Genomic DNA, 57,671 nt, shown 5'->3' on the forward strand with positions numbered 1-57,671 from the left:
TTGGCTGACCAGTATTCGCCCAGAGTGGCCTCGTTGGTGGTGGCATCTACTCCACACCCGCGAGCCCTTGCGCGCACTTTGTTCACGAGTAAGCAAATCCTTTTGTCGTGGTACCTGCTGTTCTTTCAACTCCCTGTTATTCCGGAATGGATACTTACTAGGGGGGCGCGGGCGTCTGGGGCGCGTATGGCTTAGGAAGCTCGGATTGGGAGAAGAGGCTGCCGCCGCTTATGCTGAGAAATTTGCGGATGATCGTGACCTGTTCACGGGGGCACTGAATTGGTACCGTGCGCTTCCGCTAGATGCGGCATACGGGATGAAGGCAGGAGTTATTCGCGTTCCCACCCTGTATGTTTGGGGAAAGGGCGACCGTACGGTGGGTGAAAAGGCCGCACGAATGACTGGCCGTTGGGTTGCGGGAGAATATGATTTCCAGCCTCTAGAGGGTGTAACGCACTGGATTCCAGAACAAGAACCGGAACTTATTGCTGAAATGATTCTTCGGCATATTGAAGGAGTTTCCTCCCATTGATCCAAGTGAAGCGCATCGGATGGCTCTCGATAGCTCAGGAGGTGCACCGTTGAAAGATTCAATGGTGCTGTGCTTTTGTCTACCGTGAGTTTCTGGTATTCGGTGAAATTTTAAGTATGGCCGCTCCGGGCGAGGTTCGCTGCCAGCGATTGACGTCATTAGATTCGAGCTGCATCTAGCTTTCGACTGGTGCCCGCGCCCTCGAAAATGCCCGTCCTGCATTCTGATCGGGCAGCGGCAAAATTGTCAGTTCGCCTCCTGCGGGCCGTCTCTGTCCAGTTCGGTACCCAGGCGCCACAAAAAGAGGCGCGGTCTGGCAGGGTTGCTCCCTGGTGCCCGCATATCCGGTCGTGGCAGCGCCCTGACAGCGCTGAGGGCAGTCACACCAGTCGTGTGCGCGTGGTGATCAACTGCACTTTCACTCATGCGCGTTCAGTCAGGGTGCTGTCGAGCAGGACGAAGGAACGGCAGGATTATCGCAGGGGAGAATAACTACACATCGCCGGTAGAGCAGCGGCTTCCAGGTTCGCTGACCCAGGACGACTTCGAACTCGCCGGGCCAGAGGAGTGAGACCGAGAAGCCCCGGCAGCAGGGCCATACCGCAGAGACGAGCCGTTGTTCCACCAGAGGGGTGGAACAACCGCCCGTCGGCATAAGGGGGGCTTACGCCGCCTCGACGCTCCGCTGGATCAGGCCGGTAGTTCGTGCGAGGTCTTCGCGCGAGCCGATCCGCACCTCGACGCCGTCACGGATTCCGAGGGCCCCGAGACCGCGCATATCCCGGGAGAAGCCCTCCTCCAGCTCGACCGTTTCCGGATCCAGCCTCAGATTGACCACGAGTACGCGGTTGCGCGGCTGCACGCGCACCGTGGCCACGTTCACGATCCGCCGGTAGGCGACGTAGTGGAGCTGGGGCTCCTTGAGTACATCCCGGTGGGACGACAGCAGCTCGTCGAGGTCCGCGTACAGCTCCTTGAGATCCTTGGGCGACTCGTCGAGATACTGCTGGACCGACTTCGGCGCCGGAGACGCTGCGCGGGTCGATCCCGACGTTCTGCCCCGCGAGGAGGTGCGGCTGCCGCCGGCCGACGCGATGAGCTGAAGCGTGAGCACATCCTCGAAGACCCGGTACGTCACCAGGTCGATCCGGTGGCCGATCATCTCCACAGCCACCGTGTCGTGGTGGGTGAAGGCGCCAGCGACGCAGACGATCCGCGGAGCGCTCCAGTCGATCTCTACGGCAGCCTGGTCGCCGAGCTTCCCCCGGGTCAGACTCTCGAACTCGTGGTGGTGGTCGTGGAGCCACCACAGGTATGAGAGCCCCTGGCTGATGACGTTCTGGTCGCGGTTGCGTTTGTACTCGACGATGACCGGCGTGCCGTTCTCGTCCAGCCCGAGGGAGTCGATCCGGCCTCCGTGATGGCCGGTGCGGTACTCGGTCGCGAGGAAGCGGATGCCGAGCATGGCCTCCATGTTGGCCTCGATCAGCCGCTGCAGCTCGACCTCCACCCCCACGGACGCTCCCGAGACCTCAGTTGCCTGCCCGCCTCTTACCCTGAAGACCTTCAGATTGCTCATGAGCCTCCCCGCCCCACCTTGATCGCCGGGAAGGAACAATGGAGGCCAGGAAGCATTTATTCCGGTCCCTGTCGGATCAGCCTTGCTGCCCGGCGGGACCGCTCGCCGCCGGAGGCACCCACAGCCGAACGGTGCGGTCGATGCTGGCGGTGGCGAGCACGGTGCTATCCGGCGAGAAGGCGAGCGATGTCACGGCGTCGTGGTGGCCGGTGAGAGGCTCGCTGACGGGTTGGTGGGTGGTCGGGTCCCACAGGCGTACGGTGTGATCCTTGCTGGCTGTAGCGATCAGACCGCCGTCGGGAGAGAAAGCCAGGGCCGCGACGGCGTCGTTATGGCCGGTCAGGGGCTTTCCGTCGGGCTGGTAGGTGGCCGCGTCCCACAGCTGAATCGAGTGATCGTCGCCAGCGGTGGCGATCAGACCGCCGTCGGGGGAGAAAGCGACAGAGCTGACGGAGCCTCTGTGACCATCTAGGAGTTCGCCGGTTGGCTCACGGCTGGTGGCGTCCCACACAGATACTGTGCCGGCATCCGTGGCGGTGGCGATCAGACTGCCATCGGGGGAGAACGCGACCCCAGTGACGAGCCCGTTATGGCCGGTCAGCGGAGCACCGGCGGGTTGCCGGGTGGCAGGCACCCACAGTCGTACGGCAGCACCATCATTGGCGACGGCGAGCAGGGTCCCGGTGGGCGAGAAGACTACCGACGTGATGGGGCCGAGGTGGGAGGCCAAGGGGCTGCCCGACGCCGGTACTCGGGCAGCCGCGTCCCATAGGCGTACCGAGCCACCCTCGTCCGCTGTGACGATCAGGGTGCCGTCAGGGGAGAAAGCCACCGCCCTCACGGAGTCTCGGTGACTCGTCAGAGGCTTGCCGACCGGTTGCCGGTTGGCAGGATCCCAGAACCGCACCGTATCGTCAGCGCTCGCCGTAGCGAGTTGGGTTCCGTCAGGCGAGAACACCACGGACCAGACCGCGGCCCGGTGCCCGACCAGGGGAGCTAGAGAGATACCTTCGCCGTTCGTGAGCGCGGTGAGGACGCTTCGACTGGCGAGGCCGCGTGCGGTCAAGAGGTTTACGCGGGTGCGTAGTTGGTCATTCTGGGCGATCAGGTTCTCGGGGGAGTCCTCTTCATGCCGTGCGCGCTGTGCCGAGGAAGGCGCGGGCTGGGCGTCCTCGGCTTCGCATAGCCGCACCGTTTGATCGTAGCCAGCGGTGGCGAGCAGGCCGCCGTCGGGAGAGAAGACGACGGCTGTGGCGGCGCCGGTGTGGCCGGTCAGCGGCGTTCCGACGGTCTGGTGGGTGGTCGGGTCCCAGAGACGCACCGTGCCATCGGCGGCGGAGGCGGCGAGCAGGCCGCCGCTGGGGGGGAAGGCGACGGCTGTGGCGGCGCCGGTGTGGCCGGTCAGCGGCGTTCCGACGGTCTGGTGGGTGGTCGGGTCCCAGAGACGCACCGTGCCATCGTCACTGGCGGTGGCGAGCAGGCCGCCGGGGGAGAACGCTACCGATCTGACGGGGCCGTCATGGCCGATCAAGGGCTTACCGACCGCTTGACGAGTAGCGGGGTCCCAAAGACGCACCATGCCATCGAAGCTGGCGGTGGCCAGTAAGGCGCCGTCGGGGGAGAACGTGACTGCTGTGACAGGGCGGGCGTGGCCGGCCAGTGGCTCGCCGACCGTTTCATAGGTGTACCGGTCCCAGAGGCATACCGTGAGGTCGTAGCTGGCGGTAGCTAGCAAAGTGCTGTCGGGGGAGAACGTGACGGCCGTGACACCTTCCTGTTTCTTGGTCGGGAGTGCTCCGGCCTCTTCATGGGTCGCTGGATCCCAGAGCCGTACCGTGCCGATGTCGCTGGCGGCGGCCAGCAGACCTCCGTCCGGGGAGAACGCGACGGACCTTACGGTCGTGGTGTGGCCGGTCAGCGGCTTGCCGACTGGTTGACGGGTGGCTGGATCCCAGAGCATCACGATCCCGCCGGCGCTGCCGGTGGCCATCAGGTTGCCGTCGGGGGAGAACGCCACCGACCATACGAAGCCGGAGTGGGGCAGGACCGGTGGTGTGTGACGGAACCTCAAAGGCCGGTGATTCTCGATCGGCGCGGCCGTGCTCGTCAGCGGTGCTGACGTTTCGCGGACCTGCACTGGGGGCTGCGACGCACCATCCACGACCGGCTGATGCACGGACTCGGGCGCGGTCGACGGGTGCCGGGCCTCGTCACGTAGGTGCGCGAGCCGGGTCCAGTCCGTGCGCCAGGGCCCGACCCTTGGATCATTCCGGCCCACAGGGGACTGGTTGTCGTTCGCGAGGCTGAGTAGCGTCCGGACGAGGGCGAGCAGGAAATCGATGCTCGGCAAACGCTTTCCGTTGAGAGCCTCGCTGATCGCGGAGGCCGAGAGTGACGGTCCCGGGGGTGCGGCACTGCTGATGCTGCGCTGGGAGGGGTTGCCGCATTCGATCTTCAGCTTCCGGAGCTTGGAGGCGAAGTCCGCGAGTTCCCGCTGATACGCGGCCTCGGAGACGTCCTCATGCGCCACGTACGTCCCCCCGATGGTCTGTGGGACTCAGCGTATGACGCTGGTTGCCGAACATCACCGAATTCCGCCGAACACCACCATACAGACTGGGTGTTCGCCCGGAGTGCCGCGCGCTACGGCGATGGCCTGCGACGATCGGGCTTATCCGGGTCTGTTCGTGCTGTACGGGACATGCCGGATCAGGCTGGTGTGCTGGGCGCATGGATGAAATCGAAGAGCCCAGTTCGCCCGCCACTTCTCCGGCCGTTCCCACGCCAGGACCGGTACCGGAGGCACCGACCCGCGATCGGGTACTCGACCTGGTCGCGCTGCTGATCCTGATCACGTTGGCGACGGGCGTCTTCATGCTCGCCGGCCCTGAGGCGTTCACCGCGGTCACCAGCGTCGGGCTGGGCTTGTTCGCGGCCTGGCGTGGCAGGCCGCCGCGCTCGTGAACCGCTCGGTATGCGGGAGGGGCGGCGAGCCGGTGGTCACCGAGAGGCGCGTCACCGCGGCCCCGATCAGGGCGTTGCGCGCGGGCGGCCGCCAGGCTGCCTCGCGTAACTCGTCGATCAGCGTCCGATGCTGGCCGGCACGTCGGGCGGGTGTATGGCGCCGACTCCGTCTCCAGCGCCGGTCGGCTCTGCGGCTCTGTCCCCCGACGAGGGCGGGACTGCTGGCGGTCGGCTGGGCTGACCCACTCGACCGAGTCGTCGCGCGAGCGGGTCGACCACGGTCGGCGTGTGTGACCTCTTGTGACCTTGGCCATTCGCGACGAGGGTCTGGGGCTGGAACGGCCCGCGGATGATCTCGGTGAGCCGCTTGATCGACAGGTCGTGGAGGTGCGCGAGCTGGAAGGGGGGCGGCCCCCTCGCCGACCTGGTCACGCTCCTTGCGAATACTGCTCGGTCTCGGATCCGGGGAGCCCGATCCCTGGCCCACGGCCCCACGAGGGTCGACGATAACGGCTTGGGATCGCCGGTCGAACCATCTTTGGCCAGTCGTGGGAAGGAGGTGAACTTTCTCGAAAACGGTCACGTGAATCGCAATTTCCGCGGTATGCTTTCGCAATGTCTGAACTGCAAGAAGAGCCAAAGCAGGATCGCACCGGGGTCGAGCTGTTCGCGGGCGCGGGTGGCCTGGCGATGGCGGTCCATGGGGCGGGCTTCCGGCCATTGCTGTTCAATGAGTTCGCCCCGCGGGCGTGCCAGACCCTGGAAGCGAACGGGGCCAAGCTTCGAGGGGACGAGGAGCGCATCCCTGAGCCCGGCGAGCCGTGGCCGCTGGTGGCGGGGGACGTCCAGGACCTGGACATGAGCTATCTGCTCGGTCGTGTCGACGTGCTCGCGGGCGGCCCTCCGTGCCAGCCGTTCAGCCTGGGCGGGATCGCCAAGGGGGACGAGGACAAGCGCAACATGTTCCCGCAGATGTTCAGGGCGATGCGCGAGATTCGCCCCAAGGCCGTCATCTGCGAGAACGTCGTCGGACTGCTCAGGCCATCCTTCAAGCCGTACCTCGACTACATCTTGCGCGAGATGGAGATGCCGTTCGAGCTACGCGATCCGAACATCGCTTGGCAGAAGCACGACGAGAACCTCATTGATGCCAGGCGTAAGGCCGCCAGCGATCCGTCGGAGCGCTACAAGGTGGTGATGACGCGCGTGAACGCCGCCGATTACGGGGTCCCCCAGATCAGGCACCGCATCATCATCGTCGCCTTTCGGGAGGACCTCGGGGTCGACATCGACCAGTTTGAGGAGGACGTGCTTCCCCAGTACTCGGAGGAGGCGCTGTACCGGTCCATGCTCGACGGCTCCTACTGGGAGCGTCACGATGTTGACCCGCCTGTGCGCGCCCGGGCCATGGCCAGGATCCCCGAGGACGTTCCACTTGATTCGGACGGATCGAAGCCCTGGCGTACCTTCCGGGACGCCATCGCTGGCATCGATGAGAACGAGGGCAAGCCCCTGCCGAAGATCCCCTGGGACAAGCTGGACCGCCGTGAGTATCGCGCCGGGGGGTTCACCGACCACATCGGATGGCCCGACGCGCGGATCTACAAGGGTCACACGCCCAATGAGCTGGACCGTCCGGCCAAGACCGTGAAGGCCGGCGTGCATGGTGTCCCTGGCGGCGAGTCGGTCATGCTGACCGATGATCTGGAAACCCCCGGAGGCACCACCTACAGGCACAGGTATATGACCGTGCGCGAGACCGCCCGCGTCATGACGTTCCCCGACGACTGGAAGCTCGAAGGCCCTCGTGGGGAGAAGATGCGGCAACTGGGTAACGCGGTCCCGGTGAAGCTGGGTGCGGTATTCGCCGACGCGGTAGCCAAGGCCCTCGATACGGCGCCGGGGCCAAGGTCGTGAGCGATGTGTCGAAACCACATCAGAACCGGTGGAACGACAAGTTGCCCCCAGACCGTGCCTGGAAGGGGCGGGCGGGACGGGCTCGGAAAGCTCTGTCCGCTGAGCAGGACAAAGCGGCGGGCGGTCGCCATCGACGTGTGGTTGACCTGGGTAACGGCCGCGTGGCTCACGCCTCGGTCTCGTTGAGGATCCTGCCCAAGACTCGGCGCATCCGCGCGGTACTGCGTTGGGGCGACGGAAGGAAGTCCCCGGAGCGCTACCTTGGCGAGGTCGAACACGACACCCGTGCGGCCAACCTCGCTGAGGGCTGGCGGCTGGCCTGGGCTAAGGGCCTCTTGAAGGAGGAGACCTTGCCCGAGGACTCGGCAGCCTCGACTCCGGCGGTCCGTGCCTCCATGAAAGGCAACCGTGGAAAGGACACGAAGCCCGAGAAGGCCCTCCGGTCGCTTCTCTTCAAGGAAGGGCTTCGCTACCGGGTCAACGCACCGCCGATCCAGGGCCTCCGGCGTACCGCGGATGTGCTGTTCCCGAAGGCGCGAGTCGCGGTCTTCGTCGACGGCTGCTTCTGGCACGTCTGTCCGGAACATCATCGACCAGCGACCAAGAACACGGACTTCTGGACGGAGAAGTTCGCCGACAACCGGAGGCGGGACGCTGAGACCAACCGGATCCTGGAGGAAGCGGGCTGGACGGTTATCAGGGCTTGGGAGCACGAGGCGCCGGAGGACGTGGCACGGCGGGTTATCTCAGCGGTCCGCGGCGTGACCGGCGAGGCGTAGTCACAGCTCTTCGCCGAGCAGTAGATCATCAATGGCGTCGTTCAACCTGCGCAGGACGATACGGCCATCACCATCGCTGTACGCGAGCACGGGACTCTCTGTATCGAGACCTGCCTCGGCGAGAATCCCCAAGGGAATCTGCACCCGGCCGCTCGCATCGATGGTGACTTGCGCGGGTTCCCGGATCATGAGGCGAGTCTCGCACGCGTGAAGCTCAGAGGCACCGCTTGGGGCGGGACGGCACCACCAGGGGGTTCGAGATCTTTGTCCCGCACGTGTCGGTGCCGCCCATTAGGGTTGACGGCATGCTGATGGATGCTCCAGGAGCGTGCCTGACCAGGGCCAGCGGTGGGCAGCTTGACGCTGGTGGGCGCGCGTTATGTCCCGCTTGCCAGGCATGTGTTCACGACGAAGACGGGGGCCGGCTGTGACCGAGAACCAGTACATCAATGTCACCCCACACCCGCGCATCTTGGGTGTGCTCGGCGACATCGAGTTCTCGCACTGGCAGTGCCTGGCCGAATTGATCGACAACTCCTTCGACGAGTTCCAGGCGGCCGGCGAGACGGTGGACCGGCCCTCGGTCGCGGTCTCGCTGCCTCCGGCGAACTCGAGGCGTGCGACGGCTGAGATCACGGTGCAGGACAATGGCCGGGGCATGAGCCTGGAGGCTGTCACCAACGCCATCAGCGCGGGCTGGACGAGCAATGGTCGACACGGTTCCCTCGGCCTGTTCGGCATGGGTTTCAACATCAGCACGGCGCGACTCGGTCGGCGTACCACTGTGCGTACTAGCAGGGCGGGCGACCCGGACTGGGTTGAGGTGACCCTGGACCTGGTGCAGATCGCCAACTCCTCCAAGTACCAGGCGCCGTACCGCACGGTGCCCAAGACCAATCGTGAAGAGCATGGCACCACGGTCACCATCAGCGACCTCAAGCAGGAGCAGTACGCCACGCTCTGTCGCCCGCAGACGCAGAACGTGATCCGGGAGAAGCTTGGAGACGTCTACAGCTACCTGCTGTCGGAGAAGGGCTTCCTGCTCACGCTCAACAGCAAGAAGGTCAGGCCGCGCCTGCCCTGTGTCTGGGACGAGAAGCGGTCTGTTACCCGCCAGGGCGTGGAGATCCACGCGGTTCAGAAGATCGACCACGTGTTGAGCCCCAAGAACGCCTGCATGGCGTGCGGGTATTGGAGTTCCGCCGACGCGGAGCGGTGCGAGGAATGCGGGCAGGACCGCCTGGAACTGAGGGAGCGCAAGATCTGGGGCTGGATCGGGGTACAGCGGTACGTCCACCGCACCGACTACGGCCTGGACTTCCTTCGCAACGGACGCAAGATCCTCCTCAAGGACAAGCGGGTCTTCTACTGGGAGGACGAGGACAGCCTCGCTGAGGCGGAACTTGAGTACCCCATCGACTCCGGAGCCGTGCAGATGGGCAGGATCGTTGGTGAGATCCACTGCGATCACGTCGCTCCGAACTACCAGAAGACCGCCTTTGAGTTCGAGACAGCCGAATGGCGTCAAGTCCTGCGCGAGGTCCGCGGAGCCAGTCCCTTGCGTCCGAAGATCGCGAAGAGCCTTGGGCTGCCGGAGAACCGCAGTCCTCTTGGCCTGCTCTACGCCGGCTTCCGTCGCCAGGACCCGGGGCTCAACTACCTGATCCCGGGCGACGGACGCAACGCTCTCCACGAGACGGCGGCGAAGTGGGCCGGGTTGATGCGGATGGGCGGCCACGAATACCAGACCGACGAGGTGTGGTATCGCGCTGCCTACCAGCACGACAACCCGATAGCCGCGGAACCGGAACCGGGGAGTGATGACATCCTCCCCGGGCTCGGGGCTGGTTTCCTCGATCCGGATGACGAGACTGAGGGCGGTGCGGAGCCTGACACGACCACGGCGGGCCAAGAACCGCCTGAGGACGATCCCGCACCGGTGGAGACCTTGGACCAGCGGCTCCAGCGGTACCGAGACCATGCCGACCCCATCGTGGACCTGACGGGCCCGTACTACCTCGAAGACCTGGGCCGCGTGGATCTGACGGCTTGGGCGGTTAGCGGCCAGCATCTGGTTACCAAAGACGGGCGGCCCGCGCCTGTGATCGTCTCGATGGTCCGAGCTCCGCAGTTGGAGGTATTCGTCGACACTGGGCACGCGCTTTTCCGTGAATACGGGACGGACATGCGCGACTTGGCGCTCGTCGAGGTCGCGGAGTTCATGCGAGTACGGGCGAACAACGTGTCGATGCCCCTGAGCGAGATCGTCGCGCAGCTCAAGACCCACACCTCCAGCCCTAGGCTGACGCCGGCGGCGACGGCGGAGGAATCCGAGCGGCTCCTCGAACAGGTGCGTATGGCTATGGTGGCGCCCGTTTCGGCGAACCCGGCGGTGCACTGGCTGCTGCTCACGAAGGATGAACGAGCCGACGCCGAACGCCGCTTCGCGGTCGAGGCCGGTGGAGGGGCCCCTTGGAACAACGCGATCTCCAATGGCGAGTTCATCCGCTATGTCCCGGCCAGCGCTGTCATCCGCATCATCCAGGACTCCCCGGAGACCTTCCTCGACGGGTGCGTCTTCAAGCGCGGCTACATCGCTCTAAGTGATCCAGGGGCGCGAGAGCTCGTGGTGGAGCGACTGATCAACCCTCTAGGGGACCTCGCGCTGCTGGAACAGCACCGTCCACGCCTCGACGTGGAGGAGTTGGCCCGGATCAGGATCAGCTGCCGTCTCATCGCGCGCGACCTCGCTGACAACACGTAGGGAGAGCGGAATGCAATTCCTCGACGCCGCCTCCCTGCTGGACTCCGGTCCACTGCAGTTTCCTCGCCGCATCGAACGCCTCCTTTGGCACCTGGGCTTCTCCGATGTGTCCAACATCGATGGTTCCGGTGACGAGGGGGGCGACATTCTCGCCCTCCACAAGGGCGAGACCTGGGTAATCCAGTGCAAGTGGAAGCGACACGGGGCCGTAGGAGCCGACGCGGTGGACGAGGTCGCCCGCGCTCGGGATCACTATCGCGCCCACAAGGCGGTCGTTGTCACCAACACTCGCTTCAGCCCTGACGCTCGGCAGCGTGTGGCGAACCTGGCACGCCTAGGCCCTGGAATCCTCTTGTGGGGCGGAACAGATCTAACAACCAGCTTCGACCGGGTACCGCCCAGCTTTGGACGAGTGACGCCACGGCCGTACCAGGCCGAGGCGCTCCAGGCGCTGACCGCCGATCTCGATGCCTCTGGTCGGGCACTGCTCGTGCTGGCAACGGGCCTGGGTAAAACGGTCGTCGGAGGCGAGGTGATCGCGGCGCACCTGCGACGCGTCCCCCAGGACCAGGTCTTGGTCGTCGCACACGCCAAAGACCTCGTCCAGCAACTAGAGCGGGCGCTCTGGCGACACCTACCCAAAGACGTTCCAACGCGGCTCCTCACGGGCGACACCCGTCCTGATGACCTCTCCGGCCTCACCTGCGCGACGGTCGGCTCGGCGCTGTCCGCCGCGCGATTCGGGTACCGCCCGGGGCTCGTCATGATCGACGAAGCCCACCATGTAGGCGAGGAAGGCCAGTACGACGAGCTGTTGGAACTCCTGCGCTCGGCACGCCACCTGGGCGTCACGGCGACCCCATGGCGCGGTGATAAGCACGACATCACCCATCAGCTCGGCGCCCCCAGCTTCAGCCTGGGGATCGAGGAGGGAATGCGGCGCGGCTACCTCGCCCAGGTCGACTACCGCCTGTACGTCGACGACATCGACTGGGACATCGTCCGCGAGACCAGTGACCACTCATACGGACTGGCCGAGCTCAACGCGAAGCTCTTCCTGCCGCAGCGAGACGAGGCCATCCGCGACGAGTTGGCCACCGCATGGGCCGCCACGGCCAGTCCTCGGGCCATCGTGTTCTGCCGCACTATCGAACACGCCGAGCGGCTCGCTGACATGTTGCGGCGCACCCCCCTTTGGTCAGGTGCCCTCGCTATCCACGCGGGACTCGCCAAGAGGGAACGGCAGAATCGCCTGCTCGCCTTCCGCGCCGGCGAGGTGCCCATCCTGACAGCGGTCGACATCCTCAACGAGGGCGTCGATGTGCCAGACGTGAATATCCTCTGCTTCGCACGAGTCACGCACTCCCGCCGAATCTTCGTTCAGCAGCTTGGGCGAGGGCTCCGCCTGCGCGAGGGAAAGGAGCGAGTCACGGTGTTGGACTTCGTCAGCGACCTCCGTCGCATCGCTGCCGCGCTCAAGCTCAAGCGTGAGCTTGACGGGGATGGTGAGATCGAGACCCTCAGGAAGATCACCCCGTCGAACATCGACTTCAGCGACCAGAAGGTGGCCACGCTCATGGATGAGTGGATCAAGGACGCGGCCAGTCTTGAGACCGCGTACGACGAGCACCGTCTCCAGTTCCCCGCCACCCGCGCCCCCCAGGAGTAATCACCGTGGCCTTGCAGCACTTGCCTGCACCCATTCGCGAACGCCTTCTCATTGAGATCTACCAGCAGGCCAATGACCTGGACTGGGAGTTCTTGAGCAACACCGAGAAGACGAACCAGTACCGGAGATGGATCGAGGATCCCAAGGTCGGTGGAGTCCTGCTCTCCTACGGGCCGGAGAAGGACGCCAGGGTCTGGATCAAGGATGTCCCCATGAAGGAGTACGCCCGAGCGCAAGAGGGGATCGGAAGCTATGTCCGCTATGCGGTAAATCGATTCCAGGGGCCGGAGGAAATCGTCCGTGCGGCATGTGGCAGCGGCTGGGTGATGAAGTCCGATTCGGTTGGAGAGAAGCCGAACCACTGCTACGCCATCGCTGGCGACGGCGACGCCACTCGGTACGTTTGCTGGGGCCGCGCTGGAAACTTTCGTGACCTCGTCTGGGCCGCGCTGAACGAGGCCATCGACTCGGTGGAGCGGCCCGCGATCGTCATCACGACGCGCAACGGTGAGACCGTCTCCACGGCCGAGCGCACACGCCAGGAACGAGTCGCTCAGCGTTGTGGCGCGGACCTGCGGTACCTCCACCGGGAAATGATCCCGAACCCTGACTACCTTGGAGCGGCGGGCGGTGGCCATGGTCCATCGCAACCTACCCTCGTCGACTAGCCTCCGGGCGACTCCCTACTGAGGATCGCCGGTGTGCTGGACGAGGTCATCGGCTTGTTCGGCCAGGCCGTGTCCGCCAGGAGGGTCGACGCATAAAAATGCGTGATGAACCGGCGCGTAGGGCCCCAATTAGGGAAGAAACCGGCCGTCTCGGCGAAACCGTGGTGGACCAGGTGCTCGCCGCGCTAATCCGACGCCATCACCACCGCGGAAGTCCTTCCGGGTCAGCAGACTTGGCGGACTTGATCAGGCGATGGAGGCCAACGTGCTCACGGAGCCCAGAACGCCTGCCATGTGATTTCGTCGGATGTCTGGTCGGGATCCGTGCCATCTGCAGTGGGCAGGGTCCCGAACAGGAGGTTGCGGTCCAGCACCGTGTTGAACCGCTCGCAGGAGATTTCGCTGGTGTGCAAGCAGGCCGCGCATGCGCCTCCGAAGGAGCGGCGGCAAGGCGGGTCGAAGACGCACCGCGGATCGGCGGCGAGCTCGGACAACGCGTCGGCGAGGTCGTAGCGATAGACGTGCTCGATGCCGCCCAACGTGAAGTCGCTGCGGGTGTTGGCGTAGACAAGGAACGCCAGTGCGGACGGGAAGAGGTACTCGGCGAGCGAGTCCATATTAAGTCCGCAGCGGGCTGCGATGGCCTTCATGAACCGGTGGGACATCGAGTGGACCAGCCCGAGGACGCTGCGGGTGATCCGCTGCTCCGGGGCGTTGAACATGTCGACGACTGGTTCTCGGACCCGCAGCAGCCACTTGTACGCGTTCGACTCGTCCGTGACCTCGGGGTCGGGAACGACGCCGGAGTCGACGAGCCAGCGGATGACTTCCAGCGGCTTGACGCGGACGAGCAAAGCCTCTGTCTCGGTCCGCTTGCCGTACATGGGGTACTTGCTGTTGGACGCCGGGAAGAACTTGAACCAAGTGCCCTTGTCGCCGGCCCGTGTCTGTTGGACGGCGTGGGCCGAGATCCGCGTGTAGCCAGCGACGACGTTCGCGATCGGAAGTTCGCGCAGCAGGGTAACGTCGGCAAGTTTGTAGCGGTCGAACAACGCGGGGTATTCGCCATAGGTGGGGATCAGGTCGGCCGACGGAGGGTTCCGCAGCAGGCCATCCACGTCGAGCGACGGCGCCGCTGTGGCACGGGTGAGGGAGAACACCTCGTCGCCGATGACCTCCAGAGCTTCTGGGGGAAGCGCCAGAGCCTCGACCTCCTTTTGCCATCCACCTACGGCCACGGAGGCCTGACGCGCCTTGTCCATCATCGACTCGTACAAAGGATCGTCGGGGTGGATCCCGAGTGCCTCGCAGGTCGCCTTGACCTGCGCCAGTTTGTCGTCACTACCGCCTCCGCTGGTCGCAGCGCGGAGCGCGTCGAGGCCGGGGGCGACCGCTCCGATGAGTTGTCCGACGGCGGCGGCGCCGATCGCGTCGCCCTTCATGCCGGTGTACTCAGAGCGTGTGGGCGGATTGATCACGGTCAAGGACTGCGGATAGTGGAGGGAGGTTTGAGGTACGCGCAACACGGACGTGGGACTAGTCTTGCAATCGGGGCAGTAGACGACACGTCGCTCCGCGCGCGTGCCGCACTTGCCGCATCGCCACACCCACTGGCGTGTGTCCAGCACACGCCAGTTCCGCAGGAGCATCGGCCCGGAACAGTTGTTGGCGCATTTGGGGGCCCGGATCTCGCGAAGCAGGCCGCAGTTGTGCGCCTCGGCGAACTGGAACTGGGGCTTGAGGCCGTGTCCCGAGGGGCAAGTCGGCGTCTGACTGGTGGGTTTGACGGTGCTTAGGTGTCCGCACTCGCGGCAGATGAACGTGTTTGGGAATCGTGAAGCCTGCAGGTCATGGGCCTCGACGATGCTGTATTGCCCACGTTCGATGATGTCGAGTTCTGGACCGGCGTTCGGGATTCCGGAATGCTGCTGGGCGAAGGGCCGGATAAGCCTCTTCAACTGAGGAGCGAGCCATGCTTCCGGGACATCGAGTGGCGAGGCGTGTCGGGGCGGCTCGCCGATGACGGAAACCTGGTTGTCCCAGTTGTACGGCTGGCCCGGCATGTGGTTCCAAAGCGCCTGGGTGGCGGTGCGGTTCAACGTCTCGTAGGTCATAGAGCGCTCCTCACACGTTTCCATGGATAGTGATCGGTGCCTCGATGTCGCGCAGTGAGCGCGGAACCGATGGGTCCAGGAGGTCGGCCGTCCTCGTGTTGGAGTCCCCAGACACGGCCAGGACGGACATCATCTCGTCCACGTACCGCACGACCTCCGCGCGGTGCATGTCGTGGTAGTGGTTAGCCGGGTTGAGGCCGAGGCCGGCCGACAGATCCTCGATCAGGCGAGTCCGATCGAGGAATCCCGCGTCGAGGGCCTTGCGGAACTGGTCGGACTTGCTGAGCGCGTACCGGCCTTTGCCCGACGTGCTCCATGGGACCTCGTAGACCTGGAGGGTCCAGGCCATGAGAGCCCCAGAGAGCACCCTGCGCAGTACGGGCAGCGACTCGCGGTTGACCGGTACCTTGTGCACGAGCCGGTCGAGGTAGGTGATCCACGCCGTGTAATAGCGGAAGACAGACGCATCGCGGTCTCGTGACGGATTGAAGATGTGCACGATCAAGCCGGGGTGTTTGCGTCCGACCCGGGCCGTGGCCTGGATGACTTCTGTCGCCTGGGTGGGCGTGCCCATGAGGACCATGACGCCGAGACGCGGCGAGTCGAAGCCGTGGCCGATCGCCCTCGTGGCGGCGATGAGCCGGATGCGGCGGCTGGGGTCCTCCGGAGGAGCATCGAGTCGGCGGGCCGCTTCGCGGACAGCGGCGGGCTCGGCGCTGCCGGAGATGATCGCGAGGTTGTCGCTGGTCTCGATCAGGGCCCTGACGCGATCGTCGCGCGTGTATGAGGAGAGATCCTCATTGCGTAGGCAGTACCCGAGCAGGACCTCGTAGTCGTCGCGTAGAGCCTTGTCCACTACGGCGAGGACGTGTGGCTCCGTGTGGTCGAGCCCGGCGTCGGCGGCCGCTGAGGCGGGGTTCGCGATGGATCGCTCGAGCCATGCGGCGTACATGCGGGTCACCTCTGCGGCGGCGGTGACCATGGTGATCCCGCGAGGCCGCACGCCGACGTAGCGGCGCAAGGGATCCTCCGGATCGGTGAAGGAGAAGAACGTCTCGCCGGCGTCAGGACCGGGGGCGGGGAAGCGGCGGGCGGAGCGCTGGTAGAGATGGCGCACCTGGTTCTCGTAGCCCTCAAGGGTGGCGGTCGCGGCCACGATGTGGAGGGGCCGGTTGCCGAGCCTGGCACCGATCTGTTGCAGGAGCGTCTCGTACATGCCATCGAGGGCGCCCAGACTCTCCTCCAGGAGGTGCAGCTCGTCGGCGATCTCGCAGCGCAGGGACCCGAACCCGGGCGGGATCGGCACCCGCGGGGCCTTGCAGCCGAAGACGGCACAGTAAGTCGGGTCTGCTGTATATCCGTGGCGAGGGCATCGGGACTGCGTCTGGCCGAAGATGATCTGGAACGCCTTGTTCTGGGCGATCTGAGCGAGCCGGTCGACGGTGCCGACTAGTACGGAGGGGGCGTTTCGGTAGATGTCGTCGTCGACGACCCAGATCGGCAATACTCCGGAGAGCGGACACGCGGGGTTCTGGCATGTGTGTCGCATGGCCCAACTGGCCTCGTCGAACTGGACGAGGACCTTCCGGCCGCTGCCGGACGGGTCGCAAGCGGGGCAGTGCTCGAGGACACGGCAGCGTTCGGCGAGATCCGGCGAGTGCGGGTCGACGCCGTTCGAGAACGGACTGCTGGCCGCATAGATGCGGTTGGGCGTGTTGGTGCTACCGACGAAGAAGCCGACGCCGAACGGATCTCCGGCGCTGATCCGTGGATCGCGTCGGCGCAGGACCTCGGCCGCGAAAACGGCTTCGGCGAAGCGAGCCGTCTGCTGCGTGGACAGCAGTCGCAAAGGGAAACGCGCCCAGACGTTCACGCCGGCCGTCCCTCCTGTGAGGCGGGCGTGAAACAGGTGAAGGAGCATGACACCGAGGTAGGCCTCGGACTTACCGCCACCGGTCTGCACGGTCTCGATCTGCACGCTGGGGTCGGCTTTTGGGTCCGCGACGGCCGGCAGACAGCCGACCATCCAGGCGATCTGGAACAGGCGCCACGAGTCGTAACCTTTGCTCGCGCCTACCATCTTCATGGCCCGGTTGGCGAGGACGAAGGCTTCACGCAGCACCTCGTCGCGCTCGATGGTGCGGACGCCGGCGCGGATCCACTCAACCTCGTCCCTGGCGGTGTCAGCATCCCTCTTGGCCTCCGCGATGGCTTCGTCGCTCCAGCCTCGAGCTGTCGCGCGCGCTGTCAGGGCGGCGTCCGACCAGTGCTCGGCCACCCACGCGGCGTGGGCGTCGACGATCGCGGTGACCGTCCCAACCGGGTCGGCGATCACAGCGTCGAACCTGGCGTCGATGGTCTCGCCCTTGCCAGAGTTTGCCCGGGGGTGGGGGCGCTGGGTCAGGGCAGTCGCCCCATAACCGGTTTCGAACGTCGTCACACCGGTAGCGGTGTCGGTTGCCGCGACCACCGGCGAGGCCTGCCCGAAGGCAGGCACGGTGCGGTCGTAGCGGTGGGAGTTCGCCACCTGTTCCAGGGTGTATGGGGCCAGGGCTGTGTCGGTGCGCGCCGCGACTCTGGCTTCGTACAGCCGAGTGTCCAGGTGCTTCCGGCCAAAGGGGATGGTGCGCGCCTGGTCGGCGAACTGAGCATCCTCGGGCGGAGTGGTGTTCACGAGAGTGATCAGGACGTCGCGTCCTGCCTCGGTCGCCAAGACATCGACGTCGAGTGCGGCGGCGAACTGGGGGAGGGTGGCGGCGGCCGCAGCGATCAGGTTGTTGGCGCAGTACGACGCCCATGCCGCGTCGTCGGCCATATCGGGGTCGCGCGGCAGGGATCCGGCTGGTGATGCCGTGCGCCGGGGGAGAAAGGGCTCGCTACCCGCGGCCGGACGCACAGCGGCTCGGATCGCGTCCGCGATGGCCTGGGCGCCGAAGCGTGTCGACCCGCGCGCCCCGTTGTGGACCTCCACGCGCACGTTGACCGGTCCGACAGGCACCTTCATCCACACTGCGGCCAGTTGGCGGCCGGGTGTCTTCCCGCCGACCTGGGCGACGGCCTTGGCGGCCGCAGAGGTGTCGATGTTGTCCGTGACCGCGTGTGTGAACGCGCGCTGCTCGGCCTGGGAGGCGTGCAGCGCGATGTAAACCGCGAAGCTGACCTCGACGTCGATCTCGGCGGGAGCCGGCCCGGCGAGCCGGAATGAGAAGCCCTGTGCCGCCGGGACCAGGCGATCGCCGGTGAGGCCCTTGGCGCGATCGACGGTCAACTGCGGTTCGCTGGACAGCTGTCCAAGCCAGATCGCGCGCCTCTGCGCGTCTGTGAGGCGAACTCGGGCGGGCAATTGTCCGCCAGCCGCCTCGGTGAGGATGTGCCGTTCGAGCGAGGCGAGCAGCGCGTCGCGGATCTTCGCCTCGAAGTTCACAGCAGTGGTGCCGTCTGCGGGTGCCGCCGGTGTGGTGGCCATCGTCTCTCGCTCCGTCCCAAGTGATACGAAGGACATGGAAGGTGCCTCAGACGCGGACGTCGTCGCCCGCCCGGAGGCGTGGGGTGGGGTCAGGCCACATACGCCGAGCCCGATTGCTTAGATGGCGCGCGGTCTCCCCTCGCTAGTGGAGGGGCCGTCAGGCCCGGGATGGCGGATTGCTCTATCAGGACGCCGATCGCGCTGGCTGGCACGCGCGCCAGCTTGGCCTCGACGGCCGTGACCCGGTGCAAGGTCACGGCCTCGAGGAGGTCGGCGACGTGGATCCCGAGGGCCGGGTCGATCAGCGCGTCGCGGTCGTCCATGCGCGCGCCGGTGATCTGTCCGGACAGCCAGCGCCCGACCGTCCGGTGGATGGTGCGGCTCGTGCACAGCGCCTTGCCCACCGGGCCCGCGCGGCGGAGCAACTCGGTGTCGCCGACCGCCTCCGCGAAGCGTCTGACGTCAGCCGCGTCCTCCGGGCCCTCGGAGTTCCCGCGGACCCACGTCCCGATGGTCTGCTCGCTCGTGATCGTCGTCGGATCGGCGTTGCGTCGCATCGCCGCGAGTATCTCCCGATAGGTCCAGCCGCTATAGGAGACGCGTGCGACCCGCTCGTGCCAGAACGCGATCAGCGCGGCGAGCGGCGCGTACGTGGGCAGTTCCGACAGCACGTCGATGATCGAGTCGAACAGGTTCCTGCGGGCGGCGGCATCGACGAGCGCGACGACATCGCCGGCCTGAAGGGACTTGGCCGCGACCTGGCGTGTGTTCTTCTGCCTCTTGCGATAGACCACGTCGTTGGGGTCCATCAGTATCGCGCGGCCGTCGGCGAACTCCACGGTGATCGCATTGACTCTGGCCGAGGAGTCACCGTCACCGCCACGCGCCGGCGGCGGGGTCTCCGCCGCGTCGGAACCGACCGCCCCGGTCCTGGCCAGGACCTTCAGGACGTCGAGACCGAACGGCTCCCACGGCGAGTCGTTCACGCCCCGCGCCACGTCGGCGCCCTTGACTACGGTGGTGTCCAACCGGACGACGATGTCCGGGGCGGCAGGACGTACCACGATCGGGTGGGTCCCGAGCCGGACGGTGCTCTCCGTCGCGGTCTTGGCGCGCAGCTCGGCCAGTGCCAGGAACGTGGTTCGCGCTTGCCGTGCCGCCCGACCGGCCTCCCATTCCCCAGCGGCTGTGACCAGCAGCCTCGTCGCAGCGGGAGCGGCCAGCAAACTGGCATAAGCTCGCGGCACTGGACCCGTGATCAGCATCGACGCCACTGGCAGACCGGAGACCCGCCCGCAGGCGAGGTCACGGACGGAAACCACTCGGATCCGCTCCGCCCAGCCGTGCGGAACCAGTGGCGACTCGTTCAAGTCGGTCGTCAGTGCCGCCACCGCGGACTGGTTGCGCGTGACGACCATCCCGGTCCCACGCTGCCCGGCCTCGTCACGGACCCAGTCCTGTACGAGAGCGAACTTCGGCCGTTCCAGAGCGGCCTCGTAGATGTCGGCGAACCCGTCGGCGACCACCGCCCAGGCATCCCGGGTCGGCCCCGCGCTCTGGCGGGATACCGCCCGAGCGTGGCTGGTGGCATCCCCCAGCAAGACAGAGAACGGTCCTCGTCGAACACACGCGTCGTAGGAGGAGGGAGTGGTGACTGACAGGCTGAATGTGGACACGACTCCCCACGCCCAGCGAACCGCATGCGTCATCGCGAGGTTCTCCGACCCGCCGGTCACGGCGGCGAGCCGTCCCAGAGCCTTCCACGTGCCACTCAATGCCTGATCTAGCGATGTCACGGCCTCCGGCGCTCGCACGACACGCGCGGCTATAGCGGTGGCATGTAGCAACTCCGAGGAAGCCGCGAACTCACCCGTCGCCTCACTCGGATTGAAGGGCGTCGCCAGGTCCATGAACGATGGTGGGTCGAACGCCCACACGACACCGCCCGCCTCGCGTATGGCGTCCAGATTCGAGTCGAACGGTGTGTCGGTGATGTAGACCAGGTCACCGCACTGGCGCAGACGCGGCTCCAGATCACCCACATCAGCCGCCGTCCCATCGATAACCAACGCTCCACGGCCGCTCACCCGGTCTATATCCGACGTGAGAACCAGCCGACCGGCCCGGTCATGAACGGGACCGCCGACGACCTTGACCTCGCCGTCGGTCGTGAGTCGCGCCCGCGGGATGAAATCGGCCAGCCGCTGACTATCGATGTACAGACGGTCATATGCGGCACGTTGCGATAGCCGCTTGGAGACCACCGTCGCGGCCACATCGAGACTGCCGGTTCGAACGATCTGCGCCACTAGACTGGCGGCGCCGAGCGCGATCGGGGTATCGGCGGCTGGAAGGGGGATGACCAAGGCCAGCGGCACTTCCCGTGCGCTGGCGGCGTCGACGGCCTCCAGCAATTCCATGTCGAATCGGGTGGCCCCGAACTTGCGGACGCCCACGCCGGAGACCCGACGCCGCAGTTTGCCGCGTCGGACCACATCTGAAAGGCCACTCCAGCCCGTCGTGGCCATTACGCCCCAACCTTCCCCCGGTTACAGAATCTTCACTAATTACCATAGAGGTCCGGACTGACAAGCGCCGGGCCAGCGGCCGAGGGGGCGTTGGGACGAAGACCGACCGCGATGGTCGTCACTCGGGCTGCACGTGGGGGCTCCGACGGTGACGTTTTGCCAGGCGGCCACCGCGCGGAAGGTGTCGACGGTGCGCAGCTGAGGCGTGCTCGGCGAGGATGGTGTCGCGGTCCCACCGGGTGGTGGCGGATGACTCTCCTGGAGACACTGAAGCGGGGGCACCAAGACCCGCGGCCCGCGTTGTCCGATGCCGACAAAACTGCTGCGGGCGGGCAACTGGGGTCGCTGTCCGGGACTGGATCGTTACGGGAGGCGACTAGGGGAGCGCGAGGGGAGCGCGGACGCCTGTGGACGGCGCAACACGGGGTGCGACCAGCGGGACCGCGACATGTGCTCTGATCTGGGAAAACGGGATCTGGTGCGATCGCGCAGCACAGCCCGGCACGACCCCTATCGGTCTCGTAATGCGTAGGTCTCGGGTTCGAATCCCGAAGGCGGCTCGGAATCGCCCCAGGACTCACTCGCCGTGACCTGGGGCTTTTTCATGCTCGGAGCATGCCGAGCCGCGCGACGGGGATGCGGTGGAAGTGCTTGCGTGAGCGATGCGTGAGCGGAGCGGCTCGGGCACCTACTTCTTGGGCTTCTGGCGCCTGGCCTTCTTGCCCGCCTTGGCCTGGGCTTTCGGCTCGTCCTTCGGCTTGCCGTCCCTTGCCTCGCCGGCGTTCTTGGCCGCAGCCCTCTTGGCCGCAGCCCTCTTGGCCTTCTCCTTCTTCGCGGCCTTGTGTCGGCGGCGGCTGAATCCTGACCCAGTTCGGGCGGTTGAACTCTGGGCCACCGGGTCTGTTGCTGGTGTTCAGTCGGTGTCGTGTGTGGCGGTGGGGACGCGTCCGAGTTGGCGTCCGCGCATGCGGTAGGAGTCGCCTTTGAGGGAGTGGACCTCGGCGTGGTGGACGAGGCGGTCGGTCATGGCGGCTGCCACGGTCTCGTCGCCGAAGACCTCTCCCCAGCGTCCGAAGGGTTTGTTGCTCGTGACGATCACGCTCGCTCGTTCGTATCTGTTCGAGATCAGCTGGAAGAACAGGTTGGCGGCCTCGGCTTCGAAGGGGATGTAGCCGACCTCGTCGATCACGATCAGCGGATAGCGGCTGAGCTTGGTGAGCTCGGCCTGGAGGCGTCCGGCCTGATGGGCGTCGGCCAGGCGGTCGACCCATTCGGCAGCGGTAGCGAACGCGACGCGGTGGCCGGCCTGGCAGGCACGGACCGCCAGTCCGATCGCCAGGTGTGTCTTCCCAGTGCCCGGTGGTCCCAGGGAAACGGTGTTCTCCTTCGCGGCGATGAAGCCCGACGTGCCCAGATCCGCGAGCTGTTGGCCAGTCATGCCGCGCAGATGGGTGACGTCGAGTTCCTCGATCGTTTTCATCGCGGGGAAGCGGGCGGACCGGATGCGGGCCTCGACGCCGTGGGACTCGCGTGCGGACACCTCCCTCTGGAGACAGGCGACCAGGAACTCGGTATGCGTCCAGGTCTCCCTCAACGCGCGCTCGGCCAGTCGCTCGGCGGCATCCAGCAGCGCGGGGGCCTTCATCGCCCGGGTCAGGAAGGACAGGTCGGCGGCGGTCTGACGGCCGGTTTGGGGCTTGCCGGGGCTGGCCTTGGTGGCGGTGGGTGTCATCAGGAGACCTCCGGCTCGTCGTGTCCGCCGCCGCCCTCGATGAGGGTGAACATGCGGTCGTAGGAGTCGAGCTGTCGCTGTTCGACCTCGACGAGGTCAGCCGCGGTGGCGGCGCCTGACTGGCGGGCGGCCAAGGCCCGGGAGGCTTGGTGGTGGCGGTAGTCGCCTCGCAGGAGGGCTGCGGCGCGGGCATGGACGGGGTCGGTGATCGTCTGCTGTTTGGCCCAGCAGCGGGGGTGGCGGGCGACTTCTGCTTCACCCGGGGGTGAGGGTGACGATGACCTCGTCGGTGTCGGTGCGGACCTGGGCTTTCTTGCCGATGGCCAGGGGGTGCACGGAGTAGTCGCAGGTATCGACGCGGATGTAGTGGTCGCGGCTGACGCGGGTGGCGAAGCGCCACCAGCGCGGCGGATCGACGGGCGGCAGGGCGAGCATCTGGGCCCGGTCGGCCTCCCACCGGTCGATCGGACGGGCACCCAGGGTGCGGTGCTGACGCCGGTTGGCGATGTTCAGCCAGGCGGTCAGCTGGGTGTTGAAGTCGCGTCGTGTGGAGCGCCTGGGCTCCCGCACCCGGCCGCGCACCGTGGCCGGGCCCGTCGCCTCGAGGTCGCACCCGCGGCCGTTCCGCACCGGCCAGAAGTCGGGCCGCCTCCTGGAGCCGGAGACCGGCGTCGACACCGACGTGGTGGAGCAGGCCCGCCAGACCTTCGAAGCAGCCGCCGCGAAGCCGGCTGCCACGCCCGTCACTTGTCGCCCCGGCCTCCGCGGTGGGCCCTCGGGATGATCACGCCCGGTTTCTACGAGGCGGCGCTCGTGACGTCCGCACCGACGACCTGACCTTCCCCGGCTCGGTCACCGCGCTGCTCAAAGGTTCTGATCGACGTCGTGCCGTTCCTCGTCGTGCGCGAGGCATTGGAGTGCGCCTTGGCCGTGGATGCGACGAAGGCGGACGAGTTTCGCTTCCGCGTCTCACCAGGAGAGATCTCGACAGTCATTTTTCTGGGTGATGGTGTATACAGTTCGACTGCTCGAGGACCGCGACAAGGGGCGAGGAAATAGGAACGAAATATTCCGTTACATTGCCGCCTTGACCCGACCCTGCGCCCTCCTGTTCGGTTCTCGGAGGCCGGGGATCCGGCTCCGTCCCATTTCGAGATCGGGCAAGGAGGGGAGCGAGTCATTTCGAATGAGCTGTGCGCAGGTGACATGTCTGGCAACAGTGACAGCGCGGAGGTGGGCGGCACTGCGGAATGGATCGCGGTGAGGGCCGCTGGTCGCCTGCGGTCGCAGTGAGGACCGCTGGCCGAAAGGCGTCAGGGCTCTCATCGTAAGTGCAGTTGAGAGCCCTGATTGTTGGAGGCCGCGACTGGAATCGAACCAATGTGGACCGCTTTGCAGGCGGTTCCCTGACCACTCGGGCACACGGCCGGGGAGCGCGACTGCACCCCGAAGGAGACGCAGTTCGCATGGCCCCGCGCCACAGAAGCTACGGGATCGGGGCCCCGTTGCGTCAACGTCCGTCCGAATGCTGGAATATTGCAGAAGTGCGAACAGGCCATTTATCGAATTTATGGCTCATTCCCTGCAGAGGGCATTGCGTAGGCCTCTCCGTCCCGACTAGAACTTGCAGCCGTCCGACCCGTCTGGCACATGCGCAGAGTAGGTCTGCTTCGTGCACGAGGGGTGGCCGTCCCGGATCGTTCGCCAGTAGGAACACAAGCAGGGGAGTTGTGTCTTGACAGCGCTGTCCGAATCTTGGCTGAGTAAGATCGACCTGAAGCTCATCGCCGACCAGGTGGGTACACCGGTCTTCGTCTATAGCGAGGCCCAGTTCCGCAAGAACCTCGCGCGCGTACGGCAGGCTGCGGTCGACGCCGGCCTGGGGGGCCGGGTGGAATTTTACATTCCGTTTTTCCCCAACTCGAACCCGCACCACCTCGCCCCGCTGAAGGAGATGGACGGCTTCGGCGTCCTGGTCCAGCTCCCCAGCGAGTACCGGATCCTGCGCGCCCACGGGTTCGACAACTTCATCGTCTCCCCAGGCCATGTGTCCGACGAGGAGATCAGCTTCTGGGACAGCACCCAATCTCCCACGTTTCTCGCCAGCCTCGACGAGGTCCAGCACTCCCTCGTGGCTGAAGCCGCGTCGATCAGCGTCCGGGTCGACTCGCTCGACTCCGGCAAGCCCGGCATCAAGTACGGGGAACTGGACAAGCTCTCCTCCCTGCTGAAGCAGCACGGCAGGGAGCTCGACTGCGTCGAGGTGTACTGCGGCAGTGGGAACTCCCTCGACGACATGGTCCGCACGGTCGAGGAGATGTTCGACGTCTTCCAGCGGCACTTCCCCAAGGTCCGGGGGATCAACTTCGCAGGCGGGCACGGCTTCGACTACGACGCCCACGCCGAGGCCGACAAGCACTTCGACTGGCCTCTCTACTTCCGCCGGCTCGCCGACGCTGCACAGCGCATGGGTATCCCCGAAGACGTCCGCTTCCTTTTTGAACCCGCCCGCGACGTTCTGGCGGACACAGGCGCGCTGCTGATGTCCGTGCAGCGCTCGGTGATCACCACTCCGGTTTCGTCCATCGTGGTCACCGACGGGTGCCGGATGCTGATGCCCTCGGCGCAGCTGCGGAACCGGGGTCATAACACCGCCTTCCTCGATCAGGACATGAGCGAGATCATCAACGACCGAGGCATCAGCGCCGCGGTCCGCGGACGCACCATCCTGCGCAACGACTACCTGCTCCCGGGAGAGGTCCACGTCCCGGAAGGGGTGGACGAGACCAGCCACATGGTCATTCTGGACACCGGCGCCTACTGCGCCACCCAGCACATGGAGTTCCTGAACGTGCCTCCGGCCGCCGAGGTCCTCGTCAACAGCGACGGATCCATGGACCTGGTCACCGCCGCCGGCGACGAGCTCGACAAGTGGCGCAACCTCCTGGACGAGAAGCAGCCGGTCAAGAGCTGACGGTTCGCGGTCCGCACGCCGTGCACGTGTCGTCGTAGCACACCCGCTGTCACCGTCGCACCTGATGTTCACAACACCATGGTCAGACAGGAGAACTCAATGCCGTCGCCTTCCGACGGTCTGCCGGAAATCGCTCACGGATCCGCCGCCGAGAGCGCGCCGTTCGAGCTTTTCGAACAATGGTACGAAGAAGCTGCAATCGCTGAGGTGAACGACCCCAACGCCATGGCCATCGCGACCGCCGACGCGAACGGCCTGCCCGATGTGCGCATGGTGCTGCTCAAGCACCGTGACTCCCGCGGCTTCGTGTTCTTCACCAACACGACCTCCGCGAAGGGTCGCGAACTGGCTGAGAACAGTCAGGCCTCCGGCGTATTGCACTGGAAGAGCCTGCGACGCCAGGTGCGCTTCCGCGGCCCCGTCGAGATGGTCACCCCCACGGAGTCCGACGCCTACTTCGCCTCCCGGGCCCGCGACAGTCGCATCGGTGCCTGGGCGAGTCGGCAGTCCAGTCCGCTGCCGGCCCGCAAGGTCCTCGAGGACGCCATCGCCGCCGAGACGACGCGCTTCGAAGGGCAGGACGTACCCCGTCCCGCGCACTGGGTCGGCTACCGCGTCCAACCCACCTACCTCGAGTTCTGGTCGGACCGGCCGTTCCGGCTCCACGACCGAATCGCGTTCAGCCGGACAACCCCGCAGGGCGACTGGGAACATGGGCGCCTCTACCCGTAGCGGATGTCCAAGAAGGGCTCAACAGGATGTACTTCACCCACGCCGACGATATCTGGACCGCACACCCCGGGCTGCATGCCCTGGCCCTCTCGGTGGACCAACTGACCAGTGCCGAGAGCGACCAGGCGCAGCTGCACGACCTTGCCGAGCGCATCGAACGACGCCAGGAGCGGCTGGCCGAGGCCGACATGCCGGAGATCGCGGCGTGGCGTGAAGCCTTCTCGCGCATGGGCCTCAAGCCCACCCAGTACCGATGTGCCTCGGAAGCGCTGCTGCGCCGGTACCGCAAGGACAAGAGCCTGCCCAGCTTCCATCCGGTGGTCGACTACCTGAACCACGTCTCGATGGCCTACGGGATCCCCATCGCCGTGTTCGACACCGCGCACATCGGCTCCGGCATCACGGTGCGCCCCGCCACGGGCACGGAGGGGTACGAGACATTCCAAGGAGCCGTCGAGAACCCCGCACCGGGAGAAGTCGTCTTCGCGGACCCCGACGGCCACGCGCACTCGCGGCGCTGGACCTTCCGGCAGTCAGCACGATCGGCCGTGTCCAAGGACAGCCGCTCCGCGCTGATCGTGGCCGAGGCCCACCACGACTCGGCGGATGCAGATCTGGCCGCTATGGAGGACGAGCTGAAGGCGGGTCTGTCCGTCCTCGGCGCAACGCTGGGGGGATCGACCCTCCTGACCGCAAGCCATCGTCGGTTCGAGTTCTGACCTGTGTGCTGCCCCGCACCTGTGCGGGGCAGCACACACGAGGGGGACATTCGTGAACGCACCCGCCACCTCCGCAATGGCCGAGGGTCTCGCCCAGGTGCAGGCCGAGATCGCCGCAGCCTGCGCACGCACAGGGCGGAGCCGCGCAGAAGTCCGGTTGATCGCAGCCTGCAAGACGTTTCCGGCCGACACCGTGCGAGCCGCCATCGCCTGCGGACAGACCGCCTTCGGAGAGAACTACGTCCAGGAGGCTAAGGACAAGTGGCCAGTTCTCAAGGAGGAGCATCCGCACACGGAGCTGCACCTGATCGGACCGTTGCAGTCCAACAAGGCCCGTGAAGCGGTTGCCCTGTTCGACGTCATCCACTCCCTCGACCGCCCCTCCCTGGCCAAAGCGCTCTCCCGCCAGTGCGAGAACCAGGCCCGACGTCCGGCCATGTTCATACAGGTGAACACGGGCTCCGAACCTCAAAAGGCAGGCGTGCTGCCCGAAGAGGCCGACGCCTTCATCGCGGCCTGCCGCGCCCTCTACCAGCTGAACCTGACCGGCCTCATGTGCATCCCCCCGGCCGACGAGCCGGCCGAACCGCACTTCGACCTCCTCGCCAAGATCGCCGCACGTAACGGACTCGACGAACTGTCCATGGGCATGAGCAGCGACTACGCGAAAGCGGTCGAACACGGCGCGACGCATGTGCGCGTCGGCTCGGCGATCTTCGGCAACCGGTCCTACCCGCCCGCTGATCGGTGACGCAACCGAACCGAAGAACACCCCGGTCCGCCCGAAGGGAAGCACCGCGTTGTCCCGCCCCGCACGATTCGACGTCCTCTTCGAACCCCTGCAGATAGGCCCCGTCACCACCAAGAACCGCTTCTACCAGGTGCCGCACTGCAACGGTATGGGGCGCGCCCACCCCTCGGGCATGGCAGCCATGCGCGGCATCAAGGCGGAGGGCGGCTGGGGCGTGGTGTGCACCGAGCAGTGCGACATCCACTACTCCACCCAACACCAACGCGAACTGCGCCTCTGGGACAGTCAGGACATACCCGTACTGTCCCGGGCCAGTGGCCAGATCCACGCCCACGGGGCCCTGGCCGGTGTCGAACTGGCCCACAACGGCGGGCACGCAGCCAACCTGGAGTCACGCGCCGTACCCATGGCTCCCAGCACGGAAGCCACCCGCAGCCTGCTTCCTGGCACCGCCCGCGCCATGGACAAGGACGACATCCGATCTTTCAGGCGCTGGCACCGAGAGGCCGCACTGAACGCCCGGCGCGCAGGCTTCGACATCGTCTACATCTACGCCGGGCACAGCATGACCCTGCCCATCAACTTCCTCTCCCCGGGACGCAACAGGCGCACCGACGAGTACGGAGGAAGCCTGGAAAACCGTGCCAGGCTACTGCGGGAGCTGATCGAGGACACCAAGGACGCCGTCGGCGACACCTGCGCGGTGGCGGTCCGCCTCTGCATCGACGAGATGATCGGCCCCCGTGGGATCACCGCCGACGGCGAGGGCTACGACGTCATCGAGCTCCTGGGTGAACTCCCCGACCTATGGGACATCAACATTGCCAACATGGGGCACGACGGGGCCACTGCGCGGTTTGAGCAGGAAGGATGGCAGGAGAAATACGTCAAACGTGTTAAACAGGCCACCACTAAGCCTGTGGTGGGAGTGGGCCGGTTCACCTCCCCGGACACCATGGTCTCCATGCTCCGGTCCGGCACGCTGGACCTCATCGGCGCTGCGCGTCCCTCCATAGCCGACCCCTTCCTGCCCACGAAGATCGAGCAGGGCCGGTTCGACGACATACGCGAGTGCATCGGCTGCAACGTCTGCCTGGCCTTCGACTCACTGGGCGCCCCCCTGCGCTGCACGCAGAACCCCACCATGGGCGAGGAATGGCGCCGCGGATGGCATCCCGAAACCATCCCGCCCAAGAACACCGACGACACCGTCCTCATCGTCGGAGGCGGCCCCGCCGGCCTCGAGGCCGCCCGGGGCCTGGGCCAGCGCGGCTACGACGTCATCCTGTGCGAGGAGTCCCGAGAACTCGGGGGACGCGTCACCCGAGAGGCCCGCCTGCCGGGCATGGCCACCTACGGCCGCGTGCGGGACTGGCGACTCCAACAGCTCAAACGGATGAAGAACGTGCAGCTCCTCCCCGGCAACCGCATGACCGCAGACCTCGTCACAGAAGCCGGCTGCTCGCTGGTGGCCGTCGCCACCGGAGCGACCTGGTCGGCCGACGGCGTCGGACGCCACCACGCCACGCCCGTCCCCGGACTGGCGGACCTACAAGTGTACACCCCGGACGACATCATGGATGGCCGAATACCGCAGGGCCGTGTGGTGATCTACGACGACGACCACTACTACATGGCTACCGTCATCGCCGAGCACCTCGCAGCCGTGGGATGCGCCATCACGTTCGTCACCCCTGAGCCCACGGTTGCCGCCTTCACCCAGTACACCGCTGAACAGAAGCGGGTCCAACGCCGCGTCCTCGAACTCTGCTCCGCCGTCCACACGTCGACCGCGCTGGTCCGGGCGGAGCCAGGACAGGCCCACCTCGCCTGCACCTACACAGGGCGCGAGAACACCGTTTCCACCGACGCGCTGGTCCTCTCCACCGGGCAGATCCCACGGGACGCTCTCTACCAGGAACTGACTCGACGGGCACCTGCCGTCCTCGAAACAGCCGGCATTCGCCGTGTCGTCCGGGTGGGCGACGCCCACGGCCCGGGGATCATCGCAGCCGCCGTGCACAGCGGACATCTCTTCGCCCGCAACCTCGACACAGCCCTGACCGACCGGGCTCCCTACCGGCGCGAGAACGTCGCCCCCGAATGGGACCGGCCCCTGCCTCCGAGAGGTGTCGCCTGATGGGGACGTTCAAGGAATTCCTCGCCAAGACAGCCGGCGGTAGCCCCCTGACCCGCCAGGAATCCGCCGAAGCCTTCACGATCATGACGAGCGGCGAAGCCACCCCCTCGCAGATCGGGGCCTTCTTGATGGCCCTGAGGGTGAGAGGAGAGACGGTCGAGGAGATCACCGGAGCCGCGACCAGCCTCCGTGCCAGGATGCTCACCGTCACAGCGCCCCCCGGCGCCGTCGACATCGTCGGCACAGGGGGAGACGGCTCGGGCTCCTACAACATCTCCACCTGCGCCGGACTCATCGTGGCAGGAGCAGGCGTTCCCGTGGCCAAGCACGGCAACCGAGCCCTCTCCTCGCGCTCAGGAGCCACCGACGTCCTTGGGGCCCTGGGCGTGCGAACCGCACTCTCCCCGGCCGGGGTCGAGCACTGCATAGCCAAGGCCGGCATCGGCTTCATGCACGCCCCCAACCATCACCCCGCCCTCAGACACGTCGCCCCCACCCGCGTCGAACTCGCCACCCGTACCGTCTTCAACATCCTCGGCCCCTTGCTCAACCCCGCAGGAGTGCGACACCACCTGGTCGGCGTCTACTCCCCCCAGTGGGTCGAGCCCCTCGCTCACGTCCTGGGCGAACTGGGCTCCACCCGCGCCCTCGTCGTCCACGGCTCCGACGGCCTGGACGAAGTCACCACCACCGGACCCACACACGTCGCCGAACTCGGGGACGGCACCGTCAAAACCTACGAGATCACCCCCACGAGCGCAGGTCTGCCCACCGCGGGCGCAGGCGACCTCCAGGGGGGCACCCCCCACGACAATGCGAGGGCACTACTGGCCGTCCTCGAAGGAGCCCAGGGGCCCTACCGGGACATCGCGGTGCTCAACGCCGCCGCCGCGCTCGTCGCCGCCTCGCACGTCAACGACTTCCAGGAGGCCGCCGGTCTGGCCGCCAAGTCCGTCGACTCCGGTCAGGCCCGCGCATGCCTGACCGCCTTGATCGAAGCATCCAACTCCCCGACGAACGAGGACAAGGCATGAGCGACCTACTGGCTCGTATCACGACGTACAAACTCGACGAGATCGCCGAGGCCAAACGACGGCGACCACTCGGTGCCGTGAGGGAGCAGGCCCAGAGCATGGCTGCGCCACGAGGCTTCCTCGCCGCCCTCGAGCACCGGCAGGCACTCGGCCACTACGCACTCATCGCCGAGGTCAAGAAGAAGAGCCCATCCAAAGGGATCATCCGGGCGAACTTCGATCCGGCCGGGCTTGCCCGCGCCTATGCGGCAGGTGGGGCCGCCTGCCTCTCGGTACTCACCGACACACCCTCGTTCGCCGGCAAACTGGAACACCTGGCCGAGGTGCGCGACACCGTGGCGCTGCCCCTGCTGCGCAAAGACTTCATGCTCGACCCCTACCAGGTCGCCGAAGCCCGGGCCTGGGGCGCCGACGCGATCCTGCTGATGCTGTCCACCGTCGACGACGACACTGCTGCGGCCATCGAGAACGCCGCACAAGAACTCGGCATGGACGTCCTGGTCGAGGTCCACGACCAGGAGGAACTCCTTCGCGCGGCCCGGCTCGACTCCCGTCTGATCGGCATCAACAACCGCAACCTCAAGACCATGCAGACCGATCTGTCGACCGCGGAGACCCTGGCCCCGCTGGTCCCGGAAGGCAGGGTCGTCGTCGCCGAGAGCGGTCTGCGCACGTCCCAGGACCTCAAGCGAATGGCAGCAGCGGACGTCACCGCCTTCCTCGTCGGAGAGAGCCTCGCCCGAGTTGACGATGTCGAGGCCGCGACGCGGTCGCTCCTGGCACAGTAGTGCCGTTACGCACACAACCGAGGTGACGCGCCGGCAAGGGAGCACGGAACCATGAGCGTTGAGTTTCTCATCACAGCCTTCATCATCGTCGTCTCACCAGGAACAGGCGCGGTCTACACCGTAGGCACCGGCCTCACCCGCGGTTTCCGCATGTCGGTGGTCGCAGCCTTCGGCTGCACACTCGGGATCGTTCCGCACCTGGCGGCAGCCATCGCGGGTCTCGCCGCCATCCTGCACACCAGTGCCCTCGCGTTCGAGACCTTCAAGTGGGCCGGCGTCGCCTACCTGCTCTTCCTCGCCTGGCAGACCCTGCGCGAGAAGGGCGCCATGAAGATCGACACCGAAGGCGATGCAAAGACGAACGGGAACTCAGCACTGCGGGTCACCGGCACTGCGATCCTGATCAACTTCCTCAACCCGAAACTCTCCATGTTCTTCCTGGCCTTCTTGCCCCAGTTCGTCGAACCCGGCAGCGCCAGCACGCTCCCGCACATGCTTCAGCTCTCCGCGGTATTCATGATCATGACCTTCATCGTGTTCGTGATCTACGGCGGGTTCGCAGCAGCCGTACGTGACCACATCATCACCCGCCCGAAGGTGCTGGCCTGGATGCGTCGGACCTTCGCCGTTGCCTTCGTCGGACTCGGAGTCCAACTGGCACTCGCCAGCCGCTGACCTTTCCCTCCCGTCCTGACGTGTCCCACCGGGCAAGGCTTCGAGCGGCGGATGAACCTCAAGGAGCTCTGTGCCTGACCAGCTGTTCGTCAAGGTGTGCGGACTCAAGACCGAACGAGACGTGGACGCGGCCGTCGAAGCCGGGGTGGACGCCATCGGTTTCGTGTTCGCCGACAGCCCTCGACGCGTCGACGTCAGTACCGCCATCCGCCTCGTCCGGCGCCTACCGCCCCAGGTGGTACCTGTCGGCGTCTTCCGTAACCAGTCCGTGACGGACGTCCGCTCCCTGGCCAATCTCACCGGCGTACGCGCCGTCCAACTCCACGGCCGTGAGGACCGCAGACACTTCACCGCACTCGGCGGAGAAGGATGGACGCTCATCCGAGGAACCCACTATCGCGAACCGGCACCGAGGTGCGGCCAGATGGGCGAGGACATCCTCCTGCTCGACGCGCCCACTCCAGGCGCAGGAGTCCCCTGGAACTGGACACGCAAGGTCCTTCCCCCGCCCGGCTCCACCTGGCTCCTGGCCGGCGGGCTCACCCCGGACAATGTGGCAGATTCCATCGAAGCCACTCGGCCCTGGGGCGTAGACGTATCCAGCGGCATCGAAAGCACCCGCGGCGTCAAGGACCCGCATCTGATCGAGAAATTCGTCAAGGCCGTCCGAGCCACGTCAGGAGAGGGAGGAACATGACCATTCGCCTGTACGACACCCATGCGCGACAGATCCGCGACTTCGTCCCGCTCACACCGGGCCGCGTCTCGATCTACCTGTGCGGCGCGACCGTGCAGGCCGCCCCGCACATCGGGCACATCCGCTCGGGCCTCAACTTCGACATCATGCGCCGGTGGTTCTCCTACCGGGGCTACGACGTCACGTTCGTGCGGAACGTCACCGACATCGACGACAAGATCATCCACAAGGCCGCCGAGCAGGACCTGCCATGGTGGTCGATCGGCTACGAGAACGAGCGCGCCTTCAACAGCGGCTACGACACGCTCGGCTGCCTGCCCGCGACCTACGAGCCGCGGGCGACCGGGCACATCCCCGAAATGATCGAGATGATGCGCGGCCTGATCGAGCGCGGCCACGCCTACGAGGCCGACGGCAGCGTCTACTTCGACGTGCGCTCCTTCGACGGCTACCTCCAGCTCTCCAACCAGGACCTCGCCGACCTGCGCCAGCCCACCGAGAAGGGCATCACCGGCAAGCGCGACCCGCGCGACTTCGCCCTGTGGAAGGCCACCAAGCCGGGGGAGCCCGACTGGGAGACCCCATGGGGCCGAGGCCGGCCCGGGTGGCATCTTGAGTGCTCAGCGATGGCCCACAAATACCTCGGCGAGGCCTTCGACATCCACGGCGGCGGCCTCGACCTGGTCTTCCCCCACCACGAGAACGAACTCGCCCAGGCCAAGGCATTCGGCGACGACTTCGCGTCGTACTGGATCCACAACGCCTGGGTGACCATGAGCGGCGAGAAGATGTCCAAGTCGCTCGGCAACTCGGTCCTCGTCTCCGAGATGGTCAAGCAGTGGCGGCCCATCGTGCTCCGCTACTATCTGAGCACCCCGCACCACCGGTCGATGATCGAGTACAGCGAGGAGGCCCTGCGCGAGGCGGAGTCGGCATTTGCCCGGATCGAGGGCTTCCTCCAGCGCGTGGTCGACAAGGCTCCCCCGGCCGAGCCGGCCGCCGAGGTGCCCCCAGCCTTCGCCGAGGCGATGGACGACGACCTCGGAGTCCCGCAGGCACTCGCCGTCATCCACACCACCGTCCGCCAGGGCAACGCCGCACTCGCCGCCGACGACAAAGAGGGCGCCGTCGCCCGCCTTGCCGAAGTCCGCGCGATGCTCGGTGTCCTCGGCCTGGATCCGCTCGACGCGCAGTGGGCCGGCGAGTCCAGCCAGGGCGAAGCCCTGCAAGGCGTGGTCGACACTCTCGTACGTCTCGTCCTGGACCAGCGCGAGGCGGCCCGCAGCCGCAAGGACTGGGTCACCGCCGACGCCATCCGTGACCAACTCACCCGGTCAGGCCTGGTCGTCGAGGACAGCGACGGCGGCGCCCGCTGGACCCGTCGGCCCAACTGAGAGTGAAGAGGAACCCCAGGACACCGGTGACCACGTCGATGCTGGAGCGACTACCGCGGGCAGAGGTATGACGGCCGGTGTGCAGGCGACATGGAGAAGAAGTTCACCGACCGGCGCCGGGAGGAGACCACCGCGCACAGGACTGCCTGGGAGGAGGGCTTCCGGGGCCGCAGTGGAGTCGCGCAGGTCGGCCGGAGTGACCACCACCCTCAGCGGCAGGCCGCAGGTATCGACCACAAGGTGCCGTTTGCGGCCATCTTGCGTCGGTGCCGCGGTGGCCTGGTGAAGGCGGACCTGGGCGGCGCGGAGGGGTCATCGGGGAACGCCGTAGTCGTCGGCGGGCTCGTGGTGGATGAACCAGCCGCCGTGCTCCTCCTCGATCTCCACTCGTGGACAGCGCCGACCCCGGCTGCCGTACGCGTGCGGCAGCCGGGACAGGAGCGTGTGGTGTTGTCCGGGACCGCTACGGGGCAGCCCCTGTTTCCGGAGCGAAATGGCGTCCCGCGAGGCGCGAGGTCACCATCCATCGTCGCGAAAGTGACTGATAGCCATCGAATCCAGCGGGGAGTTCGGCCTCTCGACGTGAGCTGCCCGGCGTCACCCGGGCCTACCGCGCCGGCGTCTCCTGTACGGCGCTCCCGCTGGAGAGGGCTCCGGGCGCGCCCTCCACCTTGGCCAGCGTCACCTGGCCGCGCAGCAGCTTGCGGCTCGCGGAGTCGGCGAGGCCGCGCCTGCCGTGCAGGGTGCGCTGGTTGTCGATGACCACGAGATCGCCCTCGGACCAGCGGTGTTCGTGCAGGTAGCGGTCCGACAGGAGGTGCGCGCGCAGGTCGGCGAAGAACTGCTCCGACTCCTCCGCGGGCACGTCCGGCACGCGGACGTTCCAGCTGGCAAGGGCCTCGTCGGCCTGGAATGGCAGAGCGAGGTTGAGCGAGGTCACCCGGCCGTAGTCGCGGAACGTGGGAATGCGGTACCAGCCCTCGGGGACGTTCGTGAAGTAGCCGCGCTCGGTCGCCATGTACTCCAGGTGGCCGCGGTCGAGCACCTCCCGCAGGTGGTCGGGGAGTTCCCTCCACGCCGTGATCTGGTCGCACACCAGGGTCGCGCCGTCCTGCTGCACGCGCGCCTCGGCGGCGTACAGGACGATCAGGTCGACCTGCGTGCCGAGCAGCACCCCGTCGGTGTGCAGAGGGAGGCCGCCGCGGCCGGTGATGACCTTGCCTTCCTCGCGCGTCCCGTCCAGGTGCAGGATGTCCGTGAAGCCGTAGCCGACGCTGTCGTCATCGTCGTCGTACGACACCTTGTCGCCGAGGCCCGAGACGAACGCGCGGAACTCCTCCTCGGTGAATGCCTGGTCCTTGACGACCGCGACGCCGGACTCCAGCGCGAGTTCCCGCACGGTCCCGGGGTCGGCCTGGGTGCCCTCGTTCCACAGGGCCCCGAAGCCGGACGGTGTGAGTGCCGCATAACCGGACTGTGTCATCGTGTTTCGCCTTTCACTTTTCACTGGGTGATGTGCTGGGAGGAAGCCCGGGCCACCTGGGCGACCGCGCGGTCGTAGGCCTCACGGCCTGTCATGAGGGCCAGGGGGTTCTGAGACGCGGTGGCGATCTGCGACGCGAGCAGGGCGCGGTAGACCAGGCCCGTACCGCCGGGCGTGCCGGTGTGCCGGTCGACCAGCCGGTCGAGATTGGCGCCGAGGCCGTTGCCGTGGTGGATCGCCGTCTTCGGGCGCCAGGCCACGTCCTCGGGCAGCAGCTCCCGGGCGGCGACCCGCAGATGCCCCTTCTCCCTGCCGCGGTACGTCTTCACGGCCGGGTCGGTCGCAAGCGCGGTCTCCAGGACGCCGGCGTGCCAGTACGGGTGCGTGAGCCGGTGCCCGCCCTGGTCGCCGAGCGCCGCGGTGAACTCCGAGGAGTAGCGGGTGCGGTGCACCGCCTCCCTGACCTTGGCCCCGATGTCCCCGCCGATCTCGTCGGTCGTCGCCATCCCCGAGTTCAGCAGGTCCGAACCGTAGCCGGTGAGCAGCAGCCGCTCCACCGCGTACCCGCCCCGGCAGAACGCAGCGAGGGCGACGCCGATCGCGATCGTCTGCGGCTCACCGTGGCCGAACGCGCGCACGGTGGCCGGCAGTGCCTCGACGACGTCGTCCGCCCCGAGCGTGGTCGCGCGCAGGTCGAGCCCCACCGCCTGCGCCGCCTCGGCGGCGTGGTCGAACTCGTCGCCCCACTCGGTGCCGATGGTGTAGGCGGTGGCGGGCGCGCCGGTCTCCGCGACCAGTGCCGCCACGAGCCCGGAGTCGACGCCGCCGGACACCAGGACACCGACGTCCGGCGCGGTGGACAGGGCCTCGGCGATGGCGTCGCGCAGCGCCTGAACCTGCGCCTGGCCGGCGAGGAGCGCCTCGCGGAACTTGACGGGGGTGTCCGGGAGATCGGCCTGCCGGGTGCGCGTGCACTGCCATGCCCCGGACTCCCGGCGCAGTTCCAGTTCGACGAGGTGCTCCAGGCGTTCGACGCCGACGACGGCGGACAGGGGCCCTTCCTGCACGCCGATCTCGTCCCGCAGCGCCGCGGGCGTCCCGGTCAGCGAGGCGTAGGCGGCGGCGGTCGTCGGCAGGTCGGTGCCGACGATGAACCGTCCGGTCGCTGCGTCCTCCGCGAAGTACACCGGGGTGGTGTTGGACGCCGACGTCGTCACCCGGACCCGGTCCGCCGCGACGTTCAGGGACGTGCCCGCCGCTTCGACGGCGAAGGTCATCCCGGGACCCTCGGTGACGGGGGAGCGCCCCGAGGCGTACGCTCGCACCTCGCCCAGGACGGTGGGGGAGAGGACCTCGTCGAAGCCGGGTATCTGCCAGTTCGAGACGACCAGCCACGGCGCGCCGGTCATCGGACAGCTCCGGCCGGGGCGTTCGTGCCGATGACGCGGTTCATCTTCTGCTGCGCCTCGCCGGCGGCGAACGCCGCCCGGTGGGCCAGCTTTCCGGCCACCCTGGTCCGTTCGAGGCCTTCGATGTAATTCGAGTTGAGATAGGGCTTTGTCTTACGGAAGCCGGCCGGGGTGAACGCGGCGGCCTGTCGGGCGCGGCGCAGTGCCGCGTCCCGCAGGGCCTCCGCCGGAACGACCTCGTGCAGGAGGTTGTCCCGCTCCGACTGCAGCGCGTCCCATTCGTCGCACGTCATCAGCATCTTCTGTGCCACGGCCCGGCCGGCGACGGTTTCCAGCATGAAACCGCCGAAGGTACACGCGATACCGAGCTCGAATTCGGGCATCTTGAGGACACAGCGGCTGCTGCCGACCCGGTAGTCCGCGCAGAGTGCTATTTGCAGGCCGATTCCGATGGCATAGCCGTCGATCGCCGCGATCAGCGGCCGGTCGAGCTGGAGGGCCGCGACGTAGAGATCGGTGACCTGGTCTATCCATGCGTCGACCTCCTCGCCGCCGGTGAACTTCGCCGTTTCGTGGAAGCTGCCACCGACACCGAACGACCGGCCGACTCCGCTGAACAGCACGACCGAGCGCACCTGTTCGTCGCGGGAGAACTCCCTGAGCAGCCGGGTGAGCCCGTCCATGCGTGGCATCGACCACGGGTTGTGCCGATGTGTGTCGTCGAACTCGACCAGGGCGACGCCGTCCGTCACGGCGACGCCGAAGTCGAAGGTGTCGTAGCGGTCACTCATGAAATCTTCCTCCAGGGGTGTGCTCGATTGCTGGCGGAATCACGGCAGCCTGAACCAAAAGCGCCTGTGGGTGAGCGGAAAATCTGGAATCTATGAGCCGAAGGGCGGGAACGAGCCGCGGGTTCGGACGGTCATCTACTGTTTCTGGCCGCGCGCAAGCAGCAGCGGGCGCGCAGCCAGCACCCCCACCGTGGTCACCACGGTGAGCGCGGCCATGAGCCACCACAGCCCGGCGGGCGCCGAGTCGAGCAACGCGGCCACGACGAACGGCACCAGCGCACCGGAGATCCCGACGGCGACCTGGTTGAACGCCATGAACGAGCCGAGTTCGGAGGGCGGCGGCAGATCGGTGAGCAGGGCGTAGCGCGCGTGCGCGACCGCCAGTTCACCCGCGGTGTAGATCACCATGCCGACGAGCAGCAGGACGACGAGGGCGGTGCCGCCGAGCGCGCCGCCCAGCGCCATGGCCACGAGGAAGACCGCGGTGAGCAGCGTCCCCGCGAGGAGCACCGTGAGGTTCCCCCAGCGATCCAGGAGCGGGGCGAGCGGCAGTTGGAAGACCATGAGGAGGCCGGTGTTCACGGCGAACAGCGTGCCAGCCAGCCAGGCGGGCGCGCCGAGCGTGCCGATCAGGTAGGCGGACATGCTGGTCTCCACCGCCAACGCGACCATCCACAGCGGGGAGTTGAACCCGACGACGACGAGGAAAGCCCCGTCGCGCCACGGACCGCGGCTGAGCTTCGCGCGATCGGCGGGCGGCACCGTCGGCGTCCGCAGCGGCCACAGGACGAGCCCGGCGACGAGGAAGCCGGCCGCGTTGGCAAGGCCGAGCCACATCAGGGCCGTCTCGCCGCCGGCGATCAGAGCGCTGCCCAGGAGGGCGCCGCCGCCGACACCGGCGTTGAAGGCGGTGCGGGCGAGCGCGAGCCACCGGTTGCGCTCGCCGTCCGGCGCGAGGGCGACGGCGAGGGCGGGCGAGGCTGCCTGCTCGGCCCGGTTGCACAGCGCGATGAGGACGCTGAACAGGGCGAAGGCCGCGACGTGGCGGATGGATACGTAGCCGATGAACCCGGCGGCACGCAGCAGCGCCGCCGCGATCAGCACCGTCCGCGGGCCGAGCCGGTCGATGAGCCGCCCGACCCAGAACATCCCCGGCAGCGCGACGAGGGCGGTGACGCTCAGGACCGTGCCGACCTGCGTGAGCGAGATGCCGAGCAGGGCGGGGAAGAACAGCAGCGTGTACGGGTAGAACACGCCGGTGCCCAACGCGCTGACCAGGTTGGACAGTCCGAACGTGACGACCCCGCGGCCGTGCGGAAGGACCGCGCGCAGGCCCGTGCGCGGTGCGGTGTCCGTCGTGGTCACAGGCGCACCTCGATCTGCAGCTGACCGAGCGCGGCGTCGGCCAGGCGCACCGCCTCGGCGGCGCTGTCGCCGACCGCGACGATCCGGCCGATGACGTCCATGTTGCTGGTGGGGGAGCGGACTTCGTCCCCTGCTTCGGCCTCCAGGTCCACGTCGATACGGTCGGCGACCCGGCGGGCCAGCTCGGTGCCGTGCACGGCGTGCAGGGTGCCCGTCGCGCCGGCCGTGACATAGCGCGAGGCCGCCGCCTTGTTGCGCAGCGGGGCGAGGTCGGCGGGCAGGCCCGCGTGCAGCCTTACGACCTGGAGCGGCAGGTCGGTGCCGGTGGCCTCGAGGATCAGCCGGGTGATCTCCGCGCCGGCGGGACGTGCGTTGATCTCCACCAGCTTCACGCCGGTGGCGGTCACCTTCAGCTCGACGTGCGCCGCGCCGAATGCGTGCCCGATGGCGTCGAGCGCGGCGTGCGCGGTCTCGGAGGCCGCGCGGGTCACCGCTTCGGGGAGCATCGACGGGAAGCTCTCCCCCAGTTCGACGAAGTGCGGATGGCCCCCGAGGACCTTGTCGACCACGCCGATGGTGTGGCGCCGCCCGCCCGTGAGCACGGACTCCACGCTCACCTCGTAGCCGATCAGGTACTCCTCGATCAGGGCTCCGACGGGCTTGGCCTGGCCGCGGAAGTCCCGCTCGTGCGCCGTCAGCGCGCGGAAGTGTGCTCGTACGTCGTCCGCGCTGCGGCACAGCCGTACGCCGATGCTGCCCGCCTCGGTGGCGGGCTTGACCACGCAGGGGTAGCCGATGTCGTCGGCGGCGGTGACCGCGGCCTGTTCGGTGACCGTCCAGGCGAAGCGCGGCCCGGGCACCCCGGCGTTGGTGCACGCCCTGCGGGTCGCCAGCTTGTCGCGCGCCCGGTGGGCCGCCTCCGGTGAGAGGCCGGGCAGCCCGAGCTTTCTGGCTGCCTCGGCGACCACGTGGACGCTGTAGTCGGTGAAGGTGCACATGCCGCGCACGGTGGCGGTGCCCGCGGCGGACCGGACGGCGGCGACGACGGCCGCCGCGTCATGGGTGTCGGCCCGAACCACGTGGTCGGCCAGGTCGGCGGGCCCGGTCGCCCCGGCGTAGCGGCCAGGGTCCCTGGCGACGAAGACGGTACGGAAGCCCAGGGTCCGCGCCGCGACGAGGGGGCTCAGTCCGAAGCGCGAGAGCTGGGTCTCCACCACGACGAAGGTGTCCTGCGGGCTCATCCGGGCTGTCCCAACGGCAGGACGTGGCAGTTCAACCGGGTCGATGAGCAGCCGCGGGAGCGCTTCGCGGTGTCGCTGCCGATGCCGTACTGGATCGTCGCGACGCCCAGCTCGGCGGCGCGCTCCACGGCGAAGTAGTAGAGGAGTTCGTAGTAGAGCGGCACCTTGCCGAGGTAGCCGTAGTCGAAGCCGCACTGGCGGGCGTACCACTGGTCGCCGCGGCGGAGCATCAGGGCGAAGCCGCGGAGGTCGCCGTCCGCCCGGCCGAGCAGCACCGAGGCGTCGTCCTCGAACCGGGCGGCGGCGGTGGCGATGGCCGCGGCGGACCGCTCGGCAGGCCAGTCGAGGCCGTACTTGGCGAGGAGCTGGACCTCCAACTCGGCGAGTCTGCCGGTGAGTTCTGGTGTGACCGCCTCGTGGGTGATGTCGAGGCCCGCCGCGCGGACCTTGGCGCGTTCGCTGAGCACGCTGAGCCGGCGCTTGCGCGGCAGCGCCGCCGCGTAGGCGGGAAAGCCGGCGGGGTCGACCGGCAGCCAGTGGTAGTTGCCGGAGGTGAAGGAGGAGTAGCCCCGGTCCCGCAGCACCGCGGTGAGTGTGGTGTCCCGCTCGTCGACGTACGGGAAGGACACCGACGCGGAGTCGGTGTCAGCGGCCAGCTTCTCCGCCTCCACGACGAGGAGTTCCACGTCGTCACGCGGGGCCTGCCGCGGCCCGGCGGTGTGCAGCACGCGGGTGCGGCCGACGTGCCGGCCGCCGCAGTGGACGGTGGGCAGCAGGGCGCCGGCACCGCCGTCCAGGCCGCGGGCGAAGTCCGCCGCGCCGTCGGAGCCCTCTGTGACGCAGTGGTCGAGAAGGTGGTCCACCCTTCCGGCCACCCACGGCACGTCCGCCGTCGCGAGTGCCGTGGCCAGCGCGGCGACCGGCTCGCCTGCGCGCTTGAGGCTCAGGTACCGCATGGGGGTCCGGGCGGTCTCCTCCACCACCCTCAGCCAGCGGTGGGACAGGAAGAGATCGTCCGGGCCCGCCAGGCGGTCCCAGTCGTCCACGGGTATGTCCGGGGTGCGCTCCCACGACAGGAGCGCGTTGTCGCCGCTCTGCATGATCCCCCTGACGCCTGGCGTCCCTCTCCCGTCGGGAAACGTCAGGTCGTGTAGTCGGCGTTGATCCTGATGTATCCGTCGGTGAGGTCGCAGCCGTAGACGGTGAACTCGCCCGCCGCGATGCCGAGGTCGATGGTGATCACGACCTCGTCGCCCTTCAGGTGCGAGGTGGCGGCGGCCAGGACCTCGTCGGTCACGGGCGCCGGGTAGGTCTCGGTCTCCCCGAAGCGGATCACCACGTGCGACGGGTCGATGTCCAGGTCGTCCTCGCACTTGCCGATCGCCATCGCGACGCGCCCCCAGTTGGGGTCGGCGCCGTGCACGGCGGTCTTCACCAGCGGGGAGTTGACCACGGTCTTGCCGACCCGTTTGGCCTGCGCGTCGTCGCGGGCGCCGACCACCCGCACCTCGATCAGCTTGCCGGCGCCCTCGCCGTCGGACGCGATCTTGCGTACGAGCTGCAGCGCGGCCTTGTACAGAACGGACTCGAACTCGGCCTCGTCGACCGGGCCCGCCAGGCCGTTGGCGAAGATCGCGGCGCTGTCGCTCGTGGAGGTGTCGGTGTCGATGCTCAGCGCGTTGAAGGTCCGGTCGACGACCCGGCGGAACACGCGGTCAAGGGCCGGCTGGTCCAGCTGGGCGTCGGTGAAGAAGAACACCAGCAGCGTCGCCATGTTCGGCTCGATCATGCCGACGCCCTTGGCGATGGCGCCGATGGTCGCGTCACCGCACGGCAGCGCCACGTGCTTGGCGACGGTGTCCGTGGTCATGATCGCCTTGGCGGCCGCCGGCAGGTCCGCTTCCGGCAGGGGCCACTGGAGTTCGGAGAGTCCGCCGCGGACCCGGTCCATCGGGTACTGGCGCCCGATGACGCCCGTGGACGCGATCAGCAGCTCTTCCGGCGAGAGCCCGGCGGCCTCGGCGACGGTCGCCCGGACCTCCTTGGCGTTCGCCATGCCCTCGGCGCCGGTGGCGACGTTGGCGTTGCGGGCGATGACCACGACGCCGCGGGCCTCGCCCGCCGCCGTCGACTCGCGGCTCAGCGTCACGCTGGGCCCGACGAATCTGGACCGCGTGAACACCGCCGACACCGCGGCGGGAACCTCCGACAGGACGACGGTGAAATCGTCCGCAGCGTCCTTGATCCCGAGTGCCGCTGTCCGGCTGCGGAAACCACGTGGACTCAGCGATGACATGTCATCACCCCTTTCAGCCGACGCGCCGAGCACCTTGTACTCGCCGAGTATGCACCCCGCGTACTCGCAGAGTATACATGTCCCTACATGACGATACCTAGACTTTGCCTGGCCTGCTGATGGAACTCCAGTGCGCAGAGGGTAGGAAAAGCCCGGATTCATACGCTTTCTGACGGCACATCAGCCGTGTGACGTGTGCCGGACCGCCCTGGGGTCTCTGGGCAAGGACTGTATAAATATGTAAGCTCGCGCCCCAGAGGGATGGTGTGCCGGTCAACGGGGGAAGTGATGTGCACCGTATTTCTTCGCGTTCACACGCGCCCGGAGTTGGGCGTTCTGGTGGCGGCCGTTCGGGACGAGTTCACGGATCGCCCTTGGTCCGCGCCGGGCAGGCACTGGCCCGAACGGCACCTCGTCGGCGGCCTTGACCTCGTGTCCGGCGGCACCTGGCTCGCCGTTCGGACCGACCGCCCGGCGGTCGCGGTCCTGGTGAACGGCCCGGGGGAGGTGCCCGAGCAGCCCGGCAGCCGCGGTGTGCTGCCGCTGCGGATGCTCACGGGCGGGGCGCCGACCCGGCACGACGTCACCGATCTTCCGGGCTTCCATCTGCTGCACGCCGAACCCGGGCGGACGCGGGTGATCAGTTGGGACGGGCGCCGGCTGCGCGCGCAGGACGTGCACCCGGGCGACCACATGCTCACGTACGGCGGACTCGACGATCTGGGGCATGCGCGGGTCCGTCGCTTCCTGCCACAACTGCCTGGCCTGGCCGACGACGTGTGGCGGACCCTGCTCGAAGGCCCCGAACCTTTGCCGGCCGCCGAGGAGGCCCTGCTCGTCGACCGGCTCGAATCGGGCCGGTCCTATGCCACGACCTCGGCCGCGCTCGTCCGCGTCGGCCACGACAGGCTCACCTACGACTTCACCGCAGATCCACGGGGCGCCGGAACCTGGCGTCGGATGGCCGGCCCCGTGCGCAGCCATCGCTAGCCCGTGTGCAGCCACCGATAGGGAGAAACGTCTTGTCACAGCCGTCAACCGCCGCCGCGGAGCGGGTACCCGCCGTGCCCTCCTGGGTGGGCGCCGAGCCCACCTGGTCCGACCGTCCTGCCGAACTGCGCGGCTGCCGAGGTGAGTTGGTCGCCACCGTGGACCACGCGAGTCGCCTGGTGCAGCAACGGATGGTGAACCGCGCCAAGGCAGCCGGGCCGGCCTTGCAGTCCATCGACGACGAAGAGTGGTTCGGGCTCTTCCGCCGTGCCGCCGACATCGTCCGGCAGCGGATCGAGAGCGGGGCGCTCACCGACATCCTGGCCGCGCTCGCCTCGTCCTGCGCGCTGCCGGTGCGCCGGGCCACCCGCGGAATCCTGGCCGTCGTCGACCAGATGCAGTACCTGGACAAGATCATGGCCGTGCAGTCGCCGGACGGCACCACCGTCCCCTACCGCACGGGCGAGACCGGACGCGGGTGGTCGTGGCTGCCCGCCGGGCGCACCGCGATGGTCAGGGTGCCGGCCAACTTCCCGACCATCGCCATCGAGTGGCTGCAGGTCCTCTCCAGCCGCAGGCCGACCCTGGTCAGCACCTCGAAGCACGACCCGTTCGTTGCGACGATCTTCGTGGAGGCGCTGTACGAGGCGGGACTGCCCGACGGCGCCGTGTCGGTCTGCCACGACAGCGCCGAGACCTTCCATCGCCTGGCCGACCAGGTCATCTGGCCGGGGGAGCAGTACCCGCCGGACCTCGACCCGACCCGGCTGAAGCTGTACCACTTCGGCCGCAGCAAGGCCGTGCTGCCGGAGGACCCCGGGGACGAGGCGTGGACGCGGCTCGCGCGTCTGGCGTTCCAGGGCTGCGGCCGGCTGTGCACCAACGTCAGCAGCATCGCGGTCCCGTGGTCGGCGCAGGGGGCGGCGGAGCGGCTCGCGGCGAAGTTCGCGGAGTTCCCGGTGCTGCCGCTGTCGGACCCGGCCGCGAACGTCCCGGCGTTCACCGACCCCGACGACTGGGCCTACGTCGCCAAGCTCGTCGAACGCGAGATCGCGGCGGGCGCCGAGGACGTCACGGCCCGCCTCACGGACGTGCCGCTGCGCGTTGAACTGGACGGAACCCGGTTCCTGCGGCCCACCGTGCTGCGCGTACAGCCGGACTCGCCGCTGGTCCGAATGGAACTCCCGTTCCCCTTCGTCACGGTGGCCGAGGTGCCGCGCGAGGAGGTGGCGCACGCCTGCCGGCAGTCACTGATCGTGTCCCTCACCGGCAAGGACGACGAACTGCTCGGCCAGCTCGTCGCCGAGCCGTCCATATCCAAGGTGTTCCACGGCGAGCAGTTCGACCGGGGCTACGACCCGATCGACCCGCAGGAGGGCTACCTCGCCGACTTCCTCTTCCAGAAGAAGCCCGTACTCCCCAACTGACCCGGAGACGTTCATGGTGAACTCATTGCCGCTGCACGCGGTGTCCGACGAACATGCGCGCGCGGTCGTGCGGCGCCATCTGCACCCCGAGACGGGGTCGCCGTTCTGGCTGGAGCGGGACCGCAGGCTCGGTACGGACGCCTACGCCCGGGTGGACGGATGGGAGTCCGCCCAGGAACTCCTCGCGTTCCGGGACGAGTCCGACCAGGAGGCGTACGAGGAGGCGAGCCGCCGTCGCCCCGTCGAGGACTTCATCCCGGCCGATGTGGTGCGCGACGCCGACTTCCTCTGGGCGGCCCAGACCGGCGGCACGACCGGCCTGCCCAAGCACGCCACCTGGGGCGGCGCGTACTGGAAGCACGTAAGCGAGTTCTCCCACTACGCCATGGACACCCATGGCATTCCCCGGGACTGCAACTGGCTGTACATCTCGCCGATGGGCCCGCACACGATCGGTCGGCTCGTGGTCGACTGGGCGGAGAGCCGGGGCGGCATGTGCTTCTCGATCGACCTCGACCCGCGGATCGTGAAGATCTTCGGCGAGGAGGGCATGACCGACGCGTACAACCGCTACGTCCAGCACATCTGGGACCAGGTGACGGCCGTCCTGCAGTCGCAGCGCATCGGCGTCATCTACGGGACCGCCAGGCTCCTGGAGATGCTGCCCGAGTACGTGGACGCCAGGCTCCTCAAGGACGTTCTGGGAGTCGTGCACGCGGGAACCACGCTGCCCGTGCAGTCGCACAAGCTGCTGCGCGAAGACGTCTTCCCGGGCGTGCCGGTCCTCGGCATGTACGGCTCGTCGACGACCAGCATCAGCTGGCAGAAGCCGTTCGAACCGGAGGACGAGCACAAGCTCGTCTACATCCCCAGCTCGCCCTCGGTGAGCATCGACGTCGTGGGCGAGGACAACGTCCCGGTCGCCTTCGGCGAAGAGGGCCGGGTGCGGGTCTGGCGGCTCACCCACGACCAGCTGCTGCCGGGCTTCCTCGAACGCGACCGGGCCCGCCGGGTGCAGCCGTACGGCGCCGCCGCCGAACTCTTCCCGTGGGCTTGGATCGGCGACCCCTTCAGCCCGGAGTTCACCGAGGGCCGGCGCGTGGAGGGCGTGTACTGACCCGCACCGGACATGACACCGCGGCCCGCAGAGGGCGAAGCACGTACCCTTCTTGTTTTGGAGTACAGCACTATGAGGTCCCCGCGTTCTGCCGCACACGGCACGGTAAAGATCGGGCGCAGTACCGCAGTCTCCCTCACAAAGCCAACGGGGCCCTCGGGCACCCACGTATCGCCATCCGTCGTCGAGCAGGAATCGGACAGCCGGGACCGATTCGAGGTGGTGAGGAGGCCGCTCACCGCCGCCGAGGCCGCCGAGGTGATGGAGCGCATCAGGACCTCGCCGCACATCACCGGCTACAGCCTCCGGGAGTGGACGGGAAAGAGGGACACCTTCCTGCTCCGCGACACGGCCTCGGGCCGGGTCGCGGGGGCGCTCCTCGTCCACCATCTCCTGGGGGGCTGGAGCGAGATAGCCGTGGTGTACGTCTTCGAGGAGCACCGCGGCCACGGCCTGGGGCGCCTGCTGCTCGAAGACGCCGTCGGCGCGATACGGACGTCCGGCCGCAAGCTCCTGCTCTTCTTCTCCTCGGCCAGGATGGGACACATCGCCGCCGGCTCGGGCTTCGACCTCCACGACAGCGAGGCCGACCTGACGCGCGGCTCCCTCAGCCGGGGCCTGTTCCTCGGCATCCTGTACAAGGCGCAGTGGCTCGCCAGCCTGTACCGGCTGCGCGAGATCCGCAGGAAGCGCCGCACCTACCAGGCTTCGTTCGACTTCCAGGTGGCCGTACTGATGGGGGAGGGCACCCGATGAGCGCCACGGACAACCAACCGGGCAACGAGGACGACCAACCGGGCAACGAGAAGAAGCAGCCGGGCGACGACCGGATGTGGAAGGGCTGGCTCACCGGCGGCAGTTCGCTCCTTGAGGAGATCAACGCCTCCGTACGCTTCGACCACCGGCTCGTGCAGCAGGACATCGACGGGTCGATCGCCCATGCCCGCATGCTCGCCACGTGCAAGGTGCTCTCCGCCGGGGAGGCCACCGAGATCGTGGACGGGCTGGAACGCATCCGCGCGGAGGTCGACGCGGGCGAGTTCGTCTTCGACCCCGCGCTCGAGGACGTCCACATGAACGTGGAGGCCCGGCTGCGCGAACTCATCGGCCCGGTGGCGGGGCGGCTGCACACGGCCCGCTCCCGCAACGACCAGGTCGCCGTCGACGCCCGCATGTGGGTCAGGGACGCCATCGACCGTCTCGACGCCCTGCTCGCCGAGGTCATCGAGGTCGTCTCGGAGCGGGCGGAGGCCCATCACGCCGACGTCATGCCGGGCTTCACCCACCTCCAGTGCGCGCAGCCCGTGACGATCGGGCACCACCTCCTCGCCTACGGGGAGATGTTCCTGCGCGACCGGGACCGCCTGCGGTGCGCCCGGCGCCGCCTCGACGAGAGCCCCCTCGGCGCGGCCGCCCTGGCCGGCACCGGCTACCCGATCGACCCCCGGGAGAGCGCCCGCAGCCTCGGATTCACGGGCATCACCCGTAACTCCATCGACGCCGTGTCCGACCGGGACTTCATGCTCGACTACCTGTCGGCGGGCGCCACCCTCGCGGTCCACATCTCCCGCCTCGGCGAGGAACTCGTCGTCTGGAGCACGCCTCAGTTCGGGTTCATCACGCTGCCGGAGGACCTCTGCGCCGGCTCGTCGATCATGCCGCAGAAGCGCAACCCCGACCTTCCCGAACTCATGCGGGCCAAGTCCGGCCGGATCTTCGGCGACCTGATGTCCCTGCTGACGGTGATGAAGGGGCTTCCCCTCGCCTACAGCCGCGACATGCAGGAGGACAAGGAAGCCCTCTTCGACGCCGCTGACCACCTGGAGATCAGCGTGCGCGCCGCCGCGGCGATGCTCCGCGGCATCACCTTCCGTACCGACAAGACCAAGGCCGACGCGGCGCTCGGCAACACGGTGGCCACCGACCTCGCGGACTGGCTGGTCGCGGACCGGGGAGTGCCCTTCCGCGAGGCCCACAGCGTCGTCGGCGGGCTCGTCAAGTGGCTCGCCGTCCAGGGCCGTGAGCTCGACGGCGCCCGGCCGGCCGAGCTGGGCGAGTTCGACCCGCGCTTCGCCGAACTCCCCCCGCACGTCCTGACGGTGGAACACGCCGTCACCCGCCGCGACTCACCCGGCGGCACCTCGCCCGCCCGCGTACGGGAGGCGGCCGCCGAGCTGCGCCGTCTCAACTCCGCTCTCACCAAGGAGAACCGATGACCAAGCGTGTCGTGCTGGCCTATTCGGGTGGGGTCGACACCACGGCCTGCATCCCCTACCTGAGGCACGAAATGGGCGCCGACCACATCGTCGCCATGGCCGCCGACCTGGGACAGGGCGACGAGCTGGAGCCCCTGCGCCGCAAGGCCCTGGAGGCGGGAGCGGACGACGCGGTGGTGGTGGACGTCAAGGACCGCTTCGTCCGCGAGTTCGGCATCCCCGCCATCCAGGCCAACGCCCTCTACGACGGCCACTACCCGCTCAGCTCGGCCCTGGGCCGCCCCCTGATCGGAGAACTCCTCGTCGAGACCGCCCGGTTGCACGGCTGCAACGCCGTGTCCCACGGCTGCACCGGCAAGGGCAACGACCAGGTCCGCCTCGACCTGACCGTCGGGCTGCTCAACTCCGACCTGGAGATCCTGGCGCCCGCCCGCGAGTGGAGCTTCAGCCGCGCCGAGACGATCGCCTACTCCGAGAAGCACGGGATAGCCCCGCACGTCACCCAGGAGAAGCCCTGGGCCATCGACCTCAACATTCTCGGCCGCAACGTCGAGGCGGGACTCATCGAGGACCTCACCTGGGAACCCACCGAGGAGGTGTGGAGCCTGACGACCGCCCCCGAGGCAGCCCCCGACACACCCGCCCACGTCACCGTCGGCTTCGCCCACGGCGTCCCCGTCAGCGTGGACGGCGAGGAACTCGCACCGCTCGTCCTGCTCGGCCGCCTCAACTCCCTTGCCGGGAGCCACGGCGTCGGCCGGGTCGACATGCTTGAGAACCGTGTGGTGGGCGTCAAGTCCCGTGAACTGTACGAGGTGCCGGGGATGCTGCTCCTCATCCGCGCGCACCAGGAGCTGGAGAACCTCACCCTGCCCGCCGATGTGCTCCACCAGAAGCGGCAGTTGGAGGCGGTCTGGAGCAAGGCCGTCTACGACGGCCTGTGGCACGGCCCGCTGCGTGAAGCCCTTGACGGGTTCGTCCGCCCGACGCAGCGGAACGTCACCGGCGAGATCACGCTCAAGCTGTACAAGGGAGGCATGTCCGTGGCGGCCCGCTCCTCGGCCCGCGCCATGTACCGGCAGGAACTGGTCACCTACGGGGACGGCTGCACCTTCGACCAGAGCAGCGCCGAAGGCTTCATCGACCTGTTCGGCCTGCCCAGCCGGGTGTGGAACCACGTGAGCCGCTGACATGACGGACGCCCTTACTGAACGTCGTGAGCCGCCCCCGGCCGGCATGGTCCGTATCGCCATCGGCCCCATCGCCGTCATCGGCGTCTTCGGAATGACCCTGGGGATCACCTACCCGTTGCTCGCGCGCATGCTGGAGAGCAACGGCGCCTCCTCCACCGTGATCGGGCTCAACGGAGCGATGACGCCGCTCGGCATGATCGTCACCGCGTTCGTGATCCCCGCGCTGGTACGGAGAACGGGCGCGTGGCGACTGATGGTCGGGGCGTCCGCCGGCACGTCCGCGGTCATGGTGATGTTCGGCCTTACGGACAGCCTTCCGGTCTGGTTCGTCCTCCGGGCGGTCCTGGGCGCCTGCGCCGTCGCCATGTTCATCCTCAGCGAGACCTGGATCAGCGAGAACGCCGGTGAGGCCTACCGCGGCCGACTGCTGACCGCGTACACCTCGGTGCTCGCCCTCGGCTTCTGCGTCGGCCCCGCCATCCTCAGCCTTACTGGCAACTCGGTCCGGACGGCGCTGGCCTTCGCCGTGCTCAGCCCCGTCATCGCTCTGGTGCCGCTGTTCACCGAGCGGTCCGCGGTGCCGCGTATGGAGAGCTCCGGGAAGGCGCCCGTCACGGCGCTGGTCCGGCAGATGTCGGCCCTGCTGGCCGCCGTGCTCGCGGTGTCCGTCTTCGACGCGGTCACGTTGCAGTTCCTCCCCCTCTACGGAGAGAGGTCCGGACTGCCCACCGGACAGGGGGAGCTGGCGCTGACCGTGCTACTCCTCGGCCAGGTGGCCCTGCAGTTCCCGCTGGGCTGGCTCGCGGACCGGATCGGCGGCCGCTCCGCGCTCCTGCTCTCCCTCGCGGCGGGCACGGCGGGTTCGCTGCTGCTTCCCCTCATCATGGGTTCCGGGGGGTGGATGTGGCCGTTGGTGGCCATCTGGGGCGGCATCGCCTTCTCCGGCTACCCCTTGGTGCTGAGCATCCTCGGCGCCGACCTCGGCGGCCAGAACCTGCTCCTGGCCAATACGGCCTTCGCGGTCGTGTGGGGAGTGGGCGGTGTAGTCGGCCCGCCCTACGCGGGCGCCGCGATGGACCTGTGGGGCACGGACGGGATGGCGTGGTCATTGGCGTCGCTGTGGATCCTGGCGCTCGTCGCGGCGGCATTCACCCTCGTCCGGCATGGTGGACGTGCGCTGCGTTCCCCACAGTAGGTCGTCCTACGGCGCGACGGTGACGGCCAGGGCGAGAGACGCTCCGGCCAGCGCCAGAGAGCCGCGGGGGAAGGCGGTACTGCGATTGACGCGCGTACGGATGTGTGCCGCGACGGCGCGCCGTCCGGTCTGCCCGGCGGCTCGGACGTGCGCCGACCGCGACGGCTGCACGCTGCGCCGCCCGGAGTAGGCGAAGACCCGGTCGCCTCCTTGCTGGCTCTTCAAGGCGGACCTTGGGGGGCAGCTCAGTTTCTCAGTCCCGCGAACCCTGCCGGGAGTTCACCAGGACTGCATGAGATGACCTCGTCGTTGTCCGTGGAGCACACCTCGAGGAAGGTGATCTCCGCGAACTGGTGCAGAGGCGAGTGAGGTGCCACGGGGCCCTCGTTACGGAGTTTCCGGATTCCTTCCAGGTGATCGCTCTGATGCCCCAGGGTCGTTCCCGGGTTCTCGTCCACCCACTTCGCGAAGAACGCGGATCCGTACAGCCACCGACCGACGGGATCGATCACCATACTCACAGTGCTGCCGGTGCGCTCAGCCCATGACAGGATTCCCGTTCCCCCGCCGAGACTGGCGACGGACGCCTTCTGCCGGGTGACCCAGCGACCTGCCACCGGACCTTTGAGGACGCGGTAGTCGACGGAATGCTCGTTCCTCACGTAAAGATCAGCGGCTATGCCGCCGTCGTACTCGTAGATCACGTGAAGGCCCAGGAGGAACGAGAGATCCTGAACCGGGTAGACAGCAGTCATCAGCATGCCCTTGTTCGACCGGTCGGGTGGTGACACCGCGCACTGCTCCGGTGGCGGACCGCCTCTCGGCGCACCGTGTAAGGGACGACGAGCTCGTGCGCGGGGGGCGGCGGTGGGCCGGCCGCGGGGCGGTGGCGGAGTGCGGGTGTGGCTATTCCGCGTGGTTCATGTCCGTGCACAGACGGTCGATGTCCTCCTCGGTGACATGCGGCATGGTGATCAGGTGGGCCCGCCCGTCGACGCTCAGCAGGTTCCACTTCTCGCACACCGCCTGCTCCGGGGCGTCGAAGAGAACGGTGTTGCTTCCCTGCGGCCTTTCCGGCCGCCTGCCGCTCTCGCGAAGGCGCGTCTCCGCGTACCGGGCCGTGCTCAGACACCGGTTCACCCGACGGGCGAGGCCCTGGCGACCCAGCCTGCGGAGCTCCTGCCACAGCAGAACGGGGGACAGGGCGTCCCTGGAACCGCTGATGGTGTCGTCGTCGGCCCCCACCGCCGCGTCGTGCACCCTGATGATCTCCACGTGCCGGTCGTGGGCCAGAACGATCCCGCACGGAATCGGGGAACCGATCATCTTGTGTCCGCTCACGGTGACGGAGTCGGCTCCGTCGGCGAAGCCCCAGGGCGCCGGGTGCGGCCCGAGAGCGGCCAGCAGCCCGCCGAAGGCGGCATCGGCGTGCAGGTGACTCCGGTCCGTCCCGGCCCCGGCCAGTACCCGGCGGATACCGGGCAGATCGTCGACGGCTCCCCGGCCGGTCGAACCCACGGTGGCCACCACCACCGCCGCTCGGGTCCCGTGCCTGAGGCACGCCGCTTCCAGGGCTGGCAGGTCCATGGCGCCTGCGGCATCCGTGGCTATCGGCTCGTGCTCCATGCGCAGCAGTCGCGCGATCTTCGGGATGGAGTAGTGGGCCTCGGCGGAGGCGTAGAGAACGGCGTCCGGGAAGCGTTCCCGGCCGAGGTAGACGCCGAAGATGTTGCCCTCGGTGCCTCCGTTGGTCACGTACCCGAACGCCCCTCCCGCGGGTGCCCCCGCGAGGTCGGCGAAGAAGCGCACCACGGCCCTCTCGAAGCGCTTACTGTGGAGTCGGTACTCGGAGCTCCCGTACGGACTACCCGCGTTGTTGCCGTGGACGGCAAGGAACCGGGCCAGGTGCCGGTAGTCGAAGTCCAGGTTCACGGGGAATCCGATCATGTGGTCCCGCGCCCGGTACATCTCGCCGGACATGCTGTCCAGAAGCTGTCCGTCGGCAACCAGTCCGGCCCGGCTGCGCGGGAGTTCGCCGATGGCGAGGTCCTGGTCGGAGGGTCGTTTCATCAGTGCGTTCCTCTCGTCTGCGCCGATGGCGGCACACCTGACACGCGGCCGTACGGCCGTTCGGGGCGTACTGGAGGGCTGATCAGTCCTCGGTTTCGTCCATCGCGGCATGCGCCGCCGCTTCGAGTACGGCTTGTGCCTGGCTGGGATTCAGCCGGGGATCGCACAGGCTGGTGTAGCGGGCAGGGTCGATCCGCGTGTCCGCCGCCTCGCTCACGCACTCGACCACGTCGGCCGAGGTGGCCTCCAGATGGATGCCGCCGGGGACGCCGCCTGCCGCGGTCACGCAGTGGTAGAACCGCTGCAGTTCGGTGGTGATGTCCTCGATCAGCCGCGTCTTGAAGCCGCCCTGGCTCCGCGTGTTCGCGTGCATGGGATCGCACAGCCAGAGCACCGGGCACTGCGCGTCCAACGCGGTGGTGACCAGCGGCGGCAGGAGGTCGGCGACCCTGTCGGCCCCCATGCGGGCGATCAGTGTCAGCCGCCCCGGTTCACCTCGGGGGTTGAGGGCCTGGCACAGTCCTCGGACGTCCTCGGGAGTCGCCGTCGGCCCCAGCTTGCAGGCCACGGGGTTGCCGATCGAGGCCAGCATGCGCACATGGGCATGGTCGAGCTGGCGGGTGCGTTCGCCCACCCACGGCCAGTGGGTCGACGTCGCGAGCGTACGGCCGCGGGAGTCACGGCGCAGCAGGGCCAGCTCGTAGTCGAGCACAAGGGCCTCGTGACTGGTCCAGACGTGCGGCTGACCGGATGGTTCCTCCCCCAGCCGCCTCATTTCGGACAGCACCGCCGCGGAACTCTCGTAGCAGTGGAGCATGCGATCGGGCAGGTGTCGCCGGTCCGCGATGCCGGGCTCCGGGCGGTTGACCATGTGCCCGCGGAAGACGGCCAGTCGCCGCCCGTCGACCATCTCGGTAGGCTGTGACCTGGGTTTGGCGTACTGCCCCGCCATACGGCCGACGCGCACGACCGGGGTGCCTGTGACGAGCTGCCACGTGCCGGCCAGTGCCTCGATGAGTCCCACCAGCCGCCTGACGGATTCCCGAGCCGACTCCCTCGGATCTTCGGCGCAGCTTCCGACCTGGACGACGCTGAGCGAGCCGTCCACGCACCGACTGAGCACGTCACGCAACCGGTCGATCTCCGCGGGTTCGACAAGCGCCGGCAGGGCCGTGAGCCGGCGCCTGGACTCGCGGGCCCCTTCGGAGTCCTCCCAGACGGGCTGCTGGTGAGCGGGAATCCGACGCCACTCGTCCAACTCCGCTTCGGAAAGTGGCTCCAGGGGCCGGTCCGAGCCGGCCCGTCGGGAGGTCCCGCCGACGGCGGTCACCTTTCGCTCCCGCCGTCGGCGCGGGCGGCCGGCCGAGACCGGTCCGGTCCACCGCGGCACAGGGACAGCACCGCGTCGGCCACCTCACCGCCCCGTGCTCCGAGTCCGCTGCGGAAGTGGAACCGCACGGCATCCTCACGGGCGGGTGCCAGCGGCGGCCCGTCATGGGCTACGCGCGTGCGCTGCACCTCCGCGGAGAGCCTGGCCCGCTGCTGGAGGAGACCGATGAGGACCGTGTCCAGCTCGTCGATACGCAGCCGCAGCGCACTGATGTGTGCCTCGCGGGAGGGCGTGCCGGTCGTCGGTGGCGGCGTTGTCCCGCCCCGCCCGCCGGACCGCTGCCGCCGATCAGAGGAAACCATGGTGACCTGAACTCCTTCGAGACGGCCCGGGCGACCTGAGTCCCGGGCTCACGGATACGAACCGCCCCCCCCGTCCCGGCCGCTCACGGCACAGCGGGTTGCCGCCGGCATCCGCCGGCATCCCGCTGGGGCTCGGACTTCGCGGCCCCGGTCGTGTGGGTGAGTGGCGGGGCGGGGATACCACTCCCGTCTACCTCGTGCTCTGCGACCGACACGGTGCCGTGGCGTCGGTGGCGTGCGCGCGTTGAAAGCTTGCGCCTTTGAGACAGGGGAGGTTGAGATGGCCGGAGGACGGAGCCGTGGCGCGCGCCCGAGAGGCAACCCCCAACTGGCCGCGCTGCTGGCGGAGGCGCGCCTCAGCGCCGCTGAACTCGCCCGACGGGTCAACGCGTTGGCTGCCGCCCAGCAGATCACGCTCACCTACGACCGCACGTCCGTGGCGCACTGGCTGAAAGGCTCAAAGCCCCGTCAGCCCGTGCCCGACCTGGTCGCGTTGGCCCTCGGCCGTCACATCGGGCGTCCGGTCACGGCGGAGGAGACCGGCCTCGCCCCGCCCTCCGCGGCAGCCCGTCCCCGGGCAGGTGGTCAACAGTCCCCGGAGGACCGGGCGCGGGGGCTGGCCTCTTTGTGCCGCGCCGACATCGACCCCTCGCACAGAGCCGCTCTGGTGAGGGAGATCTACGTCCCCTTGGCCGACCTTCCCGTCTGGCGGCCACCTTCGGCGTCGGCGGAGCCTCCTCTTCCTCCTCTTCCTTCTGCTCCACAACTCGCGGCCGTCGACGGTCCGCGTCTGAGCCACCTGACGAACGTCTTCGCCGACCTCTGGGACCGCTACGGAGGCGGTCACGCCCGCTCCGCCCTGGCGGCGTACATGGCTGACGACGTGTGCCGCCTGCTGGCCCTTCCCGGCTCTTCCAGGCCGCGGGACTGTCAGTTCTCCGGGGCCGCCCAACTGGTGCACGTCCTCGCCCGTATGACGGCCGACGCGGGACACGCCCAGCTCGCGCAGCACTACTACGCCGGCGCCCTGGCCCTCGCGGAGACCGCGGGTGACCGTAAGGTCTACGCCATAACGCTGAGAGCCATGAGCGTTCAGGCAGTGCGCCTGGGCTTCCTCGCGCAGGGGTGGGAGACAGCGGACCGGGCGGTGCACGTCGCCGACTCCCGTTGCGGCCCGGCCGCGCAGGCCTTCGTCCTCAGCCAGCGCGCCGTCGTCCACGCACGGCTCCACCGCGAGAAGGAGGCCCTCGCCGATCTGGCACAGGCGGAAGCCGAGCACAGCCACGCCACGAGTACGCCCGCCGGCCCCTTCACCAGCTATCCCCGCTCCGGCTTGGAGTTCCAGCGTGCGGAGGTCTTCGACGCGTTGGGATCCGCCGAGGACGCGATACGCGCCCTGGCCTCCGCCGCGCGAAGGCGGTCCGACGCGCAGCGCCGTCCGAAAGCCCTCACTCAGGCCCGGCTCGCCGCACTACTGCTGCGGGCCGGCCGCCTGGACGCGGCCTGCGCCCAGTGGCATGCGTTCCTGAGCAGCTATCCCCACTTGCGGTCGGCAGAGGCGGACGCCGCGCTCAGAGACCTTCGCGAAGGTCTGAGACCCTATCAGCGGCATGAGTCCGCCGCCGGTGTTCTGCGTCACGCCCGTGCTTGCACACCTCCGCGCCGAGATCCGGTCGGTCCTGGCGGCAGCACTCCCCCTCCCTGAACATCTCGCACGCCGCGGCCCCCTCCAGTTCGCCGTCCAACCCCTCTGCGCACCTCGCGGCTGCCTCCTCGGTCGGGGCGACACACCACTGAGAAGGACCGCGGGGTGAAGCGAAGGGGGCGCCGAGCACACTGAGCGCGAAAGGGTCGTCCATGGCGTTTGTCTATGTGCCTCGGTGGGGTCCGCGAGGACGGCTCGCCCGATCACGCACCGTTGCACCCCCGAACGGCCTCCGTCTCACATCGGTCATTCCCGCCGGCGGCCGTTGCCGGCCTGTCCCGGCGGCGTGGCGTGCGCCACGCGTGCCTGACCCGGTCCGACGGACGGGGCCCCGCCGGATGCCCGCGCAACGCGAGGGTCTCGGGTTCGGAACCCGAAGGCGGCTCCATGCGAAGCCCGCGGGTCAGGTAGGTGATCTGCGGGGCCCTTGTCCTGTGCGCCGACGCTCCCACGGGAGCGGGGTGCGTCCGTTGAACCGTTCCCCGCGGTTCTCCGTACCAGTGGCCAGTGGCGCGGGCCACGCGGCCAGTGCGGCGAACCGCGGGGGGCGCGGGCGGGCGTACGCCGGGGATCGCGGTCGTGAACGGCTAGCATCGCGCACACGTTGTCGGCCGGAGCGAGGTGAGGGCATGGGCGAGCACACGGGTGGACCGAGGATCGCCGTCGCCGTGGTGACCATGGGGAACCGGCCCGCAGAGGTCGACGCCCTGCTGGAGTCCGTGGCCAAGCAGGACGTTCCGCCCGCGCGGATCGTGATCGTCGGCAACGGCTGCCCGCTGCCCGAGTTCGCCGCACGGCTGTCGCTGCCCGGCGAGGTCACGCCGATCGAGGTCGACGAGAACCTGGGCTGTCCCGGCGGGCGGAA

General features: G+C 68.1%; 49 protein-coding genes, 1 tRNA gene and 1 pseudogene (2 of these 51 only partly in view). 27 read left to right on the plus strand and 24 right to left on the minus strand.

The genetic code is table 11. The annotated features are described in order from the left end of the window. A protein-coding gene (locus tag ACIQ1J_RS06320; RefSeq protein ID WP_403554823.1) for an alpha/beta fold hydrolase crosses the window boundary here: on the plus strand, nucleotides 1-195 show its 3' portion. The gene continues 246 nt to the left of window position 1, outside the view; 195 of the gene's 441 nt are visible here — the last part of the coding sequence; its start codon lies beyond the left edge, outside the window; it ends in the stop codon at nucleotides 193-195. Nucleotides 196-205: 10 nt separating this feature from the next. Continuing rightward, complete coding sequence (locus ACIQ1J_RS06325) at nucleotides 206-532, plus strand: alpha/beta fold hydrolase (RefSeq protein WP_403554548.1); 327 nt, start codon at nucleotides 206-208, stop codon at nucleotides 530-532. Nucleotides 533-1,196: 664 nt separating this feature from the next. Here the strand turns inward: ACIQ1J_RS06325 and ACIQ1J_RS06330 are convergent. Both ACIQ1J_RS06330 and ACIQ1J_RS06335 read right to left on the minus strand, forming a co-directional pair. After that, nucleotides 1,197-2,111, minus strand: a complete 915-nt coding sequence (locus ACIQ1J_RS06330) for a transporter (protein ID WP_403554550.1) — start codon at nucleotides 2,109-2,111, stop codon at nucleotides 1,197-1,199. A gap of 76 nt (nucleotides 2,112-2,187) precedes the next feature. Continuing rightward, nucleotides 2,188-4,641: a WD40 repeat domain-containing protein gene (locus tag ACIQ1J_RS06335; RefSeq protein WP_403554552.1), complete on the minus strand. Its 2,454-nt coding sequence runs from the start codon at nucleotides 4,639-4,641 to the stop codon at nucleotides 2,188-2,190. A 200-nt stretch (nucleotides 4,642-4,841) separates the two neighbouring features. Here ACIQ1J_RS06335 and ACIQ1J_RS06340 point away from each other — a divergent pair, with 200 nt between their 5' ends. From ACIQ1J_RS06340 to ACIQ1J_RS06350, 3 genes are all read left to right on the plus strand, one after another. Continuing rightward, on the plus strand, nucleotides 4,842-5,075 hold the full coding sequence (locus ACIQ1J_RS06340) for a hypothetical protein (protein ID WP_143612349.1): 234 nt from the start codon (nucleotides 4,842-4,844) through the stop codon (nucleotides 5,073-5,075). Nucleotides 5,076-5,690: 615 nt separating this feature from the next. Then, nucleotides 5,691-6,992 carry a DNA cytosine methyltransferase gene (locus ACIQ1J_RS06345; RefSeq protein ID WP_403554554.1) on the plus strand — a complete coding sequence of 434 codons (1,302 nt, stop codon included), beginning with the start codon at nucleotides 5,691-5,693 and terminating at the stop codon, nucleotides 6,990-6,992. A gap of 137 nt (nucleotides 6,993-7,129) precedes the next feature. Beyond that, complete coding sequence (locus ACIQ1J_RS06350) at nucleotides 7,130-7,771, plus strand: very short patch repair endonuclease (RefSeq protein ID WP_403554556.1); 642 nt, start codon at nucleotides 7,130-7,132, stop codon at nucleotides 7,769-7,771. On the opposite strand, the gene ACIQ1J_RS06355 is transcribed toward ACIQ1J_RS06350, so the two are convergent. After that, nucleotides 7,772-7,960, minus strand: a complete 189-nt coding sequence (locus tag ACIQ1J_RS06355) for a hypothetical protein (RefSeq protein WP_383495640.1) — start codon at nucleotides 7,958-7,960, stop codon at nucleotides 7,772-7,774. It abuts the gene before it with no gap. A 238-nt stretch (nucleotides 7,961-8,198) separates the two neighbouring features. On the opposite strand from ACIQ1J_RS06355, the gene ACIQ1J_RS06360 reads away from it, so the two are divergent. Genes ACIQ1J_RS06360 through ACIQ1J_RS06370 form a run of 3 tightly spaced genes read left to right on the plus strand, consistent with a single transcriptional unit; the run spans nucleotide 8,199 to nucleotide 12,872 of the window. Beyond that, nucleotides 8,199-10,535: an ATP-binding protein gene (locus ACIQ1J_RS06360; protein ID WP_403554559.1), complete on the plus strand. Its 2,337-nt coding sequence runs from the start codon at nucleotides 8,199-8,201 to the stop codon at nucleotides 10,533-10,535. Nucleotides 10,536-10,545: 10 nt separating this feature from the next. Beyond that, nucleotides 10,546-12,204 (plus strand): DEAD/DEAH box helicase family protein, encoded by a 1,659-nt coding sequence (locus tag ACIQ1J_RS06365; RefSeq protein WP_403554561.1) that lies wholly within the window; start codon nucleotides 10,546-10,548, stop codon nucleotides 12,202-12,204. A 5-nt stretch (nucleotides 12,205-12,209) separates the two neighbouring features. Next, a complete protein-coding gene (locus ACIQ1J_RS06370) occupies nucleotides 12,210-12,872 on the plus strand; it encodes a hypothetical protein (protein WP_403554563.1) in 663 nt (220 codons plus the stop codon). Nucleotides 12,873-13,141: 269 nt separating this feature from the next. Here the strand turns inward: ACIQ1J_RS06370 and ACIQ1J_RS06375 are convergent, their stop codons facing one another. The 8 genes from ACIQ1J_RS06375 to ACIQ1J_RS06410 form a co-directional block, all read right to left on the minus strand. Next, entirely contained in the window at nucleotides 13,142-14,986 is a 1,845-nt protein-coding gene (locus ACIQ1J_RS06375; protein WP_403554565.1) for a hypothetical protein, read from the minus strand. A gap of 10 nt (nucleotides 14,987-14,996) precedes the next feature. Next, complete coding sequence (locus tag ACIQ1J_RS06380) at nucleotides 14,997-18,452, minus strand: hypothetical protein (RefSeq protein ID WP_403554567.1); 3,456 nt, start codon at nucleotides 18,450-18,452, stop codon at nucleotides 14,997-14,999. 89 nt (nucleotides 18,453-18,541) lie between these two features. Beyond that, nucleotides 18,542-20,980, minus strand: coding sequence for a hypothetical protein (locus tag ACIQ1J_RS06385; protein ID WP_403554569.1), 2,439 nt, complete (start codon nucleotides 20,978-20,980; stop codon nucleotides 18,542-18,544). A gap of 688 nt (nucleotides 20,981-21,668) precedes the next feature. After that, nucleotides 21,669-21,875, minus strand: coding sequence for a hypothetical protein (locus ACIQ1J_RS06390; RefSeq protein ID WP_403554571.1), 207 nt, complete (start codon nucleotides 21,873-21,875; stop codon nucleotides 21,669-21,671). 18 nt (nucleotides 21,876-21,893) lie between these two features. Then, nucleotides 21,894-22,712, minus strand: coding sequence for an IS21-like element helper ATPase IstB (istB, locus tag ACIQ1J_RS06395; protein WP_403554573.1), 819 nt, complete (start codon nucleotides 22,710-22,712; stop codon nucleotides 21,894-21,896). Next, nucleotides 22,712-22,846 carry a hypothetical protein gene (locus ACIQ1J_RS06400; protein ID WP_403554575.1) on the minus strand — a complete coding sequence of 45 codons (135 nt, stop codon included), beginning with the start codon at nucleotides 22,844-22,846 and terminating at the stop codon, nucleotides 22,712-22,714. Before ACIQ1J_RS06400 ends, istB begins: the two co-directional genes overlap by 1 nt. Nucleotides 22,847-22,967: 121 nt before the next feature. Continuing rightward, nucleotides 22,968-23,450 (minus strand): Mu transposase domain-containing protein, encoded by a 483-nt coding sequence (locus ACIQ1J_RS06405; protein WP_403554576.1) that lies wholly within the window; start codon nucleotides 23,448-23,450, stop codon nucleotides 22,968-22,970. A 616-nt stretch (nucleotides 23,451-24,066) separates the two neighbouring features. Further along, nucleotides 24,067-24,140 (minus strand) — tRNA-Cys (locus tag ACIQ1J_RS06410). Between the two features lie 307 nt (nucleotides 24,141-24,447). Between ACIQ1J_RS06410 and ACIQ1J_RS06415 the strand changes: the two genes are divergently transcribed. The 10 genes from ACIQ1J_RS06415 to cysS all read left to right on the plus strand — a co-directional run bounded on the left by ACIQ1J_RS06415 (nucleotide 24,448) and on the right by cysS (nucleotide 34,616). Beyond that, entirely contained in the window at nucleotides 24,448-25,686 is a 1,239-nt protein-coding gene (locus tag ACIQ1J_RS06415; RefSeq protein WP_403554578.1) for a hypothetical protein, read from the plus strand. A gap of 99 nt (nucleotides 25,687-25,785) precedes the next feature. Continuing rightward, nucleotides 25,786-26,418 carry a pyridoxamine 5'-phosphate oxidase gene (gene pdxH, locus ACIQ1J_RS06420; RefSeq protein ID WP_403554580.1) on the plus strand — a complete coding sequence of 211 codons (633 nt, stop codon included), beginning with the start codon at nucleotides 25,786-25,788 and terminating at the stop codon, nucleotides 26,416-26,418. Nucleotides 26,419-26,444: 26 nt separating this feature from the next. Beyond that, the gene (locus ACIQ1J_RS06425; protein ID WP_403554582.1) at nucleotides 26,445-27,137 is read left to right on the plus strand and encodes a B3/4 domain-containing protein; all 693 of its coding nucleotides are present in this window, start codon (nucleotides 26,445-26,447) and stop codon (nucleotides 27,135-27,137) included. A gap of 52 nt (nucleotides 27,138-27,189) precedes the next feature. Continuing rightward, complete coding sequence (locus ACIQ1J_RS06430) at nucleotides 27,190-27,888, plus strand: YggS family pyridoxal phosphate-dependent enzyme (RefSeq protein ID WP_403554584.1); 699 nt, start codon at nucleotides 27,190-27,192, stop codon at nucleotides 27,886-27,888. A 49-nt stretch (nucleotides 27,889-27,937) separates the two neighbouring features. Next, entirely contained in the window at nucleotides 27,938-30,028 is a 2,091-nt protein-coding gene (locus ACIQ1J_RS06435; protein ID WP_403554586.1) for an FAD-dependent oxidoreductase, read from the plus strand. Further along, nucleotides 30,028-31,062 carry an anthranilate phosphoribosyltransferase gene (trpD, locus tag ACIQ1J_RS06440; protein ID WP_403554588.1) on the plus strand — a complete coding sequence of 345 codons (1,035 nt, stop codon included), beginning with the start codon at nucleotides 30,028-30,030 and terminating at the stop codon, nucleotides 31,060-31,062. The genes ACIQ1J_RS06435 and trpD overlap by 1 nt, the downstream gene beginning before the upstream one ends. Next, complete coding sequence (gene trpC / locus ACIQ1J_RS06445; protein ID WP_403554590.1) at nucleotides 31,059-31,850, plus strand: indole-3-glycerol phosphate synthase TrpC; 792 nt, start codon at nucleotides 31,059-31,061, stop codon at nucleotides 31,848-31,850. Before trpD ends, trpC begins: the two co-directional genes overlap by 4 nt. 51 nt (nucleotides 31,851-31,901) lie before the next feature. Continuing rightward, nucleotides 31,902-32,525 carry a LysE family translocator gene (locus ACIQ1J_RS06450; protein WP_403554592.1) on the plus strand — a complete coding sequence of 208 codons (624 nt, stop codon included), beginning with the start codon at nucleotides 31,902-31,904 and terminating at the stop codon, nucleotides 32,523-32,525. A 70-nt stretch (nucleotides 32,526-32,595) separates the two neighbouring features. Beyond that, nucleotides 32,596-33,222 (plus strand): phosphoribosylanthranilate isomerase, encoded by a 627-nt coding sequence (locus tag ACIQ1J_RS06455; RefSeq protein ID WP_403554594.1) that lies wholly within the window; start codon nucleotides 32,596-32,598, stop codon nucleotides 33,220-33,222. Beyond that, nucleotides 33,219-34,616, plus strand: a complete 1,398-nt coding sequence (cysS, locus tag ACIQ1J_RS06460) for a cysteine--tRNA ligase (protein ID WP_403554596.1) — start codon at nucleotides 33,219-33,221, stop codon at nucleotides 34,614-34,616. The genes ACIQ1J_RS06455 and cysS overlap by 4 nt, the downstream gene beginning before the upstream one ends. Nucleotides 34,617-34,769: 153 nt before the next feature. On the opposite strand, the pseudogene ACIQ1J_RS06465 reads toward cysS, so the two are convergent. The 8 genes and pseudogenes from ACIQ1J_RS06465 to argJ all read right to left on the minus strand — a co-directional run. Further along, a pseudogene (locus ACIQ1J_RS06465) lies at nucleotides 34,770-34,874 on the minus strand (transposase); the annotation flags it as partial. Nucleotides 34,875-35,223: 349 nt separating this feature from the next. Then, a complete protein-coding gene (locus ACIQ1J_RS06470) occupies nucleotides 35,224-36,099 on the minus strand; it encodes a TauD/TfdA family dioxygenase (protein WP_403554598.1) in 876 nt (291 codons plus the stop codon). 20 nt (nucleotides 36,100-36,119) lie between these two features. Further along, nucleotides 36,120-37,508 carry an asparagine synthase C-terminal domain-containing protein gene (locus ACIQ1J_RS06475; protein ID WP_403554600.1) on the minus strand — a complete coding sequence of 463 codons (1,389 nt, stop codon included), beginning with the start codon at nucleotides 37,506-37,508 and terminating at the stop codon, nucleotides 36,120-36,122. Beyond that, nucleotides 37,505-38,299 (minus strand): enoyl-CoA hydratase/isomerase family protein, encoded by a 795-nt coding sequence (locus ACIQ1J_RS06480; RefSeq protein ID WP_403554602.1) that lies wholly within the window; start codon nucleotides 38,297-38,299, stop codon nucleotides 37,505-37,507. The genes ACIQ1J_RS06475 and ACIQ1J_RS06480 overlap by 4 nt, the downstream gene beginning before the upstream one ends. A gap of 135 nt (nucleotides 38,300-38,434) precedes the next feature. Then, nucleotides 38,435-39,664, minus strand: coding sequence for an MFS transporter (locus ACIQ1J_RS06485; protein ID WP_403554604.1), 1,230 nt, complete (start codon nucleotides 39,662-39,664; stop codon nucleotides 38,435-38,437). Further along, nucleotides 39,661-40,905, minus strand: a complete 1,245-nt coding sequence (locus ACIQ1J_RS06490) for an ATP-grasp domain-containing protein (RefSeq protein ID WP_403554606.1) — start codon at nucleotides 40,903-40,905, stop codon at nucleotides 39,661-39,663. The genes ACIQ1J_RS06485 and ACIQ1J_RS06490 overlap by 4 nt, the downstream gene beginning before the upstream one ends. Continuing rightward, nucleotides 40,902-42,005 (minus strand): GNAT family N-acetyltransferase, encoded by a 1,104-nt coding sequence (locus ACIQ1J_RS06495; RefSeq protein ID WP_403554608.1) that lies wholly within the window; start codon nucleotides 42,003-42,005, stop codon nucleotides 40,902-40,904. Before ACIQ1J_RS06495 ends, ACIQ1J_RS06490 begins: the two co-directional genes overlap by 4 nt. Nucleotides 42,006-42,046: 41 nt before the next feature. Beyond that, on the minus strand, nucleotides 42,047-43,201 hold the full coding sequence (gene argJ / locus ACIQ1J_RS06500; protein ID WP_403554610.1) for a bifunctional glutamate N-acetyltransferase/amino-acid acetyltransferase ArgJ: 1,155 nt from the start codon (nucleotides 43,199-43,201) through the stop codon (nucleotides 42,047-42,049). A 288-nt stretch (nucleotides 43,202-43,489) separates the two neighbouring features. Between argJ and ACIQ1J_RS06505 the strand changes: the two genes are divergently transcribed. The 7 genes from ACIQ1J_RS06505 to ACIQ1J_RS06535 all read left to right on the plus strand — a co-directional run bounded on the left by ACIQ1J_RS06505 (nucleotide 43,490) and on the right by ACIQ1J_RS06535 (nucleotide 51,339). Beyond that, the gene (locus ACIQ1J_RS06505; protein WP_403554612.1) at nucleotides 43,490-44,191 is read left to right on the plus strand and encodes an NRDE family protein; all 702 of its coding nucleotides are present in this window, start codon (nucleotides 43,490-43,492) and stop codon (nucleotides 44,189-44,191) included. Nucleotides 44,192-44,223: 32 nt separating this feature from the next. Next, nucleotides 44,224-45,618 (plus strand): aldehyde dehydrogenase family protein, encoded by a 1,395-nt coding sequence (locus ACIQ1J_RS06510; protein WP_403554614.1) that lies wholly within the window; start codon nucleotides 44,224-44,226, stop codon nucleotides 45,616-45,618. Nucleotides 45,619-45,631: 13 nt separating this feature from the next. Continuing rightward, complete coding sequence (locus ACIQ1J_RS06515; protein WP_403554616.1) at nucleotides 45,632-46,735, plus strand: AMP-dependent synthetase; 1,104 nt, start codon at nucleotides 45,632-45,634, stop codon at nucleotides 46,733-46,735. Between the two features lie 219 nt (nucleotides 46,736-46,954). Further along, nucleotides 46,955-47,491 carry a GNAT family N-acetyltransferase gene (locus ACIQ1J_RS06520; RefSeq protein WP_210962600.1) on the plus strand — a complete coding sequence of 179 codons (537 nt, stop codon included), beginning with the start codon at nucleotides 46,955-46,957 and terminating at the stop codon, nucleotides 47,489-47,491. Next, nucleotides 47,488-48,951 (plus strand): argininosuccinate lyase, encoded by a 1,464-nt coding sequence (argH, locus tag ACIQ1J_RS06525; RefSeq protein ID WP_403554618.1) that lies wholly within the window; start codon nucleotides 47,488-47,490, stop codon nucleotides 48,949-48,951. Before ACIQ1J_RS06520 ends, argH begins: the two co-directional genes overlap by 4 nt. After that, nucleotides 48,948-50,141 carry an argininosuccinate synthase gene (locus ACIQ1J_RS06530; RefSeq protein WP_403554620.1) on the plus strand — a complete coding sequence of 398 codons (1,194 nt, stop codon included), beginning with the start codon at nucleotides 48,948-48,950 and terminating at the stop codon, nucleotides 50,139-50,141. The genes argH and ACIQ1J_RS06530 overlap by 4 nt, the downstream gene beginning before the upstream one ends. Nucleotide 50,142: 1 nt before the next feature. Continuing rightward, on the plus strand, nucleotides 50,143-51,339 hold the full coding sequence (locus tag ACIQ1J_RS06535) for an MFS transporter (RefSeq protein WP_403554622.1): 1,197 nt from the start codon (nucleotides 50,143-50,145) through the stop codon (nucleotides 51,337-51,339). A gap of 6 nt (nucleotides 51,340-51,345) precedes the next feature. Here ACIQ1J_RS06535 and ACIQ1J_RS06540 read toward each other — a convergent pair whose 3' ends face one another. The 5 genes from ACIQ1J_RS06540 to ACIQ1J_RS06560 all read right to left on the minus strand — a co-directional run bounded on the left by ACIQ1J_RS06540 (nucleotide 51,346) and on the right by ACIQ1J_RS06560 (nucleotide 55,101). Next, on the minus strand, nucleotides 51,346-51,564 hold the full coding sequence (locus ACIQ1J_RS06540) for a hypothetical protein (RefSeq protein ID WP_403554624.1): 219 nt from the start codon (nucleotides 51,562-51,564) through the stop codon (nucleotides 51,346-51,348). A 20-nt stretch (nucleotides 51,565-51,584) separates the two neighbouring features. After that, a complete protein-coding gene (locus ACIQ1J_RS06545; protein ID WP_403554626.1) occupies nucleotides 51,585-52,094 on the minus strand; it encodes a phenolic acid decarboxylase in 510 nt (169 codons plus the stop codon). 151 nt (nucleotides 52,095-52,245) lie between these two features. Continuing rightward, nucleotides 52,246-53,409, minus strand: coding sequence for a histidine decarboxylase (locus ACIQ1J_RS06550; protein ID WP_403554628.1), 1,164 nt, complete (start codon nucleotides 53,407-53,409; stop codon nucleotides 52,246-52,248). 82 nt (nucleotides 53,410-53,491) lie between these two features. Beyond that, the gene (locus tag ACIQ1J_RS06555) at nucleotides 53,492-54,667 is read right to left on the minus strand and encodes a 3-deoxy-7-phosphoheptulonate synthase (RefSeq protein ID WP_403554630.1); all 1,176 of its coding nucleotides are present in this window, start codon (nucleotides 54,665-54,667) and stop codon (nucleotides 53,492-53,494) included. Between the two features lie 68 nt (nucleotides 54,668-54,735). Beyond that, nucleotides 54,736-55,101 (minus strand): chorismate mutase, encoded by a 366-nt coding sequence (locus ACIQ1J_RS06560; protein WP_403554632.1) that lies wholly within the window; start codon nucleotides 55,099-55,101, stop codon nucleotides 54,736-54,738. Between the two features lie 280 nt (nucleotides 55,102-55,381). Between ACIQ1J_RS06560 and ACIQ1J_RS06565 the strand changes: the two genes are divergently transcribed. Further along, nucleotides 55,382-56,806: a hypothetical protein gene (locus tag ACIQ1J_RS06565; RefSeq protein WP_403554634.1), complete on the plus strand. Its 1,425-nt coding sequence runs from the start codon at nucleotides 55,382-55,384 to the stop codon at nucleotides 56,804-56,806. A gap of 629 nt (nucleotides 56,807-57,435) precedes the next feature. Further along, nucleotides 57,436-57,671, plus strand: the 5' end (the start) of a protein-coding gene (locus ACIQ1J_RS06570; RefSeq protein WP_403554636.1) for a glycosyltransferase family 2 protein. It continues 670 nt past the right edge of the window; only the first 236 of its 906 coding nucleotides appear in the window; the start codon lies at nucleotides 57,436-57,438; its stop codon lies beyond the right edge, outside the window.

It is taken from the genome of Streptomyces sp. NPDC097107 (assembly GCF_044762405.1).
Classification (GTDB): domain Bacteria; phylum Actinomycetota; class Actinomycetes; order Streptomycetales; family Streptomycetaceae; genus Streptomyces; species Streptomyces thinghirensis.

Coding starts and splice junctions, on each gene's coding strand:
- ACIQ1J_RS06550 (WP_403554628.1), bottom strand. CDS start 53,409: ATGAAACGACCCTCCGACCAGGACCTCGCCATCGGCGAACTCCCGCGC.
- ACIQ1J_RS06545 (WP_403554626.1), bottom strand. CDS start 52,094: ATGACTGCTGTCTACCCGGTTCAGGATCTCTCGTTCCTCCTGGGCCTT.
- ACIQ1J_RS06425 (WP_403554582.1), top strand. CDS start 26,445: ATGTACTTCACCCACGCCGACGATATCTGGACCGCACACCCCGGGCTG.
- ACIQ1J_RS06490 (WP_403554606.1), bottom strand. CDS start 40,905: ATGAGCCCGCAGGACACCTTCGTCGTGGTGGAGACCCAGCTCTCGCGC.
- ACIQ1J_RS06385 (WP_403554569.1), bottom strand. CDS start 20,980: ATGGCCACGACGGGCTGGAGTGGCCTTTCAGATGTGGTCCGACGCGGC.
- ACIQ1J_RS06330 (WP_403554550.1), bottom strand. CDS start 2,111: ATGAGCAATCTGAAGGTCTTCAGGGTAAGAGGCGGGCAGGCAACTGAG.
- ACIQ1J_RS06345 (WP_403554554.1), top strand. CDS start 5,691: ATGTCTGAACTGCAAGAAGAGCCAAAGCAGGATCGCACCGGGGTCGAG.
- ACIQ1J_RS06375 (WP_403554565.1), bottom strand. CDS start 14,986: ATGACCTACGAGACGTTGAACCGCACCGCCACCCAGGCGCTTTGGAAC.
- ACIQ1J_RS06535 (WP_403554622.1), top strand. CDS start 50,143: ATGACGGACGCCCTTACTGAACGTCGTGAGCCGCCCCCGGCCGGCATG.
- ACIQ1J_RS06355 (WP_383495640.1), bottom strand. CDS start 7,960: ATGATCCGGGAACCCGCGCAAGTCACCATCGATGCGAGCGGCCGGGTG.
- argH (WP_403554618.1), top strand. CDS start 47,488: ATGAGCGCCACGGACAACCAACCGGGCAACGAGGACGACCAACCGGGC.
- istB (WP_403554573.1), bottom strand. CDS start 22,712: ATGACACCCACCGCCACCAAGGCCAGCCCCGGCAAGCCCCAAACCGGC.
- ACIQ1J_RS06560 (WP_403554632.1), bottom strand. CDS start 55,101: ATGGTTTCCTCTGATCGGCGGCAGCGGTCCGGCGGGCGGGGCGGGACA.
- ACIQ1J_RS06450 (WP_403554592.1), top strand. CDS start 31,902: ATGAGCGTTGAGTTTCTCATCACAGCCTTCATCATCGTCGTCTCACCA.
- ACIQ1J_RS06475 (WP_403554600.1), bottom strand. CDS start 37,508: ATGACCGGCGCGCCGTGGCTGGTCGTCTCGAACTGGCAGATACCCGGC.
- cysS (WP_403554596.1), top strand. CDS start 33,219: ATGACCATTCGCCTGTACGACACCCATGCGCGACAGATCCGCGACTTC.
- ACIQ1J_RS06480 (WP_403554602.1), bottom strand. CDS start 38,299: ATGAGTGACCGCTACGACACCTTCGACTTCGGCGTCGCCGTGACGGAC.
- ACIQ1J_RS06470 (WP_403554598.1), bottom strand. CDS start 36,099: ATGACACAGTCCGGTTATGCGGCACTCACACCGTCCGGCTTCGGGGCC.
- ACIQ1J_RS06565 (WP_403554634.1), top strand. CDS start 55,382: ATGGCCGGAGGACGGAGCCGTGGCGCGCGCCCGAGAGGCAACCCCCAA.
- ACIQ1J_RS06495 (WP_403554608.1), bottom strand. CDS start 42,005: ATGCAGAGCGGCGACAACGCGCTCCTGTCGTGGGAGCGCACCCCGGAC.
- trpC (WP_403554590.1), top strand. CDS start 31,059: ATGAGCGACCTACTGGCTCGTATCACGACGTACAAACTCGACGAGATC.
- ACIQ1J_RS06365 (WP_403554561.1), top strand. CDS start 10,546: ATGCAATTCCTCGACGCCGCCTCCCTGCTGGACTCCGGTCCACTGCAG.
- ACIQ1J_RS06505 (WP_403554612.1), top strand. CDS start 43,490: ATGTGCACCGTATTTCTTCGCGTTCACACGCGCCCGGAGTTGGGCGTT.
- ACIQ1J_RS06530 (WP_403554620.1), top strand. CDS start 48,948: ATGACCAAGCGTGTCGTGCTGGCCTATTCGGGTGGGGTCGACACCACG.
- argJ (WP_403554610.1), bottom strand. CDS start 43,201: ATGTCATCGCTGAGTCCACGTGGTTTCCGCAGCCGGACAGCGGCACTC.
- trpD (WP_403554588.1), top strand. CDS start 30,028: ATGGGGACGTTCAAGGAATTCCTCGCCAAGACAGCCGGCGGTAGCCCC.
- ACIQ1J_RS06380 (WP_403554567.1), bottom strand. CDS start 18,452: ATGGCCACCACACCGGCGGCACCCGCAGACGGCACCACTGCTGTGAAC.
- ACIQ1J_RS06340 (WP_143612349.1), top strand. CDS start 4,842: ATGGATGAAATCGAAGAGCCCAGTTCGCCCGCCACTTCTCCGGCCGTT.
- pdxH (WP_403554580.1), top strand. CDS start 25,786: ATGCCGTCGCCTTCCGACGGTCTGCCGGAAATCGCTCACGGATCCGCC.
- ACIQ1J_RS06515 (WP_403554616.1), top strand. CDS start 45,632: ATGGTGAACTCATTGCCGCTGCACGCGGTGTCCGACGAACATGCGCGC.